56 protein-coding genes (1 of these 56 only partly in view) are annotated in these 55,773 nt (G+C 69.5%); 40 read left to right on the top strand and 16 right to left on the bottom strand.

The features are described from left to right. From VHD82_RS15705 to VHD82_RS15740, 8 genes are all read left to right on the top strand, one after another. A partial coding sequence (locus VHD82_RS15705; protein WP_325703732.1) for an acyl-CoA dehydrogenase family protein occupies positions 1-154 on the top strand: 154 nt, incomplete at its 5' end. A 103-nt stretch (positions 155-257) separates the two neighbouring features. Continuing rightward, positions 258-791 carry a general stress protein gene (locus tag VHD82_RS15710; protein ID WP_325703391.1) on the top strand — a complete coding sequence of 178 codons (534 nt, stop codon included), beginning with the start codon at positions 258-260 and terminating at the stop codon, positions 789-791. Positions 792-915: 124 nt separating this feature from the next. Continuing rightward, the gene (locus VHD82_RS15715) at positions 916-2,217 is read left to right on the top strand and encodes an ABC transporter substrate-binding protein (RefSeq protein WP_325703394.1); all 1,302 of its coding nucleotides are present in this window, start codon (positions 916-918) and stop codon (positions 2,215-2,217) included. Then, positions 2,214-3,164 carry a sugar ABC transporter permease gene (locus VHD82_RS15720; protein ID WP_325703397.1) on the top strand — a complete coding sequence of 317 codons (951 nt, stop codon included), beginning with the start codon at positions 2,214-2,216 and terminating at the stop codon, positions 3,162-3,164. Before VHD82_RS15715 ends, VHD82_RS15720 begins: the two co-directional genes overlap by 4 nt. Continuing rightward, a complete protein-coding gene (locus VHD82_RS15725) occupies positions 3,164-4,006 on the top strand; it encodes a carbohydrate ABC transporter permease (RefSeq protein ID WP_325703400.1) in 843 nt (280 codons plus the stop codon). The genes VHD82_RS15720 and VHD82_RS15725 overlap by 1 nt, the downstream gene beginning before the upstream one ends. A 4-nt stretch (positions 4,007-4,010) precedes the next feature. After that, complete coding sequence (locus tag VHD82_RS15730) at positions 4,011-5,192, top strand: sn-glycerol-3-phosphate ABC transporter ATP-binding protein UgpC (protein ID WP_325703403.1); 1,182 nt, start codon at positions 4,011-4,013, stop codon at positions 5,190-5,192. 130 nt (positions 5,193-5,322) lie between these two features. Beyond that, complete coding sequence (locus VHD82_RS15735) at positions 5,323-5,574, top strand: hypothetical protein (RefSeq protein WP_325703406.1); 252 nt, start codon at positions 5,323-5,325, stop codon at positions 5,572-5,574. A gap of 65 nt (positions 5,575-5,639) precedes the next feature. Continuing rightward, positions 5,640-6,572: a hypothetical protein gene (locus tag VHD82_RS15740; protein WP_325703409.1), complete on the top strand. Its 933-nt coding sequence runs from the start codon at positions 5,640-5,642 to the stop codon at positions 6,570-6,572. Here the strand turns inward: VHD82_RS15740 and VHD82_RS15745 are convergent. Further along, positions 6,455-7,120, bottom strand: a complete 666-nt coding sequence (locus VHD82_RS15745; protein ID WP_325703412.1) for a helix-turn-helix domain-containing protein — start codon at positions 7,118-7,120, stop codon at positions 6,455-6,457. The two genes, VHD82_RS15740 and VHD82_RS15745, sit on opposite strands and share 118 nt — an antisense overlap. A 103-nt stretch (positions 7,121-7,223) precedes the next feature. On the opposite strand from VHD82_RS15745, the gene VHD82_RS15750 reads away from it, so the two are divergent. Beyond that, positions 7,224-8,723: an MFS transporter gene (locus VHD82_RS15750; RefSeq protein WP_325703415.1), complete on the top strand. Its 1,500-nt coding sequence runs from the start codon at positions 7,224-7,226 to the stop codon at positions 8,721-8,723. 4 nt (positions 8,724-8,727) lie between these two features. Here the strand turns inward: VHD82_RS15750 and VHD82_RS15755 are convergent, their stop codons facing one another. From VHD82_RS15755 to VHD82_RS15765, 3 genes are all read right to left on the bottom strand, one after another. After that, positions 8,728-9,570 (bottom strand): ParB N-terminal domain-containing protein, encoded by an 843-nt coding sequence (locus VHD82_RS15755; protein ID WP_325703418.1) that lies wholly within the window; start codon positions 9,568-9,570, stop codon positions 8,728-8,730. Beyond that, a complete protein-coding gene (locus VHD82_RS15760; RefSeq protein ID WP_325703421.1) occupies positions 9,567-10,223 on the bottom strand; it encodes a metallophosphoesterase family protein in 657 nt (218 codons plus the stop codon). Before VHD82_RS15760 ends, VHD82_RS15755 begins: the two co-directional genes overlap by 4 nt. 172 nt (positions 10,224-10,395) lie before the next feature. After that, a complete protein-coding gene (locus VHD82_RS15765; protein WP_325703424.1) occupies positions 10,396-11,478 on the bottom strand; it encodes a magnesium and cobalt transport protein CorA in 1,083 nt (360 codons plus the stop codon). 303 nt (positions 11,479-11,781) lie between these two features. On the opposite strand from VHD82_RS15765, the gene VHD82_RS15770 reads away from it, so the two are divergent. From VHD82_RS15770 to VHD82_RS15780, 3 genes are read left to right on the top strand one after another with little or no spacing between them, the layout of a single operon-like run. Continuing rightward, positions 11,782-12,285 carry a MaoC family dehydratase gene (locus VHD82_RS15770; protein ID WP_144643421.1) on the top strand — a complete coding sequence of 168 codons (504 nt, stop codon included), beginning with the start codon at positions 11,782-11,784 and terminating at the stop codon, positions 12,283-12,285. A gap of 11 nt (positions 12,286-12,296) precedes the next feature. Next, entirely contained in the window at positions 12,297-13,403 is a 1,107-nt protein-coding gene (locus tag VHD82_RS15775) for a DUF2332 domain-containing protein (RefSeq protein WP_325703427.1), read from the top strand. A 38-nt stretch (positions 13,404-13,441) separates the two neighbouring features. Continuing rightward, on the top strand, positions 13,442-15,052 hold the full coding sequence (locus VHD82_RS15780; RefSeq protein ID WP_325703430.1) for an acyl--CoA ligase family protein: 1,611 nt from the start codon (positions 13,442-13,444) through the stop codon (positions 15,050-15,052). On the opposite strand, the gene VHD82_RS15785 is transcribed toward VHD82_RS15780, so the two are convergent. After that, positions 15,049-15,438 (bottom strand): hypothetical protein, encoded by a 390-nt coding sequence (locus tag VHD82_RS15785; RefSeq protein ID WP_325703433.1) that lies wholly within the window; start codon positions 15,436-15,438, stop codon positions 15,049-15,051. The two genes, VHD82_RS15780 and VHD82_RS15785, sit on opposite strands and share 4 nt — an antisense overlap. Before the next feature lie 79 nt (positions 15,439-15,517). After that, on the bottom strand, positions 15,518-15,904 hold the full coding sequence (locus VHD82_RS15790; RefSeq protein WP_325703437.1) for an NUDIX hydrolase: 387 nt from the start codon (positions 15,902-15,904) through the stop codon (positions 15,518-15,520). Between the two features lie 137 nt (positions 15,905-16,041). Between VHD82_RS15790 and VHD82_RS15795 the strand changes: the two genes are divergently transcribed. The 6 genes from VHD82_RS15795 to VHD82_RS15820 all read left to right on the top strand — a co-directional run bounded on the left by VHD82_RS15795 (position 16,042) and on the right by VHD82_RS15820 (position 19,566). Continuing rightward, positions 16,042-16,236: a hypothetical protein gene (locus tag VHD82_RS15795; protein WP_166462959.1), complete on the top strand. Its 195-nt coding sequence runs from the start codon at positions 16,042-16,044 to the stop codon at positions 16,234-16,236. A 9-nt stretch (positions 16,237-16,245) separates the two neighbouring features. After that, positions 16,246-16,806, top strand: a complete 561-nt coding sequence (locus tag VHD82_RS15800; RefSeq protein ID WP_325703440.1) for a PH domain-containing protein — start codon at positions 16,246-16,248, stop codon at positions 16,804-16,806. A gap of 71 nt (positions 16,807-16,877) precedes the next feature. Next, positions 16,878-17,747 carry a PHP domain-containing protein gene (locus VHD82_RS15805; RefSeq protein WP_325703443.1) on the top strand — a complete coding sequence of 290 codons (870 nt, stop codon included), beginning with the start codon at positions 16,878-16,880 and terminating at the stop codon, positions 17,745-17,747. A 4-nt stretch (positions 17,748-17,751) separates the two neighbouring features. Then, entirely contained in the window at positions 17,752-18,369 is a 618-nt protein-coding gene (locus VHD82_RS15810) for a MarC family protein (RefSeq protein WP_325703446.1), read from the top strand. Between the two features lie 16 nt (positions 18,370-18,385). Continuing rightward, positions 18,386-19,243 carry a PD-(D/E)XK nuclease family protein gene (locus VHD82_RS15815; RefSeq protein ID WP_325703735.1) on the top strand — a complete coding sequence of 286 codons (858 nt, stop codon included), beginning with the start codon at positions 18,386-18,388 and terminating at the stop codon, positions 19,241-19,243. Next, positions 19,240-19,566, top strand: coding sequence for a hypothetical protein (locus tag VHD82_RS15820; protein ID WP_325703449.1), 327 nt, complete (start codon positions 19,240-19,242; stop codon positions 19,564-19,566). The genes VHD82_RS15815 and VHD82_RS15820 overlap by 4 nt, the downstream gene beginning before the upstream one ends. Here VHD82_RS15820 and VHD82_RS15825 read toward each other — a convergent pair. Genes VHD82_RS15825 through VHD82_RS15835 form a run of 3 tightly spaced genes read right to left on the bottom strand, consistent with a single transcriptional unit; the run spans position 19,563 to position 23,504 of the window. Beyond that, the gene (locus tag VHD82_RS15825; protein WP_325703452.1) at positions 19,563-20,405 is read right to left on the bottom strand and encodes an alpha/beta hydrolase; all 843 of its coding nucleotides are present in this window, start codon (positions 20,403-20,405) and stop codon (positions 19,563-19,565) included. The genes VHD82_RS15820 and VHD82_RS15825 overlap by 4 nt on opposite strands. Next, entirely contained in the window at positions 20,402-21,805 is a 1,404-nt protein-coding gene (locus tag VHD82_RS15830; RefSeq protein WP_325703455.1) for a hypothetical protein, read from the bottom strand. The genes VHD82_RS15825 and VHD82_RS15830 overlap by 4 nt, the downstream gene beginning before the upstream one ends. A 34-nt stretch (positions 21,806-21,839) precedes the next feature. After that, positions 21,840-23,504 carry a DEAD/DEAH box helicase gene (locus tag VHD82_RS15835; protein WP_325703458.1) on the bottom strand — a complete coding sequence of 555 codons (1,665 nt, stop codon included), beginning with the start codon at positions 23,502-23,504 and terminating at the stop codon, positions 21,840-21,842. Positions 23,505-23,828: 324 nt separating this feature from the next. On the opposite strand from VHD82_RS15835, the gene VHD82_RS15840 reads away from it, so the two are divergent. Both VHD82_RS15840 and VHD82_RS15845 read left to right on the top strand, forming a co-directional pair. Further along, complete coding sequence (locus VHD82_RS15840) at positions 23,829-24,476, top strand: ferritin-like fold-containing protein (RefSeq protein WP_325703461.1); 648 nt, start codon at positions 23,829-23,831, stop codon at positions 24,474-24,476. A 47-nt stretch (positions 24,477-24,523) separates the two neighbouring features. Beyond that, positions 24,524-24,754 (top strand): DUF3107 domain-containing protein, encoded by a 231-nt coding sequence (locus tag VHD82_RS15845; RefSeq protein WP_325703464.1) that lies wholly within the window; start codon positions 24,524-24,526, stop codon positions 24,752-24,754. 72 nt (positions 24,755-24,826) lie between these two features. Here VHD82_RS15845 and VHD82_RS15850 read toward each other — a convergent pair whose 3' ends face one another. Beyond that, positions 24,827-25,147, bottom strand: coding sequence for a DUF4873 domain-containing protein (locus VHD82_RS15850; RefSeq protein WP_325703467.1), 321 nt, complete (start codon positions 25,145-25,147; stop codon positions 24,827-24,829). Further along, positions 25,137-25,901, bottom strand: coding sequence for a TetR/AcrR family transcriptional regulator (locus tag VHD82_RS15855; RefSeq protein ID WP_325703470.1), 765 nt, complete (start codon positions 25,899-25,901; stop codon positions 25,137-25,139). The genes VHD82_RS15850 and VHD82_RS15855 overlap by 11 nt, the downstream gene beginning before the upstream one ends. A 49-nt stretch (positions 25,902-25,950) precedes the next feature. Here VHD82_RS15855 and VHD82_RS15860 point away from each other — a divergent pair, with 49 nt between their 5' ends. Further along, complete coding sequence (locus VHD82_RS15860) at positions 25,951-26,850, top strand: diiron oxygenase (protein WP_325703472.1); 900 nt, start codon at positions 25,951-25,953, stop codon at positions 26,848-26,850. Beyond that, a complete protein-coding gene (locus tag VHD82_RS15865; RefSeq protein ID WP_325703475.1) occupies positions 26,847-27,731 on the top strand; it encodes an alpha/beta fold hydrolase in 885 nt (294 codons plus the stop codon). The genes VHD82_RS15860 and VHD82_RS15865 overlap by 4 nt, the downstream gene beginning before the upstream one ends. Before the next feature lie 80 nt (positions 27,732-27,811). Here VHD82_RS15865 and VHD82_RS15870 read toward each other — a convergent pair whose 3' ends face one another. Next, positions 27,812-28,444, bottom strand: coding sequence for a TetR/AcrR family transcriptional regulator (locus tag VHD82_RS15870; protein WP_325703480.1), 633 nt, complete (start codon positions 28,442-28,444; stop codon positions 27,812-27,814). Between the two features lie 87 nt (positions 28,445-28,531). Between VHD82_RS15870 and VHD82_RS15875 the strand changes: the two genes are divergently transcribed. The 13 genes from VHD82_RS15875 to VHD82_RS15935 all read left to right on the top strand — a co-directional run bounded on the left by VHD82_RS15875 (position 28,532) and on the right by VHD82_RS15935 (position 44,032). Continuing rightward, positions 28,532-29,536: an alpha/beta fold hydrolase gene (locus VHD82_RS15875; protein WP_325703482.1), complete on the top strand. Its 1,005-nt coding sequence runs from the start codon at positions 28,532-28,534 to the stop codon at positions 29,534-29,536. A gap of 81 nt (positions 29,537-29,617) precedes the next feature. Next, positions 29,618-30,718 carry a DUF3152 domain-containing protein gene (locus tag VHD82_RS15880; RefSeq protein WP_414637520.1) on the top strand — a complete coding sequence of 367 codons (1,101 nt, stop codon included), beginning with the start codon at positions 29,618-29,620 and terminating at the stop codon, positions 30,716-30,718. A 101-nt stretch (positions 30,719-30,819) separates the two neighbouring features. Beyond that, the gene (gene moeZ, locus VHD82_RS15885) at positions 30,820-31,998 is read left to right on the top strand and encodes an adenylyltransferase/sulfurtransferase MoeZ (protein WP_325703485.1); all 1,179 of its coding nucleotides are present in this window, start codon (positions 30,820-30,822) and stop codon (positions 31,996-31,998) included. A gap of 81 nt (positions 31,999-32,079) precedes the next feature. Further along, on the top strand, positions 32,080-32,874 hold the full coding sequence (locus VHD82_RS15890; RefSeq protein ID WP_414637521.1) for a TIGR02569 family protein: 795 nt from the start codon (positions 32,080-32,082) through the stop codon (positions 32,872-32,874). A gap of 123 nt (positions 32,875-32,997) precedes the next feature. Beyond that, on the top strand, positions 32,998-35,076 hold the full coding sequence (locus tag VHD82_RS15895) for a molybdopterin oxidoreductase family protein (protein ID WP_325703487.1): 2,079 nt from the start codon (positions 32,998-33,000) through the stop codon (positions 35,074-35,076). Further along, positions 35,073-36,518, top strand: coding sequence for an FAD-dependent oxidoreductase (locus VHD82_RS15900; RefSeq protein WP_325703490.1), 1,446 nt, complete (start codon positions 35,073-35,075; stop codon positions 36,516-36,518). Before VHD82_RS15895 ends, VHD82_RS15900 begins: the two co-directional genes overlap by 4 nt. Before the next feature lie 14 nt (positions 36,519-36,532). Continuing rightward, positions 36,533-37,894: a nitrate/nitrite transporter gene (locus VHD82_RS15905; RefSeq protein WP_325703493.1), complete on the top strand. Its 1,362-nt coding sequence runs from the start codon at positions 36,533-36,535 to the stop codon at positions 37,892-37,894. Between the two features lie 26 nt (positions 37,895-37,920). After that, the gene (gene nirB / locus VHD82_RS15910; RefSeq protein WP_325703496.1) at positions 37,921-40,455 is read left to right on the top strand and encodes a nitrite reductase large subunit NirB; all 2,535 of its coding nucleotides are present in this window, start codon (positions 37,921-37,923) and stop codon (positions 40,453-40,455) included. After that, a complete protein-coding gene (gene nirD / locus VHD82_RS15915) occupies positions 40,452-40,796 on the top strand; it encodes a nitrite reductase small subunit NirD (RefSeq protein ID WP_325703499.1) in 345 nt (114 codons plus the stop codon). The genes nirB and nirD overlap by 4 nt, the downstream gene beginning before the upstream one ends. Positions 40,797-40,970: 174 nt before the next feature. Continuing rightward, positions 40,971-42,077 carry a uroporphyrinogen-III synthase gene (locus tag VHD82_RS15920; RefSeq protein WP_325703502.1) on the top strand — a complete coding sequence of 369 codons (1,107 nt, stop codon included), beginning with the start codon at positions 40,971-40,973 and terminating at the stop codon, positions 42,075-42,077. Further along, positions 42,074-42,754, top strand: coding sequence for a sirohydrochlorin chelatase (locus tag VHD82_RS15925; RefSeq protein ID WP_325703505.1), 681 nt, complete (start codon positions 42,074-42,076; stop codon positions 42,752-42,754). Before VHD82_RS15920 ends, VHD82_RS15925 begins: the two co-directional genes overlap by 4 nt. A gap of 327 nt (positions 42,755-43,081) precedes the next feature. Continuing rightward, entirely contained in the window at positions 43,082-43,306 is a 225-nt protein-coding gene (locus tag VHD82_RS15930) for a hypothetical protein (protein ID WP_325703508.1), read from the top strand. A 27-nt stretch (positions 43,307-43,333) separates the two neighbouring features. Then, complete coding sequence (locus VHD82_RS15935) at positions 43,334-44,032, top strand: hypothetical protein (RefSeq protein WP_325703511.1); 699 nt, start codon at positions 43,334-43,336, stop codon at positions 44,030-44,032. A 192-nt stretch (positions 44,033-44,224) separates the two neighbouring features. Here the strand turns inward: VHD82_RS15935 and VHD82_RS15940 are convergent, their stop codons facing one another. After that, complete coding sequence (locus tag VHD82_RS15940) at positions 44,225-45,346, bottom strand: DNA glycosylase AlkZ-like family protein (protein ID WP_325703514.1); 1,122 nt, start codon at positions 45,344-45,346, stop codon at positions 44,225-44,227. A 10-nt stretch (positions 45,347-45,356) separates the two neighbouring features. Then, complete coding sequence (locus VHD82_RS15945) at positions 45,357-45,749, bottom strand: DUF3224 domain-containing protein (protein WP_325703517.1); 393 nt, start codon at positions 45,747-45,749, stop codon at positions 45,357-45,359. A gap of 163 nt (positions 45,750-45,912) precedes the next feature. Between VHD82_RS15945 and VHD82_RS15950 the strand changes: the two genes are divergently transcribed. Then, positions 45,913-46,881 (top strand): YafY family protein, encoded by a 969-nt coding sequence (locus VHD82_RS15950; RefSeq protein WP_325703520.1) that lies wholly within the window; start codon positions 45,913-45,915, stop codon positions 46,879-46,881. Then, on the top strand, positions 46,874-47,680 hold the full coding sequence (locus tag VHD82_RS15955; RefSeq protein ID WP_325703523.1) for a uroporphyrinogen-III synthase: 807 nt from the start codon (positions 46,874-46,876) through the stop codon (positions 47,678-47,680). Before VHD82_RS15950 ends, VHD82_RS15955 begins: the two co-directional genes overlap by 8 nt. On the opposite strand, the gene VHD82_RS15960 is transcribed toward VHD82_RS15955, so the two are convergent. Next, positions 47,677-48,492 carry a siderophore-interacting protein gene (locus VHD82_RS15960; protein WP_325703525.1) on the bottom strand — a complete coding sequence of 272 codons (816 nt, stop codon included), beginning with the start codon at positions 48,490-48,492 and terminating at the stop codon, positions 47,677-47,679. The genes VHD82_RS15955 and VHD82_RS15960 overlap by 4 nt on opposite strands. 41 nt (positions 48,493-48,533) lie before the next feature. After that, entirely contained in the window at positions 48,534-48,821 is a 288-nt protein-coding gene (locus VHD82_RS15965; RefSeq protein ID WP_325703527.1) for an MGMT family protein, read from the bottom strand. Between the two features lie 69 nt (positions 48,822-48,890). On the opposite strand from VHD82_RS15965, the gene VHD82_RS15970 reads away from it, so the two are divergent. From VHD82_RS15970 to VHD82_RS15980, 3 genes are all read left to right on the top strand, one after another. Beyond that, complete coding sequence (locus VHD82_RS15970) at positions 48,891-52,064, top strand: ATP-dependent DNA helicase (RefSeq protein WP_325703530.1); 3,174 nt, start codon at positions 48,891-48,893, stop codon at positions 52,062-52,064. Then, positions 52,061-55,276: an ATP-dependent DNA helicase gene (locus VHD82_RS15975; RefSeq protein WP_325703533.1), complete on the top strand. Its 3,216-nt coding sequence runs from the start codon at positions 52,061-52,063 to the stop codon at positions 55,274-55,276. The genes VHD82_RS15970 and VHD82_RS15975 overlap by 4 nt, the downstream gene beginning before the upstream one ends. A 98-nt stretch (positions 55,277-55,374) precedes the next feature. After that, on the top strand, positions 55,375-55,773 hold the 5' end (the start) of the coding sequence (locus VHD82_RS15980) for a potassium channel family protein (protein ID WP_325703743.1). 603 nt of this gene lie beyond the right edge of the window; the window shows 399 of its 1,002 coding nt (coding positions 1-399); its start codon is at positions 55,375-55,377; its stop codon lies off the right edge, out of view.

The following is a 55,773-nucleotide window of genomic DNA, read 5'->3' on the forward strand; positions in this document are numbered from 1 at the left end:
CCGCATCCACGGCGGATACGGCTACAGCAAGGAATACGAAATCGAACGCCTCATGCGCGAGGCCCCGTTCCTGCTGATCGGCGAGGGCACCAGCGAGATCCAGAAGACGATCATCAGCCGCGGTCTGCTGCGCGAATACCGCTCCAAGGGCTGATCTTCGCCCGCCTGGTCGCCGGATGGGGTGACTTCCTGCCGGGTTCGCGTGGTTTCCTAGTGCTTGACAGTGAGCAAGCCCGACCGAGCGAACAGCACAGGTGATGACCGTGACCGGCGCGTTTTCCTCTCGAGGACGATCCCAGCAGGGGCTGCCGCGGACGCCCACCCCGCCGAGTGGGTGGCCGATCGGCTCGTATTCGACCTACGTCGAGGCCCAGCGTGCGGTCGAACATCTGGCGGAGCAGGACTTCACGGTCGAAGACGTCACGATCGTCGGGGTGGACCTGATGCTCGTGGAGCGTGTCATCGGCAGGCTGTCCTGGGGCAAGGCGCTGGGCAGCGGCGCGATCTCGGGCGGCTGGTTCGGCTTGCTGGTCGGCATTCTGCTGAGCTTCTTCAACACCGGCAACGGGGTCACCTACCAGCCGGCGCTGGTCGGTTTGGTCGCGGGCATGGTGTTCGGCGTAGTGCTCGCGGCCGGCGCGTACGCGATGACCCGCGGCCGCAGGGACTTCTCCTCCGCGAGCCAGCTCGTCGCCGGCCGCTATGACGTGCTGTGCCAGCCGCGCAACGCCGAGCAGGGGCGCGACCTGCTGGCCAGGCTCGCGATGCGGCCATCCGGGTCAACCGGCTGAATCGTGATCGTTCAAGCTTGCGGCTGATCATCGCCGGGCATAGGTTTGGTCCCCACCGATCCACAGGCACGTCGACGTGCGGTGCGATTCTCCGTCGGCGTCCGCGTCGGACAAGGAGGACTGGATGGGGTGGCGTAGGCGGAGGAGTACGGCGGTACTGGGGGCCGGTTTGGTCGCCGCCGGCATGCTCACCGCGTGTAGCTCGCAAAGCGGGATAACCATCAACGTCTATTACGCGCCGGAAGACACTTTCCAGAGCGTGGTGGACAACTGCAACGCCCAGGCGGCCGGGCGCTATCACATCGTCTACAACAAACTCCAGCGCGGCGCGGACGACCAGCGCCAGCAGATGGTGCGCCGGCTCGCCGCCGGTGATTCCGGGATGGACGTGCTCGGCCTCGACGTGACCTGGGTGCCGGAGTTCGCCGAAGCCGGCTGGGCCGAGGAATGGACGGGCGCCAACAAGACGGCGGCGACGACGGGTGTGCTGCCCGGGCCGCTGGAAACCGCCACCTGGAACGGAAAACTCTACGCCGCGACGAAGAACACGAACGTCCAGCTGCTGTGGTACGACGACCGGATCACCCCGCGGCCGCCCGCCACCTGGACGGACATGATCGCGCAGGCGGAGCAGCTCAAGGCGCAGGGCAAACCGCACAACATCCTGTTCACCGGTGCCCAGTACGAAGGGCTGGTGGTCGTCTACAACACCCTCGTCGAATCCGCGGGCGGGCACATTCTTTCCGACGACGGCAAATCCGTGGTGATGGACGCCGGCGCGGTGCAGGCGTTACAAATTCTCAAGGATGTCACTTCGAATGGCATCACCGACCCGTCGCTGACGAACTCGAAGGAGGACGAAACCCGGCAGGCTTTCGAGCGCGGGAACGGCGCGTTCGAGCTGAACTGGCCATTCGTCTACGCCTCCTTCGCGAAGGAACAGTCGAAGGAAGCCCTTTCGCATTTCAAGTGGGCGACGTATCCCGCGGTCAACCCGGGCACGCCGGCCAAGACCACGATCGGCGGTTACGACCTCGCCGTCAGTTCCTATTCGCAGCACAAGCCGGAGGCGTTCGAGGCCGCGTTGTGCTTGCGTGACAAGGACAGCCAGAAGTTCTCCGCGCTCAAGGACGGGGTGCCGCCGAGTATCGAGTCGATCTACAGTGACACCACCCCGCTCGATGCGAGCAAACCCGTTGACGCGTCGGCCAATCCGAGCATGGAAACCGCGTATCCGATGCGCGACACCATTCTCGCCGCGTTGAAGAACGCCGCGGTGCGGCCGCTCACCCCGGCGTACCAGAGCCTGTCCACGGTGATCTCGAAGGTGCTCTCGCCACCGTCGAAGATCGATCCGCAGTCCACCGCAGACGAGTTGCGCAGCAGGCTGTCCGATGCGCTCCAGTCGAAAGGAGTGATCCCGTGAGCCACGCCGCGACCGAAACCCCGGCCGCCACGGCGGAACCGGCGAAGAAGGGCAAGCCCCCGCTGAGCGAGGGCAAGCGCGCGGAGCGGCGGCTCGGGCTGCTGTTGTGCGCCCCGGCGGCGATCGTGATGATCGCGGTCACCGGGTATCCGATCGTCTACTCGATCTGGCTGTCGCTGCAGCGCTACGACCTGAGGTTCCCGTCGCAGCGGCAGTTCATCGGGCTGGCGAACTACGCGACGGTGCTGACGAACTCCTACTGGTGGACGGCGTTCGGCACCACGATGCTGATCACCGTCGTGTCCGTGGTGATCGAGCTGGTGCTGGGTATGCTGCTGGCGCTGATCATGCACCGCACCATCATCGGGCGCGGTCTGGTGCGCACGGTTTCCCTTATCCCGTACGGGATCGTGACGGTGGTGGCGGCCTTCTCCTGGTACTACGCCTGGACTCCCGGCACCGGGTACCTCGCCAACCTGCTCGGCCCGGACGCCGCGCCGCTGACCCAGTACATCCCCTCGCTGGCGATCATCATCCTGGCCGAGGTGTGGAAGACGACGCCGTTCATGGCGCTGCTGCTGATGGCCGGACTGGCGCTGGTGCCGGACGATCTGCTCAAGGCGGCGGCGATGGACGGGGCGAACGCCTGGCAGCGCTTCGTCAAGGTGATGGTGCCGGTGATGAAACCGGCGATACTGGTGGCGCTGCTGTTCCGCACACTGGACGCGTTCCGCATCTTCGACAACATCTACGTGCTCACCAGCGGCGCGAACGACACGTCCTCGGTGTCCATGCAGACCTACAACAACCTGTTGAAGGGGCTCAACCTCGGGATCGGCTCGACGATGTCGGTGCTGATCTTCATCACGGTCGCGATCATCGCGTTCATCTTCATCAAGGTGTTCGGCACCGCGGCGCCGGGCAGTGACTCGGGAGGGAAGCGCTGATGGCGATGCAGGGCGCGATCACCGCCGGGCGCAGAACGCGCTGGACGCTGGTGAACATCGTGGTCGTGGTCTATGCGCTGTTCCCGGTGCTGTGGATCCTGTCGTTGTCGTTCAAGACCAAGGAAACCCTCGACGACGGCAGCTTCATCCCGAAGTCCTGGACGTTCCAGAACTACGTGGACATCTTCCAGACCGACGACTTCATCCGGGCGCTGGTCAACTCGATCGGCATCGCGGTGATCGCCACCGTGATCGCGGTCGTACTCGGCACGATGGCGGCGTATGCGATCGCGCGGCTGGACTTCCCCGGCAAGGGCGTGCTGGTCGGGGTCTCCCTGCTGATCGCGATGTTCCCCCAGGTTTCGCTGGTCAGCCCGCTGTTCAACATCGAGCGTTCGCTCGGGCTGTTCGACACGTGGCTCGGCCTGATCCTGCCGTACATCACGTTCGCGCTGCCGCTGGCGATCTACACGTTGTCGGCGTTCTTCCGGGAAATCCCGTGGGAGCTGGAAAAAGCGGCGAAGATGGACGGGGCCACCCCGGGGCAGGCGTTCCGCAGGGTGATCGCCCCGCTGGCCGCGCCGGGTGTGTTCACCACCGCGATCCTGGTGTTCATCTTCTGCTGGAACGACTTCCTGTTCGCGATCTCGCTGACGTCGACCAACGCGTCGCGCACGGTGCCCGCGGCGCTGTCGTTCTTCACCGGGGCCTCCCAGTTCGAGGACCCGACCGGGACGATCTCCGCGGCGGCCGTGGTGATCACCATCCCGATCATCCTGTTCGTGTTGTTCTTCCAGCGCCGTATCGTCGCTGGGCTGACCTCCGGTGCCGTGAAGGGGTAGTGGCATGGCTGAAATCGTTCTCGACAAAGTGAGCAAGCGTTACCCCGACGGCGCGCTCGCGGTGTCCGAAGTGGACCTGCAGGTCGCGGACGGGGAGTTCATCATCCTCGTCGGCCCATCCGGCTGCGGGAAGTCCACCACGCTGAACATGGTGGCCGGGCTGGAGGACATCAGCTCCGGCGAGCTGCGCATCGACGGCAAGCGGGTGAACGAAAAGGCGCCGAAGGACCGCGACATCGCGATGGTGTTCCAGTCCTACGCGCTGTATCCGCACATGAGTGTGCGCGAGAACATGGCCTTCCCGCTGCGACTGGCCAAAGTGGACGACGCGACGGTGCGGCAAAAGGTGGAGGAGGCCGCGCAGATCCTGGATCTGACCCAGCACCTGGACCGCAAGCCGGCGAACCTCTCCGGCGGGCAGCGGCAGCGGGTGGCGATGGGCCGGGCGATCGTGCGCAGCCCCAAGGCGTTCCTGATGGACGAGCCACTGTCCAATCTGGACGCCAAACTGCGCGGGCAGATGCGTACGTCGGTGTCGAAGCTGCAGAAACAGCTGGGCACCACCACGCTGTACGTCACGCACGACCAGACAGAGGCGATGACACTCGGGGACAGGGTGGTGGTGCTGCGCGCGGGTTACGTGCAGCAGATCGGTACCCCGCAGTTCCTCTACGAGCACCCCGCGAACCTGTTCGTGGCGGGTTTCATCGGCTCCCCGTCGATGAACTTCGTCCCGGGAACGCTGGAGGAGGGGCAGCTCAAGAGCCCGCTGGGCACGTTCGCGCTGCCGGACAAGGTGCGGCGCCTCGCCGAGGCGGCGAACGCTCCGCGTGACGTCATCGCCGGGGTGCGGCCCGAGCACTTCGAGGACGCGTCGCTGCTCGACGAGGCCGCGCGTGCCGGCGGGGTCACGTTCCGGGCGCATGTGGACGTGCTGGAGTCGATGGGCTCGGAGAAGTACGCGTACTTCACCGTCGAGGGCGAGCAGGCGAGTACCTCGGAGCTGGCCGAGCTGGCGGCTGACACCGGCGCCGACGACATGCCAGGTGGCGGCCTGCAGATCGTCACCCGGCTGTCCGCGGCGTCGCCGATCGTCCAGGGCACCGAGGCGGAGGTCTGGTTCGACACCGCGAAACTGCAGCTGTTCGACCCGTCGAACGGGGCGAATCTGACCTACGAGGAGTGAGCGCGGGCGCCGTTTGCGGGCTGCCATGGAACGCGGTTCCGCCGCGCGGACAAGCCGCGCGGTGACCTCGCGGACTTTCTCGAGGCGATGGCACTCACGGATGTGCGGCTGGTCGGGCACGACTGGCGGCGTGGGACAACGAAGACTGGGTTCCGATCACGAACCGGCGCCGGTGCGGCGGCCGACGCTGGTGATCCACGGCGCCGAGGACGCCGACAACCTTCCCGAGACCAGCGCGGGCAGGTCCGGACTGTTCCCGGACGGCTACCGCCGGGTGGTGCTCGACGGGGTCGGCACTTTCCACCACGAGAGCCGCCGGACCGGTCCGCCGAGCTCGTGTCCACGGAATTCGGAGCGCTGCAAGGAAGTTGACGGCGCCTGAACGATTTCTCAGGCTGGCGCAGGCAGGCTCGGCGTCGTGAAGCCCCGAGCGGCAGGCCTCGTCCGATGATCGTGGTCGCGGTGCTTTGCGCCGCCTTGGCCGCGGTTTTCGCGGCGGTGGGCGCCAGGCTGCAGCACGCCGGAGTACGCGCGCAGTCGCGCGGGCTGCGGTTGGGGTCGTTGGCCCGGAACAGGCAGTGGCAGCTCGGATTCGTGGCGTTGACGGCATGTTCGGTGCTGCAGGTGGTGGCGCTGGCGTTCGCCCCGGTGGTCGTCGTCGCGCCGCTGGCCGTGCTCGCGTTGCCGGTGGTGGCCCTGTTGGGCGGAAATGTCAGCCGGACGCGGGGGATCGGGATCGCCGGGGTGTCGTTGTCGGTCGGCGCGTTCGTCGCGTTGTCGGCCGGGGCGGCGAAGGACGCCGACATTTCGCCACGTGCGGTTTCCGACTCGGCGCAGTTGATCATCGCCGTGGTCGCGGTACTCGGCATTGCCGCGTTCCTGCGCCGCGGGGTGGCCCGGTGCGTCGCGCTGTCACTGGCGGCGGGAGCGAGCTACGGCCTGGTTTCCGTGCTGGTGCGGGATGTCGCGTATTCGGTGCGGACGCTCGGAGCGGCGGAGTTGCCGTGGTCCTCGCTGCTCGGTGCGGTGATGGCGTTCGCGGCCGCGGCGTGGCTGGTTCAGCTCGCGCACGCGAGTGGGCCGCCGGATGTCGTCGTGGGCTGTCAGACGGTGGCGAACCCGATCTCGGCCGCGGCGCTGGGCCTGACCGTGCTCGGCGAGGCCGACGCCCTGTCGCCGGGCACGCTGATCGTGTTCGGCGGTTGTGGCGTGCTCGCGCTCGCCGGGCTCGGGCTGTTGTCAGCGCCCCGCGGTGAGCGAACTCACTTGCACCAGTGGTTCATCGCGTCGTCGAGCAGTTCGATCTCGGGCGCCTTCAGCGGCAGCGGCGACGGCGGCCCGGGCCGCCCGCGCAGGCTGTCGAGGACCAGCGCGAAGTAGCGCTTCCACAGATCGGGCGAGACGGGATGGGTGTACTGGGCCGCGGCGCCGATCATCTTGAACAGCACCACCATGTCCTGGGGCTCGAAGTCGGCCCGCAGGCAGCCGGAGCGCTGGGCCCGTTGGACCAGTTCCTGCACGACCGGGATCAGTCTGTCCCGTGCCTCGGCCACCCGCTGGTGCCCGAAGGCCTTGCTGACCATCACGTCGTGCAGGCCGCGGTCTTCGGCGATCAGTTCCGCCGCCTGCCACAGGAAGTCGACGAAACCCTGCCAGGCGTCGTCGCGCTCGAGCGCCGCGTGCGCAAGCTCACCGATGCCGTCGAGCCGTTCCGCGAACATCGCGTCGACCAGGTGCTCTTTGTTCGGGAAGCGGCGATAGACCGTGCCCACCCCGAGGCCGGCTCTGGCGGCGACGTCGTCCAGCGTCGTTTCGAATCCGCGCTCCCGGAAAACCTCGCGAGCAGCGGCGATCATGCGCTGGCGGTTCAGTTCGGCGTCGCGCCGAAGCGGCCGCGTCGTTGCGGTCCGCGGTGTGTCTCGGATCATGCTTTCCCATCTCCGACGAAGTCGAGGTATCCCCTCCACTTCCTGTACGGTGGATTCCAAGGGGAGGCCTCTACTCCACATAGTACGTCAGGGGAAACCGCGAATGACTGATTCATCCACTGCGGTCGTCGAGTCACTCGGCTCGCGGCAGCAAGAAGACCCGCATCACGCCAGGCGCTGGCTGATCCTGGTGATGATCGCCCTCGCACAGCTGATGGTCGTGCTCGACGCGACGATCGTGAACATCGCGCTGCCCACCGCGCAGCACGACCTCGGCTTCTCCAGTGACGCCCGCCAATGGGTCGTCACCGCCTACGCGCTCGCCTTCGGCAGCCTCCTGCTGCTCGGCGGCCGCGTCGCCGACCTGTTCGGCCGCAAATACGCCTTCCTGATCGGGCTCGCCGGATTCGCCATCGCCTCCGCGGTCGGTGGCGCGGCGAACGGGATCGAAATGCTGCTCATCGCGCGTGCCGCGCAGGGTGTGTTCGGTGCGCTGCTCGCGCCCGCCGCGCTGTCGCTGCTGACCACGACGTTCACCGACGTCAAGGAGCGTGGCCGTGCGTTCGGCATCTTCGGGGCGATCGCCGGTGGGGGAGCCGCGCTCGGCCTGTTGCTCGGTGGCGTGCTGACCGAGTACCTCGACTGGCGCTGGTGCATGTTCGTGAACATCATCTTCGCCGTCATCGCCTTCATCGGCGGGGTGGTGCTGCTGCGCCACCGTCGCTCGGAGCACCGGCCCAAGCTTGACATCCCCGGCACGATCACCGCTTCGGCGGGGCTGTTCACGCTGGTCTACGGCTTCTCCAACGCCGAGACCCACGACTGGTCCAACCCGCTGGTCTGGGGCTTCCTTGCCGCCGGTGTGGTGCTGCTCGGTGTGTTCGTCGCCATCCAGTCGCGGTCGGCGAACCCGCTGCTGCCGCTGCGCGTGGTGCTCGACCGTGACCGCGGCGGTGCCTACATCGCCGTGTTCATCGTCAGCATCGGGATGTTCGGGATCTTCCTGTTCCTGACCTACTACCTGCAGCAGAACCTCGGCTTCTCGCCGGTCATCTCCGGCGTCGCCTACCTGCCGATGGTGGCCGCGCTGATGCTGACGGCGACCACCTCGACCGCGACGCTGCTGCCGAGGTTCGGGGCCAAGCCGCTGGTGGCGATCGGGATGACCGTCGCGGCCGCGGGGATGTTCTGGCTGAGCCTGATCGACACGAACAGCACCTACCTCAACGGTGTGCTGTTCCCGCTGATCGCCATCGGGCTGGGCCTCGGACTGGCGATGGCCCCGTCGATGAACGTCGCCACCGCTGGCGTCGACCGGCACGACGCAGGTGTCGCTTCGGCCACCGTGAACACCTCCCAGCAGGTCGGCGGTTCGATCGGGACCGCGCTGCTGTCCTCGGTCGCGGCCAACGCGCTCAGCTCGTTCACCGCGGGCAAGCAGCTGACCGGACAGGTCGTGGCGGAGGCCGCCGTGCACAGCTACACCACGGCGTTCGCCTGGGGCGCGGGCATCTTCATCGCCGGTGCCGTCATCTGCGGCCTGTTGCTCAAGCCGGGTGCGCCCGCCGCACCCAGTGGTGAGCCGGCCGCCGTCCACATGTGATGGCTCAACGCCGGTGGGACGACCGCAGGGTCTCGATGACCTCGTCGTCCCACCGGTGCGTGCGGATCAGGCGGTACCGCTCGGCGGCGACCCACATGTAGGCTTCGGCCTCGGTGCGGTCGCCGATCAGGTCCGCCTGCCGCAGCATCTCCACCACCGGCTGGTATTCCTTTTCGTACCAACGGTTCGCCACCGTGGCGCGGTCGAGGAAGGTGCCCTCGTCCTGCATCAGCCGGAAACCCCAGGCCTCCACGTGCTCGCCGAGCATCGCGTAATGCCAGGGATCGGACAACACCACGTCGGCCCGCGCGCTGCCCGTCAGCGGCACCCGTTCCAGGAACAGCCGCCGGTAGTCCTTCACGATCAGATCGCCCCGGTACCGGATCCCGGCCGGCTTGAGCTTCGTCCGCACCTCGGTCACGTAGGCGTCTATCGTGGACAGTCCGAGCGCGTGCGCCACGGAGACCCGGTGGTGCCCGTCGATGATGAAATGCAGATCGCCCACCCGGTACACCTCGATCGGCGGGATGTTCTCCCCGCGGCGGGCGGCCAGTGCGAGCCGTTCCCAGCGTTCCCGCACCCGCCCGGACGTCGGCCGGAACCGGCGGTCGAAGTCCCGGCCCCGGTCCACGCTGCCGACGATGCTGTCCAGCTGGATCACCCGCAGCCCGATCCGCCGCTCGCCGACGTAGCCGAGCGCGTCGACCACCTCGTCGAAGGGCAGCATGATGTTGACGTCGTCGGGTTCGCGGCGCAGCCAGTTCGCCAGCCGGGACAGCACCTGACGGCGGCGTGCGCGCAGGAAGTCGTGCTCGGCGTCGGCGCGCGGGAAGCCGGTGTCACTCATACCGCTACCTCGTTCAGGTCCAGCAGGTGGCGCCCGACGACGTTGCGGACGCGGGTCTCGCCGAGCCGGCGCTCGGGCATGGGCTCGCCGTAGGGATGGATGTGCCCGTGCAGCAACCACTTCGGCCGCAGCCGAGCAACTGTCCACTGTAGACACTCGAACCCGTGGTGCGGCGGGTCCTCGCGATCACCGAGCCCGCGTGGCGGCGCGTGGGTCAGCAGGATGTCCACCCCGCGGCCGTCCTTGCGGCGTTCGTGGTTCGCCGCCCGCACGAGTCGCCTGGCCCGGCGGGCTTGTTGCGCCTGCGTCCACTGGTTCGGGCCGGTGTTGTAGCGCACCGATCCGCCAAGCCCGGCCACGCGAACTCCGGCGACGTCGACGACCCGGCCGTCGGCGTTGACCCAGCCGGCCGGACCCGGCCAGCGCTGCGGGAAGCCGGCCCGGAAGAAGAGCCCGCCGTGCGACCGGCCGCCGAGGTCCGGGTCGTGGTTGCCCGGCACGAACACGGCGGGCCGGTTGACCGCGTCGGCCAGGAACTCCAGGTAGTCGAACGGCAGATCGCCCGCGCCGAGGACGAGATCGACCGCGAGGTCGCCGGCCCCGCAGGACCACAACCGCTCGTCGACCTCATCCGCGACAACGAGTGCGCGCATGTCTGAAGAGGTTAGGCGCCTAATGTGTCGCGCGCGCGAGATCGGGGTGGTCGGCGATGAAGAGCGCGACCGTGGCGATCCACGCCAGGCACAGGGTCAGTGCCCAGAACTTCAGGTTGGTCAGCAGCCGGGACATGGCGGAACTCCTTTCGCGAGAACAGGAAGCAGGGACTCAGAGCCACTTGTTCTTCCTGAATATTCGGTAGAGGAGCAGGCACGCACCCAGGATCACGATGAGTGCCAGCGGATAGCCGAACTGCCAGTGCAGCTCGGGCATGTACTCGAAGTTCATGCCCTCGATACCGGCGATCATCGTCGGCACCGTGATCATCGCCGCCCAGGCGGTGATCTTGCGCATGTCGGTGTTCTGCTGCAGCGAGATCTTCGCGACCGTCGCGTCGACCAGCGTGGTCAGCAGTTCGTCGAACCCGGCCACCCGCTCGGACACGGTGATCAGGTGGTCGTCCACGTCGCGGAAGTAGGAGCGCACCTCGTCCGGCACCAGCCGCGTGAAGCCCTCGGACAGCCTGCGCACCGGCGCGGCCAGCGGCATCACCGCCCGGCGCAGCTCCAGCACCTCGCGCTTCATCAGGTAGATCTGCTCGGCGCTGACCATCGTGCGCGGGGCGAAGACGCGGGTCTCCATGTCCTCGATGTCGTCCTCGACCGCGCTGGTCACCTCGAGGTAGTGGTCCACGATGTGGTCGGTGATCGCGTGCAGCACGGCGGCCGGGCCCGGCTTGAGCCGTTCCGGGTCGCCGTCGAGATCCCCGCGGAGCCTGGCCAGCCCGGAGTGCGCCCCGTGCCGGACCGTGATGATGAAGTCCAGCCCGAGGAAGGCCATCAGCTCGCCGGTCTCGACGATCTCGTTGGCCGTGTCGGGCGACTCGTGTTCCACGTAGCGCAGCGTCTTGAGGACCATGAACAGCGTGTCGTCGTAGCGCTCGAGCTTGGGCCGCTGGTGCGCCTGGACGGCGTCTTCCACCGCCAGCTCGTGCAGCCCGTACATGTCCGAGATGCCCTGGATCTGCTCTTCGTCGGGCTCGTGCAGCCCGATCCAGACGAATCCCTCGCGGCGGTGCCGGACCTCCTTGATGGCCTCGGCGTGCGTCCATCGCCCTGGCAGCCGCTTGCCGTCGACGTACACGGCGCAATCGACGACATAGGCCGACAACGGCACGGGGATGGGCGGCTGGACACGCGCCCGGCTGTTACCCCGGCCACGCAGGCCACCGAGAGAGGGAATCGCAGGCATGGGAATCTCCTGGCTGACGCAGAACTTCCTACGACGACCGGACGGCTTTTCCGCCCGGTCGTGACCAGCGTTTCCCGTGAAGGTGTTACCGAATGCGGAAATCCCGGACCGGCAGGGGAACGCTGGGGCTACTAGGGAGCGGACTATCGCCACTACTCATCTTGCGTTCCTCACCTCCTCGGGCCGGGGACAGATGTGCCGGTGGTCGCGTTGACGCGACGCCTCCGCTAGTCGAGGGTACTCCTCAACATCAGTCACGTCGTTTGCGGTCGATGTGGCGTTACTCGCGGGAGGTAGAGACCAGTGCAGTTCGGGCGGTACTTCGAGGAGTTCGAGGTGGGTGCGGTGTACAAGCACTGGCCGGGCAAGACGGTGACCGAATACGACGACCACTTGTTCTGCCTGCTCACCATGAACCACCACCCGCTGCACCTGGACGCGCACTACGCGGGGGAGACCACCGACTTCGGCAAGAACGTGGTGGTCGGCAACTACATCTACTCGCTGCTGCTGGGGATGTCCGTGCCCGACGTGTCCGGCAAGGCCATCGCCAACCTCGAGGTCGAATCGCTCAAGCACGTGAAGCCGACCTTCCACGGCGACACGATCTACGGTGAGACCGAGGTGCTGGACAAGACCCCGTCCAAGTCCAAGGACGACCGCGGCGTGGTCTACGTGGAGACCCGGGGATACAAGCAGGACGGCACGATCGTGTGCACCTTCCGCCGTAAGGTGATGGTGCCCAAGCGTTCCTACGGCGAGGCCCGTGGCGGCGAGCAGCCGGCCCGCCCGGTCCCCCACGAATAGGGAGTGTTTCCGTGACGGTCGGTCTGGACGAGGTGAAGCGGCGGCTGCGTACGTTCGCGGCAGCGGAAGCCGCCGAGGTTTCCCCGCTCTACGAACACCTTGCGACGAACGCGGCGGAGGACGACGAGGTCGCGGGCCTCCTGACGGAGGCCCCGGACGAGACAGCGGGCGCGACGCTCCTGCTGGCCGCCGCGCATCGCCTGATCCAGGCCGACCCGATCCACCCGCTTTCGCGGTACTACCCGTCGCTCGGCGGGTTCGACGGGGTGGACACCCAGACCTGGCCGGTGTTCCGCGAGTTCCTGCTGGAGCGCGCGGACAAGGCGCGCGCGATCATCGCGGTGCGGCATACCGAGACCAACGAGGTCAGCCGGGCCGCGGGGCTGTATCCGGCGGTGGCGCTGGCCGCGAAACAGGCCGGGGGCAAGGTCGCGCTGCTGGAAATCGGCTGCAGCGCGGGGCTCCTGCTGGGCCTGGACAAATTCGGCTACCGCTACCAGTGCGACGGCGGCGAGCAGATCGCCGCCGGGCCGGCCAAGGCGGCGGTCGGTCTGCACTGCGCGCTGCGTCTCGACGCGGGCGCGGTGCCGCCGAAGCTGCCGAAGAAGATCGCGGTCGGCGCGAAAATCGGGTTGGACCGCGAAGTGGTCGACGTGTCCGACGAGGACGAGCTGGCCTGGATGGAGGCCTGCGTCTGGGCCGACCAACTGGACCGGATCAGGCTGTTGCGCACCGCCGCGGCCGCGCAGCGCAAGGACGCCCCGGACCTGGTCACCGGGGACGCGGTGGACGACTTGGACGCCGTCGCGGCGCGGGCGGGCGAGCTCCCGTTGATCGTGATCACGAGCAGGCTGCTGTGGCACCTCGAAGCCGAGCGCCGCGCCGGATTCGTCGGCGCGCTGGCGAAGCTCGGGGCGGACCGGCCGGTGTGGTGGGTGTCCGACGAGCCGTACGAAGCGGGCTTGGCGCACGTGTTGCCGGGGCGCGACGAGCTGGCCTTCGTGGACACGGGTCACTGCACGCTCGGCCTGGTCACCTGGCGCGATGGGAAGGCGGAGGCGCTGGCGCTGGCGCAGACGTCACGCTTCGGGCAGCGGATGACCTGGCTGGTCTCCTGAGCTTGTGCGGGCGCGCGTCTTGCGGTGAGGATGTCCGCATGGCCGTCACCGATGACACCTGGTACACCTCGCTTACCCCGCTCGTGTTCCTCGAACGATCAGCCGAGGTCTTCGGCGACAAGGACGCGATCGTCTACGGGGACCGCCGCACGACGTACCGCGAGTTCGCCGCCGAGGCCACGCGAGTGGCGCATGCCCTGCGCGCGTGCGGGGTCGAGCCGGGGGACAGGGTGGCGTACCTGCTGCCGAACATCCCCGAGATGCTCGTCGCGCACTTCGCCGTCCCGCTCGCCGGCGCGGTGCTCGTCGCGATCAACACCAGGCTGGCGCCGGCCGAGATCCGTTACATCCTCGAACATTCCGGCGCGAAGGTGCTCGTCGTCGATGCCGGGTTGCACGGTTCGGTGCCGCCGGGGCTGGATCTCGACGCGATCGTCACGGTGACCGACCCGGCCTCGGGCGCCCAGCCGGATCCCGCTGTCGGTGGCATGTCCTATTCGGACCTGCTGGCCCGCGGCAGCGACGAACCGTTGCCGTGGACGGTCGCCGACGAGCGCGGCACCATCTCGATCAACTACACCTCGGGCACCACCGGCCGCCCGAAAGGCGTTATGTACCACCATCGCGGCGCGTACCTGAACTCGCTCGCCGAGATCGTCCACTCGCGACACACGCCGGAATCCCGCTATCTGTGGACATTGCCGATGTTCCACTGCAACGGCTGGTGCACCACGTGGGCCGTGACGGCGATCGGCGGTACGCACGTGTGCCTGCGCGCGGTGGACGCCAAGGAGATCTGGCGGCTGCTGGACACCGAGGGCATCACGCATCTCAACGGGGCGCCGACGGTGCTGGTGACCATTGCCGGACACGAAGGCGCGCATCCGCTCGCGCACGAGGTCATCGTGACCACCGCGGGTGCGCCGCCGTCGCCGACCGTGATCCGCCGGATGACCGAACTGGGCGCCCGGCTCACACACGTGTACGGGCTGACCGAGACCTACGGCCCGTACACGGTGTGCGAGCAGCAGGATTCGTGGCTGAAACTGGACATCGGTGAGCGCAGCAAGGTCATGTCGCGCCAGGGCGTCGGCATGATCGTCACCGACGGTGTGCGCGTGGTGGACGACGACATGCGCGATGTCCCGCGCGACGGCGCCACCATGGGCGAGGTCGTGATGCGCGGCAACAACGTGATGTCCGGGTACTTCGACGACGTGGAGGCCACGGAAAACGCTTTCCGCGGCGGCTGGTTCCACTCCGGCGACCTCGGCGTGTGGCATCCCGACGGTTACATCCAGTTGCGGGACAGGGCGAAGGACATCATCGTCTCGGGTGGCGAGAACATCTCGACCATCGAGGTGGAGGCCGCCGTCGACTCGCATCCCGCCGTGCTGGAGGTCGCGGTCGTCGGCGTGCCGGACGAGAAATGGGGCGAACGGCCGAAGGCCTACGTCGTGCTGCGGCCGGGGAAGTCCCTGGAGGCGCCCGAGCTGCTCGAGCACGTGCGTGGCCAGATCGCCCGGTACAAGGTGCCCGACGTGATCGAATTCGTGTCCGAGCTGCCGAAGACTTCGACCGGGAAGATCCAGAAGTTCGCGCTGCGTGAGCGGGACTGGGGCACCCGAGAATCCCGGATCCAGGGCTAAAAGACAGGCGTGATGGTGGCCTCGATGTAGTGGATCTCGCCGCCGTGCACGTCGAAGTGCTCGGTGACCTCGGTGGTCGCCAGGTCGATCCCGAGCACGCCGGCGTCGAGCAGGTAGTGCGCGTCGGCCTGGTCCCCGTCTGTCGTCACCCGCACGTCGCGGATCGCGTTGATGACCCGGTACTGCGGGCCGTTGTCCAGCTGCCAGCGGATGTCGGCGCCGGAGCTGCCCGTTGGCAGGCCGTTCTCGACCCGGTGCGCGTCCGCGGCCAGCGGCACGGCGGAGGCGTCGTGGCTGAGCAGCGCGTCGATGTAGGCCCTGGCCGCGCCGTCCGCGGGGGCGGGCCCGGCGGCGAGCGCGGTCGCGAGCAGGATTCGCATCAGCACCCCGGGACCCTACGGGCAACCCGGCAACCGGTTCTACCCCCGGATTCGCCGCCGGTTTCCAGGTGGACCCGCGCGACGGTCAGCAACGCGGCAACCGGTTCCAGTCGCGGAGCGTGTCCACCAACCCGTCGGTGAGCGCCAAACTCGCGAAATCCGCCGAATTCACCCAGCGCGCGTCCGCCGCGTCGTCACCGGCGCGCAACTCGCCCCCGACGACCTCGCACACGTAGTCGAAGATCTCGTACCGCCCGCGCACGACCATCCCGGCCAGCTCGCCCGGCCGCACGTCAAGGCCGGTTTCCTCGCGCATTTCGCGAACCACGGCCTCGGTGTCGCTCTCTCCGCGCTCGACCCGCCCGCCCGGCAGCGACCATAGGCCGGCGCCCGGATCGTGGCCCCGTCGGATCACGAGCAGCCTGCCCGCCGGGTCGTGCAATACACCACCGACGCAGCGCACGAAAGCCATTTGCCCAGGGTATCCCGGCGAGGTGTACACGGAGAGTAGCCGTGCGGTACGATCACGACTGGACACTGACCCAAGCGCGGGACTTTTCTCCCGTAACGGTGCGCAGTGCGGTACAACGTTACTGGTGAGCTTGACCGATGCCGGAGCAAGAGACGGGATTGATCGTAGTGAACGCGAAGAAGATAGCCGGGCTGGTGGGTATCGCGTTGGTCCTGTTCTTCGTGATTGCCCAGCCGGGTAACGCGGCGAGCCTGGTCGGCAACATCATCGACTGGCTGCGCAGTTCGGCCGAAGCGGTGATCACCTTCGTCAGCAACGTGTTCAACTCCTAGGCTGAGGGCATGTTCGCCCCCCGCGACCCAGACGAGTACCTGCTCGACACCGAGCGGCGGGTGGTCCGGGTCCGCAGGCACTGGGCCGTACTGGCGTGGGATGTGTTCGAGGCCGTCGCGCTGCTCGCGATCTGCGTGATGGTCTCCTACCTGCTGCCGCCGTCGCTGTACGTCGTGCAGAACATCCTCTGGTACGCGGCGCTGGTCGTGGTCCTCATCTTCGCCTTCAAGGTGATGGAGTGGTGGGTCGAGCGCCTCGTGGTCACGGACAAACGGTTCGTGCTGACCAGCGGGGTCTTCACCACCAAGGTCGCGATGATGCCGATCAGCAAGGTCACCGACCTGACCTACGAGCGCACCGCCTGGGGCCGGTTGTTCGGCTACGGCACGGTGGTCGTGGAGTCGGCTGGCCAGATCCAGGCGCTGAACCGGATCGACTTCCTCCCGAAGCCGGAGGAGTTCTACGACACCATCTCCGAGCTCGTCTTCGGCGACAAGCAGAAGCAGAGCGAGCGCTTCTCGATGATCAAGGCCCAGCGCTTGGCGCGCGGCAAGAAGATGGTCGGTTAAGGAAGCGTTTTCAGTCGTCACGCAAGCCCAGACAGGCCGTCCTGCCTGGGCTTTCCGTCGCATACGTCAGAATGGGTTCGATGCGCATAGATCTGCACACCCATTCGACGGTGTCCGACGGCACCGACAGTCCGGCCGAACTGGTCGCCGTGGCGGCCGCGGCCGGGCTGGACGTCGTCGCACTGACCGATCACGACACCACCGCCGGCTGGGAAGAGGCCACCGCGGCGTTGCCCGCCGGGCTCACCCTCGTGCCGGGCGCCGAGCTGTCCTGCGTGAGCGAGCACGACCCCGGCCGCGGGATCAGCGTCCACCTGCTGGGATACCTGTTCGACCCGGCCGCGACCGCGATCGTCACCGAGCAGCGCCGGCTGCGCGTCGAACGTCGTGAGCGGCTCTACGCGATGGCCCGAGGGATGGCCGCGGACGGCCTGCCGATCGACGCGGACGAGCTGCTCAGCCTGCTGCCCCCGGATTCCCCGGCCGGGCGCCCACACCTGGCGCAGGCACTGATCCGGGCCGGCCTGGTCACCACGGTGGACCAGGCGTTCGCCGAGTACCTCGGCTCCGGGCGCGGCTACTACGTGCCGCGGCACGACACGCCGGTCGAGGACGCGATCGAGATGATCGCGGCGGCCGGCGGCGTCACCGTGTTCGCGCATCCGCTGGCGCGCAGCCGCGGCCGGGTGGTGTCCATCGAGACCATCGTCAAGCTCGCCGAGCACGGGCTGACCGGCATCGAGGTGGATCACCCGAACCACGAGAAGGCCGATCGCGAACTGCTGCGTGACCTCGCCCGTCAGCTCGGGCTCGTGCAGACCGGTTCCAGTGACTACCACGGGACCAACAAGATGATCCCGATCGGCGCCGAGACCACCGATCCCGAACAGCTCGAAGCGTTGCTGGACAAGGCGTCCGGCGCGCAGATCGCGGTCGGCTGAGCGCGTGTCGGGGCTGTTCGACGCCGGTGTCTTCCTGGAAGCGACGATCACGCTCGTCGTGATCATGGACCCGCCGGGCACGGTGCCGGTGTTCCTGAGCCTGGTCGGCCGCAAATCACCGGCGGCGCGGGCGCAGGCGGCGCGGCAGGCGGTGCTGGTCTCGCTGCTGGTGATCTCGCTGTTCGCCGTCGCGGGGCAGGCGATCCTGACCTACCTCGGCATCGGGATCCCGGCGTTGCAGGGCGCGGGCGGGCTGCTCCTGCTGCTCATCGCGCTGGACCTGCTCACCGGCCGGGGCACCCAGCCGGAAGCGGTCGAGGACGTCAACGTGGCGCTGGTGCCGCTGGGCACGCCCCTGCTCGCCGGTCCCGGCGCGATCGCGGCGACCATCGTGTTCGTCAAGCAGGCGTCCGGGCATCTCGGCGCGTACGTCGCGCTGGCACTGGCGATCGTGGCCGTGCATCTGGTGATCTACGTGTGCATGCGGTACTCGGGTCTCGTCATCCGGCTGATCAGGGAAAGCGGAATCCTGTTGCTGGCCAAGATCGCCGGTCTGCTGCTCGCCGCGATCGCGGTCCAGCTGATCGCCAACTCCGTGCGCGGGTTCATCGCGGGTGGCTGAGTACGGTGGGGGCGTGGTGGAACAACTGGGGTTCGAATTCGCCGTCGAGCCACGCAGGCTGACCAAGGTCAGCCCGGCGCGGCTGGCCACCTTCGCCGACTGCCCGCGGCGCTACCGGCTCAACTATGTGGACCGGCCGACGCCCGTGCGCACCGGCCCGTGGGCGCACAGCACGCTCGGCGCGGTGGTGCACAACGCTTTGCGCGCCCTGTTCGACCTCGAACCGGAGCGCCGCACGCCGGAGCGGGCCGCCGCGCTGTTGAGCGAGCACTGGCAGGACGCCGGGTTCGCCGACGCTGAGCAGGCCGCGCGCTACCGGGCGCGGGCGAAGGCGTGGGTCATGGAGTATGTCGAGCACAACGACGTCTCGCCGACGCCGATCGGGCTGGAGCGCTGGGTTTCCGCGCCGGTGAACCCGGAGCCGGGCAAACCGCCCTCGATGATCATCGAGGGCCGGGCGGACCGGATCGACGAGCGTCACGGCGAACTGGTGATCATCGACTACAAGACCGGTAAGCGACAGCCCGACGAGTACGAGGCGCGCAGCTCACAGGCGCTGGCCATGTACGCCGTCGCCGCCGCGCGCACGCTTCGCCGCCCGTGTCATCGCGTCGAACTGCATCATCTGCCGACCGGGACGATTGCGGCGGCCGAGCACACCGACGAAACGCTGCGACGTCATCTCACCCGCGCGGAGGAAACGGCCGAAGATCTGCGCCTCGCGACGGATACGCTGGCTGCCGGCGGGGACGGCGAGGAGCTGTTCCCGGCACAGATTGGCGCACGCTGTTCGTGGTGCGACTTCCGGCCGAGCTGCCCGATCGGGCAGCAGGCGGCGCCGCCGATGAAGTCCTGGGAGCTGCTTGCGCCGTGAGTACCGGCTCGGAGACCGAGGAGTTGGCCGTCGAACGTCCGCGGCACGCCAGGCTCGGCCGTTGGTGGCGCGGGTTCACCGGCTCGCTCGCGGCCGGGCTCGTGGTGCTCGCGGTGATCGTGCTCGGTGCCGGGTTGATCTGCTGGCCGCTCGACGCGCCCGGCCCTGAGGCTGCTTACCTGATCGCCCACCCGATCGCGGCCGCGCTCGCGATGGCGGCGCAGCGGATCGCGGACCGCAGGCAAGGGCGGTTGGCCGGGATCGCCGGGGTGCTGGTCGTGGTGATCGCCGCATTGGCGTTGTCGCTTTTCTGGTGGTACTAGAGCCAGGAGCGCCAGGCGGGTAGCAGGACTTCCAGCAGCCCCAACGGGTTCTCGGTGTTGGGGGAGTGCGCGGCGTTCGGTACGAGTGCGAACGGGGCTGCCAGCCGCGCCGCCATGTCGCGTTGCGACTCGACGCTCCAGGCGTCGTCACCCTCGCCGGCCACGACCAGGCGGGGCTTGTCCCCGAGCGCGGCGGCCAGCTCGGCCACCAGGTCCGGCTCGTGGCGCAGCCCGTCGGCCATCCCGAGCAGCCCGAAGGGACTCGAAGACGTGAACCGGTGCCGGAAGAAGTCCTTCAGCTCGACGGGAAGCCTTACCCACGAAGGAAAACGCGCGCTCATCTCCTCGCGCACGGCATATGCGGCCACCAGTCCCCGCTCCCGGAGCAGCGGCTCCCCGAGCCCGAGTGCTTGCCGCCGTGGGCCTTCGGGCAGCGCCGACGGGCCGCTGTCCAGCAAGGTCAGCCCGGCGATCGGCGCACCCGCGAGCACGGCAGCCCTGGCGACCAGTCCGCCGTAGGAGTGTCCGAGCAGGATGACCGGCTTCCCTTGGCGGGCAAGAAACTCCACCAGTCCGGCGACCACCTTGCCCAGCGGCGCGGGCCGATAGGCCGACTCGTCGTCGGGGCCCGGCGACTCGAACTGGCCGGGCAGATCCACGGACACCGCCTGCAAACCGCCTTCGGCGATCCCGCCCAGTATCGGCGCGAAGTCCTCTTTGGACCCGGTGTAGCCCGGCACCAGCAACACGATCACCTCGGCCGGCGCGGTGCGCAGGGCGGCGACCCGGCCGGGCAGTTCGACGCGTTCGGCGCCGTGCGCGAAGAGCTGGCCGGTCATTTCAGCGCGACCAGGGTGTCCCCGCGCTGTTCCAACAGCACCGGGCCGAGCGCGGCGAGCCGGACCGGGCCGGTGTAGCCGTGCCGGTCCACGCCGATCGTGCGGATGGTCGAACCGTCCGACTCGTTCAGCACGGCGAGCCCGCCCTGGATCGGCACCACCAGCTGGTGGTCGAACAGCACCCCGGGCCCGAGCGCCGAGCTGAGTGTCCATTTAGGAGTCAGATTGTCCCGGGACATGGCCAGCAGCTTGGTACCGGAGAACCAGTAGACGTTCGCCGCCGTGGTGGAGGTGACCGGAACCCCGCCGACGGGATCCTTCGCCAGATCCTCGGCCGGCACGTCCAGCGGGTAGGTGGCGACCTGGTTGCCCTCCGAACCGAACAACACCAACTGCCGCTCCTTGGCCATGGCCACCGCGGTGTAGTCACCCGACATCGCCACGATGCGGCCGGTGGTGCCCGGCAGCAGCTGGCTGTAGTTCACCTGCGGGGAGTCGGATTCCTTCGGTACCGCGCGGTAGACCGTGAGCCTGTCACCCGGGTCTCCCGGGCAGCGCTCGATCACGCCGACGCGGCTGGCGGCCATCGTCACGGAGCCGTACGTGCAGCCGACCCGGGGCTGCTTGTCCGGGTTCACCAGCGCCGGGACCTTGCCGTACTCGGCCGTCTCGACCAGGTCGTCCCGCCAGGTGTTGAGCAGCGTCGGCCCGGACGCCGTCACGTAGGTGCCGTCGGTGACCAGGCGGGTGCCGACCTGCGCGCTGCCGGTGCGTTGCGCCGTGCGGTGCCCGGTGTCGGCGTCCAGCGCGACGACCTCACCGCAGCCGGTCTCGTTGTTCACGCCGTCCTTGCGGTACAACGCCACCGCCCCGGACCACGCTTCGCCCACTGTGCACAACTGCAGGTCACGCGAATAACGCCAGCGGATCTGTCCGGTCAGCGGATCCCGCCCCACGACCTCGCCGCCGGACGCGCTGATCACCGAAGCGTTCGCCGCGACCGGGGCCGGAGTGGCGCCGCTGGGCGCCTGCCACAGCTCGCTGAGCGTGGCGGGCACGGCCGCCGGAGCGGCAGGAAGCGCAGGACCGGGCTCGGCGGTTTCCGACACGGTGGCGCGGCTTTCGCTGCCCGCCCAGACCAGCACCCCGGTCGCCACCGCGATCACGGCGATGATCGCGGCTATCGCCCTGTCCCGGGGCCGGTTCCACGGCGAACGCCGGTCCCGTTTGGGCAAGGTGTGGCGTTGCGGCGGGCCGGTCGCGATGGTCGCGCCGGCCAGCACGTCTTCCACCCCGATGATCTGGGTGGCCTCCGAGTCGTCCTGCGGACGGCGATGCCGCCCGCGCGCGGACGGCTCCGGCCCCGCACCGTGTTCCGACGGTTCCTCGGGCTCGCTCACCTGATCTTGTCTCCCGGGTTTCGGCTGCTTCCGTTCAGTCTGCCGAAGCCGGTGTATCAGCTGCGTTTACCGCGACGCCCGCACGGCGGCGGCGACGGCGGCGAGCGGGACGCTCGGGGTTCTCACCCGTCTCGCCGCGCTCCGCTGTCGGCGCGCTCTCGCTGCCGCGGGTGCGACGGCGGCGCGGTTTGTCCTCGTCCGCGTTCTCCTTGGCCTTGTCGGCCGCCTCGATCGCCTCGGCCGACGCCGCGCCACCGCGGGTGCGGCGGCGCTTGCGGTTGCGGGTGGCGGCGGAGTCGGCGGAGCGGGGCTTGCGGCCGCCCATCTTCTCCTCCGGCTCGGCGGCCAGCCCGGCGCGGGTCCGCTTGCCCAGCGGCAGCCTGCCGGTTGCGTCCTCCGGGATGCCGAGGTCGCTGAACAGGTGCTTCGAGGTGGAGTACGTCTCGACCGGATCCGGGATGTCGAGGCCGAGCGTGTCGGAGATCAGCTTCCAGCGCGCTTCCTCGTCCCAGTCGACGAGGGTGATCGCGACGCCCGTCTTGCCGGCGCGGCCGGTGCGGCCGATGCGGTGCACGTACGTCTTCTCGTCGTCCGGGGTCTGGTAGTTGATCACGTGCGTGACGTCGTCCACGTCGATACCGCGCGCGGCGACGTCGGTGGCGACCAGCACGTCGATCTTGCCGGAGCGGAAGGCGCGCAGCGCCTGTTCACGGGCGCCCTGGCCGAGGTCGCCATGCACCGCGGCGGCGGCGAACCCGCGCTCGGCGAGGTCGTCGGCCACCTTCTGCGCGGTGCGCTTGGTGCGGGTGAACACCATCGTCAGACCGCGGTCCGCGGCCTGCAGCACGCGGGCGACCAGCTCGGGCTTGTCCAGCGAATGCGCCCGGTAGACGAACTGGGTGGTGCGCTCGTGGATCGCGCCGGCGTCGTTCTCCTCGGCGCGGATGTGCGTGGGGCGGTTCAGGAAGGTGCGGGCCAGCGTGATGATCGGCCCCGGCATGGTGGCCGAGAACAGCATCGTCTGCCGCTCGTCGGGGACCATGCTCAGGATGCGCTCGATGTCGGGCAGGAAGCCGAGGTCGAGCATTTCGTCGGCCTCGTCCAGCACCAGCGCGCCGACCTTGCCCAGCACCAGATGGCGCTGCTCGGCCAGGTCCAGCAGCCGGCCCGGGGTGCCGATGACCAGCTCCACGCCCTTGCGCAGCGCGTCGGTCTGCTGCTCGTAGGGGCGGCCGCCGTAGATCGCCAGCGTGCGCACGCCGAGGTGTTTGCCGGCGTCGGTCAGGTCGTGCGCCACTTGCAGGCACAGCTCACGGGTGGGCACCACGACGAGCGCCTGCGGCGTGCCGTCGCCCGGGGTGGTGATGCGCTGCAGCAGCGGGACGCCGAAGCCCAGCGTCTTGCCCATGCCGGTGCGGGCCTGGCCGATGACGTCCTCGCCGGCCATCGCCAGCGGCAGGGTCAGCGCCTGGATCGCGAAGGTGCGCTCGATGCCCGCTTCGTTCAGCGCGCGGACGATCTCCGGGCGGACGCCGAACTCGGCGAAGGTGGGGTTCTCGTCCTCGACCTCGACGCCCGCCTGCAGCGGGTGCGAGGTGTCGGCGGCCGGCAGCCCGCTTTCGCTGTGCTCCAGGGCCACCGGGTCGGTATCTGTTCGGTTGTCGGAAGTGCTCGCGGTCAGTGTGATCGCCTCTCTCATACCAGCGCACACGGCCTGGTCGGGTCCTGGCACTCGACCGCGGGACACTGGGTTCGCGGGAATGCCGAACAAGAGGCGTGCACGCACACTGTGTTGTTCGTGAACCGCAACTCCTGCGGCTCGCAGTCCACTCCACAACGCGTCCGGTGGTTCTGTTCTCCCAGGTGAGAGGCACTGTGCCTCAGGGCGGGACGCGACGGCCCGGAGCGGAAGCTTTCGTCTATACAGCATCAAGTGTAGCGGCAGGTCACCTGGCCTCAGCATTTCGGTCCGGCGTGTCCACGTGGGATTGGTCTCTTCCAGCTGCGGCTAGGCTTGCCGACCGTGACACGAGAGATCAGTGAAGGCGTCGTGGACCTGCTCGGCGTCATCGCCTACGGGGAGCTTTCCGCGTTCGACCGGATGGCCGAGGACGCCCGCACCGCGCCCACGCTGGCCGGCCGGGCCGCGCTGGCGTCGATGGCCGCCGCCGAGATCGGGCACTACGACCAGCTGGCGCGCTACCTCGCCGAACATGGGGTCGCGGTCGAGGACGCGATGTCGCCCTTCGTCGACCACGTGGACGCCTGGCACGCGTCCACGGCACCGAAGTCCTGGCTGGAATCGCTGGTCAAGGCCTACGTCGGGGACGGGCTGGCCGCCGACCTCTACCGCGAGGTGGGCAGCTGGCTGGACGAGGAGACAAAGGATCTCGTGCTCACCGTGCTGGCCGACACCGGGCATTCGGCGTTCGCCGAGCGGGAGGTCGCGGCCGGGATCCAGGCGGACCCGAAGGCGAAGGACCGGCTCGCGTTGTGGGGGCGCCGGCTGCTCGGCGAAGCGCTCACCCAGGCCCAGTACGTCGTCGCCGAACGTGACGGGCTGGCCGAGCTGATCGTGTCCGGTTCGGGGGATCTCTCGGGAATCGCGGGGCTGTTCCGCCGGTTGCAGCAGGGGCACACCAAACGGATGCAGAAGCTCGGGCTCGGTTAGCCTTGAGCACGCAGGACTTGGCAATAAGGACTAGGCGGAGGTCGCACGTGGAGGTCAAGATCGGCATCAAGGACACCCCCCGCGAGCTGGTGGTGTCCAGTGGCCAGTCGGCCGAGGAGGTCGAGGCGCTGGTCGCCGACGCGCTGAAGGCCGCCGACGGCGTGTTCCGCCTGACCGACGAGAAGGGGCGCAAGTTCCTCATCCCGTCCGACCGGATCGCGTACGTGGAGATCGCGCCGACGGACGTGCGCAAGGTCGGGTTCGCCGTCGGGGCGTAGTTCCCGGGGATTTCCGGGCAAGGGGTGTTCGCCGGTGGCGGACACCCCTTGTCGCGTTTTGCGGGACGCTGCTCAGCTCGCGGCGATCTCCGCGAGCGAGGTCGGGACCTTGAACGGCGGCGTGCTGCTGCCCAGGATGCGGTAGCGGCCCCACGGATCGGGGTCGGAGATCTCGCCGTGTGCCGAGCCCTCCGGGGTGCGCAGTTCCGCGTTCTTCTTGCGGCCGCCGACGAGCTCGTCCAGCGCGGCGTGCCGGATGATCCGGCCGTACCAGCGGTAGTAGCCGTCGATCGGCTGGAAATGGCCGCGCAGCTCGACTTCCACGTCGAACTCGCTGCCGTCCACGAGCAGCTTCGCGCGGCCGGTGTAGCCGTCTTCGCCGTCAGCCGACATCTGTGCCCTCCGTGTGGTCCGGGGCCGCCGACAACAGGACGACCTTGTTCTCTTCCAGCGGCAGGTTCGGGTCGATGACGACGCCGCGCTGCCGGCACAGCCCGTCGATCGCGGCCCAGATGATCTGGGTGAGGTACTCCACCACGCTGTCGCGGCTCATCGAGCGCCGTTCCAGCCACCATTCCCCGGTGTTCTGGACCATCCCGACGATCCCGTATGCCCACGGCTCGGCGGCGCCGGAGTCCATCTCGAACATCCGCATGTAGTCGCCGAGCAGCGCGGACAGCGCCGTCGCGATGAGTTCCTTGTCCTCCGCGACCACGTCGGCGTCGATGGGTTTGTCGAACGAGCCGCGCGCCAGCAGGCGGTAGAGGTTGGGATGCTCCTCGATCACGCCGAAGAACGCGTCCAGCGCCATCCGGATCCGCGGCACCGGCGCCAGCTCCGCGTTGATCGCCGGGACCAGCCGCGAGAACAGCAGTTCGGTACCGCGCTGGCCGAGCGCGACGTAGAGGTCCGCCTTGTCCGCGAAATGCCGGTACAGCACCGGTTTTGTCACCCCGGCGGCCACCGCCACGTCCTCCATCGCGAGGTCGGGGCCGTGTTCGTCGAGCGCCTTGAGCGCGGCTTCGACGAACTCCGCGCGGCGGGCGACCCGGTGCTTGCGCCACCGGTCCCGCCGTGCGTCGCCGGTCGCGGGTTCGCCCGCCTTGGGGGCCTTGCCCCGCTTGACACGATCCGTCACGGCGCTCATGCTACCAAAGGTAACTGTTACCCGAAGTTACATGCAATCGGGAGGCGCAATGACGCGGGCACTCGAACCGGGGCGGGAAAGGACCGCCGACCGGTTGCTGAAGTCCTCGGCCAACAAGTTCTACGACCCCGAGGTCGACGTCGACTGGGCAGCGCCGCTGCCTGAGGGCAAGCCGTATCAGCCCGAGCACCGCTGCTCGCTCTACGGCACGCACCTGTGGGGCAAACTCTCGCCGGAACAGCGCCTGGAGCTGGGCAAGCACGAGCTCGCCAGCATCGCCAGCAACGGCATCTTCTTCGAAGTCCTGTTGATGCAGCTGCTGCTCAAGGAGGTCTACAACTCCGACCCGACTTCGCGGCACGCGCAGTACGCGCTGACCGAAATCGCCGACGAATGCCGGCACTCCACGATGTTCGCGCGCTCCGTCGAACGAGTCGGCGCCCCGGCCTACGGCCCGGTCAAGATCGTGCACCAGCTGGGCAAACTGCTGCCCGTCATCGGCTACGGTCCCGCGCTCTACGGCTCGATCCTGGTCGCCGAGGAGATCCTGGACCGCATCCAGCGCGAAAGTATGGCCGACGAGAACATCCAGCCGTTGGTGCGCATGATCAACCGGATCCACGTGCTGGAAGAGGCGCGGCATGTCACGTTCGCACGGGAGGAGGTCACCCGGGGCATGGCGAAGCTTTCCAAGGCCGAGCTGCCCTACCAGCGCTGGCTGATCGCGACGGTGAGCTTCGCGATCACCCGCAGCCTGATCAACCCGGCCGTCTACAAGGCGGTGGGCCTGCGCCCGCGCGAGGCGTGGGAGGCCGCGATGGCCAACCCCCACTTCCACGAGACCATCCGCTGGTCCGGGGAGCGCATCATGGCCTTCCTGACCGAGGCCGGCCTGGTCGGCGCGCCCGGTATGCGGCTGTGGCGCAAGTCCTTCCTGATCGCGCGATGACCGCGACCGAACTCCGGAGCGGGAACCGCTTCCGCACTTCCGACGGCACGGCCCTGTTCGTGCGGACCTCGGGGCCGCGGCAGGCCGCGAAGACGCTCGTGCTGGTGCACGCGTGGACACAGGACCACACCGAATGGGACCCGATCCTGCCGCTGCTGCCGCCCGACGTGGCGGTGCTGCGGTACGACCACCGCGGGCACGGCGGTTCAGGCCCGGCGGCGCCGGGGACGGCGACGCTGGCGCAGCTGGCCGACGACCTCGCGGAGCTGATCGCGGACCGGGCACCCGAGGGCAGGCTCGTGCTGGCCGGGCATTCGATGGGCGGGATGACCGTGATGGCGCTGGCCGAACGGTATCCCGAACTGGTTTCCGAGCGGGTCGACGCGGTCGCGTTGATCGCCACTTCGTGCTCCAACATGGACAAGCTCACCCTCGGCCTGCGCGGCCGGGCCGGGCGCGCGGCGATCCGCGTGGACAAGCGCCTCGGGCAGATGCTTTCCCACTACGGCAAGGAATTCCTGCCGATTCCGGCGGTGCTCGCGCGGCCGGCGACGAAGTGGCTGGCGTTCGGGCGCAAGGCGCGGCGCGCCGATGTGCGGGCGATGACGGCGCAGTTCCTGCGCGCACATCCCAGCAGTGTCGGCGGATTCCGGGATTCGATGTCGAAGCACGACCGGCGGGCGGCGCTGGCCGTGTTGAAGGACAAGCGATGCGCGGTGCTGGTCGGCGACCGCGACCGGCTCACTCCGGTGCCGCACGCGAAGGTGATCGCGCAGGAGCTGCCGGAGGCGGAGTTCGTGCTGTTCCCGGGCGCCGGGCACGAGCTGACCTACGAACGCAGTCAGGGCGTGGCCGCGCGGCTGCGCCGGCTGCTCAGCTGAGAGACGCGGCGACTTTCGGGCGGAGGTCGCCGGGCAGGGGGACGGCCGAGTGCTCGCCAGGGGGGCGAGCACTCGGCCGTTCACTTTCCGGGCTGCTGCAAGGGAAAACCGGCGCCGATCCCGCGCCAGGCCAGCGTCGCGGTGAGCGCGACCGCGTCCTCACGGCTCATCGTGCTGTGGTGCGCCAGCCAGAACCGGGCGCTCACCTGGCTGAGGCCGACCAGGCCGACCGCGAGCAGCCGCGCCTTCGCCTCGTCCAGGCCCGCGTCCGCGGTGATCGTCTCGGTGATCGCGTCGACGCTGGCCGACGTGGCCCTGTCCACCGCTTCCTGCACCGCGGGCTCGCCGCGCAGGTCGGACTCGAAGACCATCCGGAAGGCGCCCGCGTCGTTGTTCACGAAGTCGAAGAAGGCCCCGACCGCGGCCTGCACGCGCAGCTTGTTGTCGGTGGTGGACGCCAGCGCCTCCTGCACCCGGCCGACGAGCTCGTCGACGTGGCTTTCCAGCAGCGCGATGTAGAGATCCAGCTTGCCGGGGAAGTGCTGGTACAGCACGGGCTTGGAGACACCCGCCTGCTCGGCGATCTCGTCCATCGCGGCGGCGTGGTACCCGTTCGCCGAGAACACGCGCTGAGCGGCCGCGAGCAACTGTGCCCGCCGCTCGGTGCGCGGCAGTCGCACACCTCGCTGCTGTGCGTGCGCGGTCTCCGTCATGCTCTTCCTCCCGGTTCAACCCGTTCGAGATTACTCGTCGGTACCAAGAAGTCGCCAAGCCCCGGGGACGATGTGCATTCTGGGTTGATGACGGACACGATCCCAGCCACCGGTGAACCGGCCTCCGGCAGGCGAGCGCCGGTCACGCACGTCCCGCTTTCGGACACCGCCCTGCCCGAACTCGACCCCACGCGGCCGCCGTGGCCGGGCGCGGTGGAGACCTCGGGCGGGGTGAGCCTGCATGTCCGGCGCACGCCTGGGAACGCCGAGAGCACCGCCGTCTACGTGCACGGACTCGGTGGCTCGGCCACCAACTGGACCGATCTCGCGGCGCTGCTGTCGCCGTTCGCCAACGGGATCTCGGTCGACCTGCCCGGGTTCGGCATGTCCGAACCGCTGGCCGACTTCGACTTCAGCCTCGACTCGCACGCCGCGCAGCTCGCCGCGTTCGTCGAGGGCCTGGACGCCGGGCCGGTGCACCTCGTCGGCAACTCGATGGGCGGTGCGGTGACCCTGCTGGTCGCCGCGCGGCGACCGGAACTCGTGCGCACTCTCACAGTCATCTCGCCCGCGATGCCCGACCGCAGGCCGGATCCGCGGCGGTTGTCGGATCCGCTGATGGCGCTCGCGTACCTGCCGCTGATCGGCCGCCGGGCGCGCCGCAAGCTGGCGTCCTACGGGCCGCGGGAGCGGGCCGAGCAGGTGATCCGGCTGTGTTTCGCCGATCCGGACGCGTTCCCGCGGCACCGGCTCGACGAGCTGACCGAGGAGCATTCCGCGCGGATCGGGCTGAAGTGGGCCAACACCGCGATGGCGCAGAGCACGATGGGCATCTTCCGCACCTGGTTCGCCCGTGGGCCGGCGTCGTTGTGGGCGATCGCGCCGTTGGTCTCGGCGCCCTCGCTGGTCGTGTGGGGTACCGAGGACCGGGTGATTTCGGTGCGCCGCGCCGGGCGCACCGCGAGGGTCCTGCGAAAGGGGCGTTTGCTCGTGCTGCCGCGCACCGGGCACGTGGCGCAGATGGAACGTCCGGTTGCCGTAGCGAAGGCGGTTTTGGGCATGTGGGAGCGGGTTGCGGCGAATGCGTGGTGACCTTGCCGGGCTGACAGAGTTTCACCCGGGCAGCAGGTGGTCGGCAGGCGACCGCCCCCGCACCTATGGCACCCTGGGCGCGTGAATCGGGCGACGAACGGCGTGGAAAACGAGGCTCCGGCACGGCCTCGCCGTTCCGCCGCCTCCGCGAAAAGCGGGGGTGAAGACCGCTACCGCCCGGGCCGCCGGCGGACGAGCGCCGAGCCGCTCAGCGCGTCGTGGAAGCCCGCGACCCCGGCGCAGCTCGATCAGGACGCGAGGCAGGCGCGCGAGGCGCGTCGCGAGCGCAGCCGCGTGCGGAAGGTCACGAAGGCCTATGGCTGGCGGGTGTACGCGCTGCCGATCCTCGTGGTCATCACCGCCCTGGTGCTGTTCAACACCGTGCACGAAGGTCCGCAGCAGGCGACGAACGCGGCCTCCGAGTCGTCCGGCGGCGACAGCGGGCCCGCCGAGCAGCCCGCAGCGCCGGTGAACCTGAACATCCCGACCGCGCCGCTGCCCGACGGCACCGCCTTCACCCAGAGCGGCACCGGTACCTACCACGTGGTGCCGCTGGCCAAGGACGGCACGAGCGGCAAGAAGGTCGGGAACGGCACGAAGTTCTACCACTACACGGTCGAGGTGGAGAACGGCATCGACCCGTCCAGCTACACCGGGGACGACGCCTGGGCCGGCACCGTCGAGGGCATCCTGTCCAGCCCGCAGAGCTGGATCGGTACCGGCAAGGTCGCGCTGCAGCGGGTGGACGCGAGCTACCCGGACCCGGACTTCCGGGTGAGCCTCACCACGCCGGACACCGCCAAGCGGGCCGACGTGTGCGGGTTCGACATCCCGTTCCCGACTTCCTGCTACACCAAGAGTTTCGACCACCGGGTGATCATCAACCTGGCCCGCTGGGTGCGCGGGGCGCTGGCGTTCGGGTCGGACATGGTGACCTACCGGCAGTACGCCATCAACCACGAAGTCGGGCACGCGCTGGGCAACGGGCACGTCGGCTGCCAGGAAAACGGCGCGCTGGCGCCGGTGATGATGCAGCAGACCTTCGGCGTGAACAACGACTACGTGGCGCAGCTGAACTCGGTGGACCAGTACAACCGGAACGCGGTGCAGGCCGACCACAAGGTGTGCAAGCCGAACGCCTGGCCGGTGCTGAATCTCGGGGATACCGCGCCGCGCGGTTAGCGCGGTCCACTTACTGGGACACCGGGAAGACTCCACACGCCGTGCGCGTTGTGGATACTGGACCTCGCGACAACGCGGACCGCTGGAGTATGGAGGAGCCGATGTCAGGCACGCTGCCGCCGCTCGTGGAGCCGGCCGCCGAGCTCACCAAGGAAGAGGTGGCCCGGTACAGCCGGCACCTGATCATCCCGGATGTCGGGATGGACGGGCAGAAGCGGCTCAAGAACGCCAAAGTGCTGGTCATCGGTGCCGGTGGCCTCGGCAGCCCGGCGCTGCTCTACCTGGCCGCGGCCGGGGTCGGCACGCTCGGCGTGATCGATTTCGACGTGGTGGACGAGTCGAACCTGCAGCGCCAGGTGATCCACGGCGTGTCCGACGTCGGCAAGCCGAAGGCGGTGTCGGCCAAGGAGTCGATCGCCGAGATCAACCCGTTCGTCAACGTCGTGCTGCACACCGAGCAGCTGACCACGGCGAACGCGCTGGACGTCTTCGCGGGCTACGACCTGATCCTGGACGGCACGGACAACTTCGCCACCCGGTACCTGGTCAACGACGCCGCCGTGCTCCTGGACAAGCCCTACGTGTGGGGCTCGATCTTCCGGTTCGAGGGCCAGGTCAGCGTGTTCTGGGAGAACGCGCCCGACGGCCGCGGCCTCAACTACCGCGACCTGTACCCGGAGGCCCCGCCGCCCGGGATGGTGCCCTCGTGCGCCGAGGGTGGTGTCCTCGGCGTGCTGTGCGCGTCCATCGGTTCGATCATGGTGACCGAGGCGATCAAGCTCATCACGGGCATCGGTGAGCCGCTGCTGGGCCGTCTGATCAGCTACGACGCGCTGGAGATGAAGTACCGCGAGGTCAAGATCCGCAAGGATCCGGAGACCCCGAAGATCACCGAGCTGATCGACTACGAAGCGTTCTGCGGGGTCGTCTCGGACGACGCGCAGGATGCCGCGGCCGGCCACACCATCACCCCGGCCGAGCTGAAGGCCAAGTTCGACGCGGGCGAGGACTTCGCCCTGATCGACGTTCGTGAGCCGCACGAGTACGAGATCGTGAACATCAAGGGCGCCAAGCTGATCCCGAAGGACCGGATCCTCTCCGGCGAGGCGCTGGCGGAACTGCCGCAGGACAAGCCGATCGTGTTGCACTGCAAGTCCGGCGCCCGGTCCGCGGAGGCGCTGGCCGCGCTGCACCGTGCCGGGTTCAAGGACGCCACGCACCTCGGTGGCGGCGTGCTGGCCTGGGCCAACCAGATCGACAAGTCGCTGCCGACGTACTGATCGTCATCGATGGCCGGTTTTCGCGGGCACTGACCGCGAAAGCCGGCCATTCTTGTCCCCCGGAAAAGGTAGCCTCGGTGGGTGTCGTCCGAGGTGAGCGTTCCGCAGCGGGTGCTGGGGGCGTTCGGCGCACAGGAAGCGGTGCCCGAGCGCCTGCGTGGCAGTTCCGCGTGGCGCGTGGGCGATCTGGTGGTCAAACCGGTTCGGGACAGGGCGCACGCGGTGTGGCTGGCCGGCACGCTGGCCAAGATCGACGTTCCTGATCTGCGGATAGCCCGGCCGGTGCGCACCACCGACGGCCGCTGGGTGATCGGTGGCTGGTCGGCCAGCCGGTTCCTGCCCGGCCAGCCCGAGCACCGGCACGACCAGATCATGCTGGCGGCGCTGAAACTCGCGCACGCGACGGCGGATCTGCCCAAGCCGGCCTTTCTGGCCAAGCGCACCGATGCCGGCGCGGTGGCGGACCGGATCGCGTGGGGCGAGGCCGACGTGCCCGTGGACGAGGCGAAGGGCGGGCGCTGGTTCGAGGTGCTCGCGGTGGCGCGAAGACCCGTGCGGCTGCCGGATCAGGTCGTCCCCGGCGACCTCTTCGGCACCGTCCTGTTCGACGGACCGTCCCCACCCGGGATCGTCGACTTCGAGCCGTACTACCGCCCGGCCGAATGGGGCGTCGCGATCGCCGCGGTCGACGCCGTTTCCTGGGGCGACGCGGATCTGGAATTCTTGCGGCGCTGGTCACATCTGCCCGAGTGGCCGCAGTTGCTGTTGCGGGCCGTGCTGTTCCGGCTCGCGGGCAACGCGCTCGACCCCCGTGCCACCGCGTCGGCCCTGGACGGGCTGCGCGCCGCGGCCGCCTGGGTCAGCGAACTGCTCTGATCAGCGACTTCTCACCATGCACGCCGGGTAAATTCCGAGCAATGTCAAACGCCTGAAACATTCGGGCATTTTCGGGTAACACGCCCTCCTTACCGTCAAAAGCCGTTGCCGGAAGGAGGATGCATGACACTCACGGCGGAACCGAAGCTCGAAGTGGCCACGCATTGTCCTTACTGCGCGCTGCAGTGCGGCATGACTGTGACCGGCCACACCGTAGCGCCCCGCGAATTTCCCACGAACGGCGGTGGCCTGTGCCAGAAGGGCTGGACTTCGGGCAGTCTGCTCGGTTCGCCCGCACGGCTGACCTCCCCGCTGATCCGGGTGGACGGCGAACTCGTCCCGGCGAGCTGGGACGACGCGCTTGATCTCATCGCCCGGCGGCTCACGGAAATCCAGGCGGAGCACGGTGCCGACGCGGCCGCGATCTTCGGCGGCGGCGGTCTCACCAACGAAAAAGCTTACCTGCTCGGCAAGTTCGCGCGCGTCGCGCTCGGCACGTCGCAGGTGGACTACAACGGCCGGTTCTGCATGTCCTCGGCGGCGGCCGCCGGTAACAAGGCGTTCGGGCTGGACCGCGGGATGCCGTTCCCGCTCACCGACCTGGCGGACGCGGACGCGATCCTGCTGGTGGGTTCGAACCCGGCCGAGACGATGCCGCCGTTCATGCAGCACCTGCGCCGCGCGATCGACGCCGGCGGGCTCGTCGTGGTCGACCCACGCCGCACCCCGACCGCCGAACAGGGCAGCCTGCACCTGGCGCCCGCGCCGGGCACGGACATGGCGCTGGCATTGGGAATCCTGCACGCGGTGGTGGCCGACGGGCTGTTCAACTGGTCCTATGTGGACGAACGCACCCGCGGGTTCGACGCCGTGTGGCGGATCGTGTCGCGGTGGTGGCCGGAGCGTGTGGAGCGGGTCACCGGGGTCTCGGCCGCGGACCAGCGCCGGGCGGCCGCGCTGCTGGCCAACGCGCGCAATGCCTACATCCTGACGGCGCGCGGCACCGAGCAGCACGCCAGCGGTTCGGACACGGTGAGCGCGTGGATCAACCTCGCGCTGGCGCTGGGGCTTCCCGGCCGCGCGGGCTCGGGCTACGGCTGTCTCACCGGGCAGGGCAACGGCCAGGGCGGTCGTGAACACGGACAGAAGGCCGACCAGCTGCCGGGCTACCGCAAGCTCGACGACCCCGCCGCGCGCGAGTACGTCGCCGGGGTGTGGGGCGTGCCCGCCGAATCGTTGCCCGGCCCCGGCCGGTCGGCCTACGAGCTGCTCGACGCGCTGGGCACCGAGACCGGCCCGAAGGCGCTGCTGGTGTTCGGCAGCAACGTGGTCGTTTCCGCGCCCCGCGCCGGGCATGTCGCGGACCGCTTGTCCTCACTGGATCTTCTGGTCGTGGCGGATCTGGTGCTCTCGGAGACCGCCGCGATGGCCGACGTCGTGCTGCCGGTCACGCAGTGGGCCGAGGAAGACGGCACCATGACCAGCCTCGAAGGCCGGGTACTGCTGCGCCGCCGCGCGGTCGACCCGCCTGCCGGGGTGCGCACCGACCTGTTCGTCCTCAATGGACTCGCGACGCGGCTCGGGCAGCCCGCGCACCGGTTCCCGGCCGACGCCGAGACCGTGTTCGCCGAACTCCGCGTGGCTTCCCGTGGCGGTCTCGCCGACTACTCGGGGATCAGCTACGACCGGCTCCGCGCGGGAGAGGCGCTGTACTGGCCGGTTCCGGGCGCCGAACACCCTGGCACGCCACGGATGTTCCTCGACCGCTTCGCGCACGCCGACGGCCGTGCCCGGTTCGTGCCGGTCGAGCACCGTGGCCCCGCCGAGGCCCCGGACGCCGAGTTTCCCTTGCAGGCCACCACAGGCCGCGTGCTCCAGCACTACCAGTCCGGCGCGCAGACCAGGCTGGTGGACGAGCTCAACGACGTCGTGCCGGAGGCCTACGTGGAGGTCCATCCGGACACCGCGGCGCGGTTCGGCCTCGCCAACGGGGATTGGGCCCGCGTGACGTCCCGCCGTGGCGAGACGACCGCGCGCGTCCGCTGTATCTCGTCGATGCGGGCGGACCTGGTGTTCCTGCCGTTCCACTTCGGTGGGAAGCAGCGCGCCAACCTCCTTACGAACCCCGCGCTCGACCCGTCCAGCCGGATGCCCGAGTTCAAGGTCTGTGCCGTCAACCTCGCGAAGGATGATGCGCGATGAGCCCCCGCGAAGTGGTCGTGCTCGGTTACGGCATGGCAGGCGCGCGGCTGGCCGACGAGATCCATCAGCGCGACCCCGAAGGCGCCAGGGTGCGCCTCACGATCATCGGCGAGGAAACGCACCACGCCTACAACCGGGTGCTGCTCTCGGCTGTCGTGGCCGGGACGATGTCGCCGCAAATGGTGCGCCTGCACGAGGATGGCTGGGCGGCACAGCGCAACGTCGATCTCCGCACGGGCGTCACGGCTGTCTCCATCGACCGCGGGCGGCGGAGCGTCGGGCTGAGCGACGGGTCACGAGTGGACTACGACGCGCTGGTGCTCGCCACCGGCAGCAGGCCCTGGGTGCCGCCGGTCGAAGGGCTGCTCTGCGAAGACGGCAGCCCCGCCGAGGGAGTCGTCACCTTCCGCACCCTCGACGACTGCGACCGCATTCTCGAGGCCGCGAAGATCGGCGCCCCGGTTGCCGTGGTCGGCGGTGGTCTGCTCGGCCTCGAAGCCGCACGCGGCCTTGCCGGGCGCGGAAATCTCGTCACCGTCGTGCACCCGTCCACCCACGTGATGGAACGCCAGCTGGACCCCGGCGCCGGCGGCGTGCTGGCGAAAGCCCTTGGTACGCACGGAATCGACTTCCGGTTGGGCACCAGCGCCGCGCGTTACCTGCCCGGCGACGGCCTGAAGCTCGACGACGGCAGCAAAGTGCACGCCGATCTTGTCGTGGTGTCCGCGGGGGTCCGCGCCGAGACCACGCTGGCCGCCGGAGCGGGGCTGGAGATCGACCGTGGCGTGCTGATCGACGACGCGTTGCGCACCAGCGACGGGCGCATCCACGCGATCGGCGACTGCGCACAGCATCCGGGCACCGTGTCCGGACTGGTGGAACCGGCCTGGCAACAGGCCGCCGTGCTCGCGGACCTGCTCACCGGCACCGATGTGTCGGCGCGTTACCGCGGCACCCAGGTGGTGACCAAGCTCAAGGCACGGGGCATCGACCTCACCGCCCTGGGCGAGGCCCACACCGAGGTGAGTGATCCGGACGCCGAAGTCCTCTGCCTGACCGACCCGACCCGCGGCCGCTACACCAAACTCGTCATCCGCGAAGACCGCGTCACCGGAGCGATCCTCCTCGGCGCACCCGACGCGGCCGCGACCATCACCCAGCTCTACGACCGAGGTGTCCCGGTCCCCACCGACCGGCTGGCCGTCCTGTTAGGACGCGCGCTGCCCGCCGGGGCGCCCACCGCTTCGAGCCCGGCCGACCTGCCCGCCGCCGCCGTGGTGTGCCGGTGCAATTCCGTCACCAAGGGACGGCTGGTCGAAGCATTCCGTGCCGGAGCGACGGACGTGACCGAACTCGCCTCCGTGACAAGAGCGACCACCGGATGTGGCAGCTGCCGGGATGCCGTGTGCGGCATCGCGGACTGGCTCGCGACGACTGCCTGAACGAGGAGCAGCTGATGACAACCGCAACCGAACGCCGGGGCTGGATCGAGCACTGGGATCCCGAGGACGAGGGCTTCTGGGCCTCGACCGGCAGGAAGATCGCCAACCGGAACCTGTGGTTCTCCATCCTCACCGAGCACATCGGGTTCTCCATCTGGTCCCTGATGTCGGTGATGGTGCTGTTCATGGGCACCCCATACCACATCTCGGCCGGTGACAAGTTCCTGCTCACCTCGGCCGCGACGCTGGTCGGCTCCGGGATGCGGATCCCGTACAACTTCGCGGTGGCCAAGTTCGGCGGCCGCAACTGGACGATCATCAGCGCGCTGCTGTTGCTCATCCCGACCATCACCGCCGCCTTCGTGATGAAGCCCGGCACGTCGTTCGGCGTCTTCCTGGTTCTGGCCATCCTGTGCGGCTTCGGCGGCGGGAACTTCGCCTCCTCCATGACGAACATCAACACGTTCTTCCCGGAGAAGGCCAAGGGCATGGCGCTGGGCCTCAACGCGGGCGGCGGCAACCTCGGTGTCGCGGTCGTGCAGCTGGTCGGCCTGCTGATCATCGCCACCGCCGGCACGTCGGCGCCCCGCATCATGCTCGCCGTCTACATCCCGCTGGTCGTCATCGCGGCGGCTTGCGCGGCCTTGTTCATGGACAACATCTCTTCGGTGCGCAATGACCGCAAGGGCATGCGCGAGGTGATGAAGGACGCGCACTGCTGGGTGATGTCGTTCCTGTACATCGGCACCTTCGGCTCGTTCATCGGCTACAGCTTCGCTTTCGGCCTGGTGCTGCAGAACCAGTTCGGCCGCACCCCGCTGCAGGCCGCGGCCGTGACCTTCCTCGGCCCGCTGCTGGGTTCGCTGTCCCGGCCGGCCGGCGGCTGGCTCGCGGACCGGATCGGCGGCGGCAAGGTGACGTTCTGGAACTTCGTCGGCATGGCCGTGATGACGGTGCTGCTGGTCATCGCGTCGGACGTGAAGTCGCTCGGGCTGTTCACGACCGCGTTCGTGGTGCTGTTCGTGCTGACCGGTGTCGGCAACGGTTCGACCTACAAGATGATCCCGTCGATCTTCAAGGCGAAGGCGCGGGCGGCGATCGCGGCCGGTGCGGACGAAACGGCCGAGCTGCTGCGGGCGCGCAAGCTTTCCGGCGCGCTGATCGGGCTGGCGGGTGCGATCGGCGCCTTCGGTGGCGTGCTGATCAACGTCGCCTTCCGGCAGGCGTTCAGCGCCGCCAAGAGCGGGGTGCCGGCGTTCGTCGGCTTCCTGGTCTTCTACGGCCTGTGCTTCGTCGTGACCTGGGTGGTCTACCTGCGCAAGTCCGCGGCTCCGGTGAGCGAAAAGGGCCTTGCGCTGGCCGGTGCCCAGGTCTGAGTGAGAAAACCCGAGGAGGAACGAAGATGACGCGCACGCTGGTCGTCGTCGGACACGGCATGGTGGGCCATCGGCTCGTGGAGGCATTGCGGGCCGAGGACACCGAACACACCTGGCGAGTGATCGTGCTCGCCGAGGAGCCGCGCGCGGCGTACGACCGGGTCGCGTTGACGTCCTATGTGGACGGTTGGCAGGCGGAGGCGCTCTCGTTGCCCGGCTCGGACTACGCCGGGGATTCGCAGGTGGAACTGCGCCTGAACGACCCGGTCGCCGGCATCGACCGTGCCGCCAAGACGGTGACCACCGTCGGCGGGTACCGCGTGTCCTACGACGCGCTGGTGCTCGCCACCGGCTCCCGGCCGTTCGTGCCCCCGGTTCCCGGGCACGACCTGCCGGGCTGCTTCGTCTACCGCACGATCGAGGACCTGGACGCGATCCGCGCGGCCGTCGACCGGGCGAAGGCGACGAGGCGGGGGCGCGCCGCCGCCATGGTCGTCGGCGGCGGGCTCCTCGGCCTGGAGGCGGCGAAAGCGTTGCGGGATATGGGACTTTCCCCGCACGTCGTGGAGATGGCGCCCCGGCTGATGCCGATCCAGGTGGACGACGGGGGCGGCCGCCTGCTGCGCAAGCTCGTCACCGAACTCGACCTGACCGTCCACACGGGAGCCTCGTCGGAGAAGATCGAGCAGGATGGGAACCGGCTCTACACCAAGCTCACCAACGGCACCGAGCTGGATCTGGACCTCATCGTGTTCTCCGCCGGGGTGCGGCCCCGGGACGAGCTGGCTCGCGAGTCCCGTTTGGACGTCGGGGAGCGCGGTGGCGTTCTGGTGGATCTTTCGTGCCGTACCAGCGATCCCGACGTGTTCGCGATCGGGGAGTGCGCGGCGGTGGAGGGCCGGTGCTACGGGCTCGTCGCGCCCGGCTACACGATGGCCGAGGTCGTCGCCGCGCAACTGCTCGGCAAGGACGGCGAGTTCCCCGGCGCGGACATGTCCACCAAGCTCAAGCTGATGGGCGTCGACGTCGCCAGCTTCGGCGACGCGCACGCCGCGACCGAGGGCTCGCTGGAGGTCGTGCTCGCCGACGCCGTTTCGGGCTACTACAAGAAGCTCGTCGTGTCCGGGGACGAATCGCGCACACTGCTCGGCGGTGTCCTGGTCGGTGATGCGAGCGCCTACAACCTGTTGCGGCCGCTGGTCGGCAGCAAGCTTCCGGCGGACCCGGCCGCGATGCTGGCTCCGGAGGGCGGCGCCTCGGTCGGCGTCGACGCGCTGCCTGAGGGCGCGCAGGTGTGTTCCTGCAACAACGTCACCAAGGGCGCCATCACGCACGCGATCACCGAGCAGGGCTGCGACAGCGTGGCGGCGATCAAGGGCTGCACCAAGGCGGGCACCACCTGTGGCTCCTGCGTGCCGATACTGTCCAAGCTGCTCGACGCTTGCGGTGTGGTGCAGTCGAAGGCGGTGTGTGAGCATTTCACGCACTCGCGGGCGGAGCTGTTCCAGATCATCAAGGCCACCCGGATCACCACGTTCGGCGAGCTGATCGCCAAGCACGGCACCGGATCCGGCTGCGCGCTGTGCAAGCCCGCGGTCGCCTCGATCCTGGCGACGATCGGCACCACCGACGGCGCGGGCGGGCACATCCTCGACGGCGAGCAGGCCTCGTTGCAGGACACCAACGACCACTTCCTGGCGAACATGCAACGCAACGGGACCTATTCGATCGTGCCGCGAGTGCCGGGCGGGGAGATCAGCCCGGCCAAGCTGAAGGTGATCGCCGAAGTGGCCGACGAGTTCGGGCTGTACACCAAGATCACCGGCGCGCAACGGATCGACATGTTCGGCGCCACCGTCGACCAGCTGCCGTTCATCTGGAAGCGGCTGGTGGACGCGGGGATGGAATCCGGGCACGCGTACGGGAAGGCACTGCGCACGGTGAAGTCGTGCGTCGGTTCCACCTGGTGCCGTTACGGTGTGCAGGACAGCGTCGGTATGGCCGTGGAGTTGGAGCTGCGTTATCGCGGCCTCCGCTCGCCGCACAAGCTCAAGTCCGGGGTCTCGGGCTGCGCCCGCGAATGCGCGGAGGCCCGCAGCAAGGACTTCGGTGTGATCGCGACGGACAAGGGCTGGAACCTTTACGTCGGCGGGAACGGCGGCGCGCTGCCCCGGCACGCGGAACTGCTCGCGTCCGATGTGGACTCCCAGACGCTGATCCGCTACATCGACCGGTTCCTGATGTTCTACGTGCGCACCGCCGACCGGCTGCAGCGCACCGCGCCGTGGATCGAGGAGATGGAAGGTGGGCTCGATCACCTGCGCGCGGTGATCGTGGACGATAAACTCGGCATCTGCGAAGAACTCGACGCCGCGATGGCCAAGCACGTGGAGAACTACGCCGACGAATGGCGCGGTGTGCTGGAGGATCCGGAGAAACTGGCCCGCTTCACCTCCTTCGTCAACGCACCGGGTACGCCGGATCCGACCATCTCGTTCCGTCCGGAACGGGAGCAGAAGGTCCCTGTCCTGCTGGGTGTCCCGGAGGTGGTTTCCCGATGACCGCGGTGGAAGAACAGCTCGGCACGATAGCGGTGTGCCCGGCGGACAGGCTGATTCCCGGCCGGGGCGTCGCCGCGCTGCTACCGGACGGCAGGCAGGTCGCGGTTTTCCGTACCACCTCGGACGAGTACTACGGGTTGTCCAATGTGGACCCGTTCGGAAAGGCGGCGGTACTCTCGCGCGGCATCATCGGGGACAGCGCCGGCGTGCCCACGGTCTCGTCGCCGTTGCTCAAGCAGCGGTTCGACCTCCGGACGGGTGTTTGTCTCGACGACGAGTCGGTTCGCATCCGGGTCTACGAGGTCCGAGTGATAGATGGTGTGGTGCACATCCGCCCATGAGGACTGCTTGCAGGTCCGAATCAGCCAACGCCATGCCGGCCGACGTTGGAATGCTGTCGCGGCTTGCCGCGTCCGTTGAGGAGGCCGCATGAGTGACGCTTGCGAGCGAATCATCGACGTCATGCTGGCCAACGACACTGTCGCGGCTTGCCGCGTCCTTGAAGGTAGGGCCGCATGACCGAGCCTATTCCGCCGCTAGCCGGATTCGCCGTCGGCATCACCGCCGCCCGGCGTGCCGACGAGCTCGGCGCGCTGCTGGTGCGCAAGGGCGCGTCGGTCCGCTACGGCCCGGCGATCCGGATCGTGCCGCTGGCCGACGACACGGAGCTGCATGCCGCCACCACGGGTCTGCTGGAGGAGCCGGTGGACGCGGTGGTGGCCACCACCGGCATCGGCTTCCGTGGCTGGATCGAGGCGGCCGAGGGATGGGGGCTCGGCGAGGAACTGCTCACGGGGCTGGACAAGGCGACCCTGCTGGCCCGCGGCCCGAAGGCGCGTGGCGCGATCCGCGCGGCCGGGCTGTGCGAGCAGTACTCGCCGGGCTCGGAGTCCAACGCGGAGCTGTTGCAGCACCTGCTGGAGTCCGGTGTGGAGGGTCAGCGGATAGCGGTGCAGCTGCATGGCGAACCGCTGCCGTACTTCGTGGATTCGTTGCGGGAGGCGGGCGCCGAGGTGATCGAGGTGCCGGTGTACCGCTGGGTCGGTCCCGCCGACCCCGGCCCGCTGGACAGGCTGGTGGACGCGGTGCTCGACGGCGCGATCGACGCGATGCCGTTCACCAGCGCGCCGGCAGCGGCGAGCATGCTCGCGATGGCGAAGCGGACGGGCCGCCAGGCGGCACTGGTCGACGCGCTCACGCATCGTGTCCTGGTCGCCTGCGTCGGTCCGATCACCGCTGCTCCGCTCGCCGCGTTCGGCATCCCGACAGTGCAACCGGCCAGGGCGCGGATCGGCGCGCTGGCGCGGACGGTGGCCGAGCACTTGATGGAACGCTCGCCGCGGCTGCGCGTGGCCGGGCGCCAGATCGAACTGCGCGGTCAAGCGGCCATTGTGGACGGTCAGTTGTGCGAGGTCGCGCCCGCGCCGATGGCTGTGCTCCGCGCGCTGGCCGTCGAGCCGGGGCGCGTCGTTTCGCGCCGGGAGCTGACGGCGGCGCTGCCGAGCGGCGGGGAGGAGCATGCGGTGGAAACGGCGATCGGGCGGCTGCGCACCTCGCTCGGCGAGGGGAAACTCGTGCAGACCGTGGTGAAACGCGGCTACCGGCTGGCGGTGGACAGATGATCGTCCTGGCCGCGCATGGCACGCGCGCTCCCGCCGGCCCGCTGGTGATCGAGGCGCTGGCGGCGCGGATCCGGGCGGAGGCGGGAGTTTCGGTGCGGGTCGCGTATGCAGACGTGCGCCGGCCCGACGTGACGACGGTGCTGGATTCCGTGCGCGGGCACCAGGCCGTGGTGGTGCCCGCGTTCCTGGCGTCGGGGTACCACGTGCGCACGGACATCCCGGCCCAGATCGCGGCGAGCGGCCACCCCGACGTCGTACTGGCCGATGCGTTCGGCCCGGCGCCCGAGCTGATCGAGGCGATGCGGGACAGGCTGGAATGGGCAGGCTACCGCTCCGGTGACGCGGTCGTGCTGGCCGCGGCCGGTTCCAGCGACCCGCGGGCTCTGGCGGAGGTGCGGGTGGCCGCGGACGCCTTGTCGATGCAACTGGGTACGTCGGTGCGGGTCGGTTATGCCGCCACGGCCCGGCCTTCGGTTTCGGATGCTGTGGCGTATGCGCGGGGGCGCGGACATCGGGTGGCGATCGCGTCTTGGCTGCTTGCGCCCGGGTTGTTCCAGCGGCGGCTGAACGATTCCGGCGCGGAGGTCGTCGCCGAGCCGTTGGGTGTGCATCCCGGGGTGGTGGATCTGGTTTTGCGGCGGTACCGCCACGCCCTGGGGTCGTTGGTCGCGGCCTAGGTTCGGCTTACTCCGGCTGCACGGTTCACAGCTCTCTCGTAGCTTCCCCACACGACGCTCCCAGGAGCCGGGACGAAGGTCGTGGGTGTCAGCAAACCGGACGCCCAGAGAGAGAACCCGATGACGTTCGAACCGGCGCAACGCGATCCGCGTGAAGCGAATGCACCGACCGAGAGCTTTGTGACCCCCAGCGGGCCGGCCCCTCACCAGGGTCCGGCCGGGCAGGGTGGGACGGCCGCGGCGACCGCAGCCCCCACGGCGCCGCCCGTCCCACCTGCCGTCAGGCCGGCCAAGCCGGCGCGTCAGCTCTCCGTCCTGATCGCCAGTGTGCTCGCGGCCGCCGCGCTCATCGTGGGCGGCAGCATCGGTTTCATCATCGGCCACTCCTCGGGCTCCGGTTCGTCCACCCCGACTTCGGGGCAGCTGGGGCCCGGCGGCATGGGTGGCTACGGCGGCGGCATGGGTGGCTACGGCCCGCCGGACGGTGGCACGGGCGGGATGCCGGGACAGCAGCAGGGCAGCTCCGCCACCTCCACCCAGTCTTCGACCTGACCCGAGTTCGGCCACAGGAGGTTTCCGATGGGTTTGTTCACCCTCCTCATCTTCGTCGTGATCGTCGGCTGCCTGATCATGGCGTTCAGCAAACGGCCCGGCGCCTCCCGTGGTGGATTTCCGTTGGGTGGACAGCAGAATCCGAGTGACGCCGAGGCGGAGGCCCGCCGCTGGGTGGAACGCCTCGGCGCGGGGATCACCAGCCTCGACGGCGCCGGCAACACCGCCGCCACCCAGGCGCTGGCGGACGCGGCCGAGCGGTACAACGCGGCCGGCGCGGAACTGGCGCAGGCCCGGTCCGCGACCCAGTTCTCGCTCGCGGGGCAGACCGCGATCGAGGGCCTGCACTACATCCGCGCGGCCCGGACCGCGCTGGGCATGGATCCGGGACCGGAAATCCCGGAGCTGGGCCAGACCGAAAGCATCGCCGGACGGCAGCGCGTCGTGGTGGGCAACCAGGAGCACTACGCCTCACCTCAACCGGGAGACGCGACGCCGTACTACTACCCGGGCGGGCAGGTCGGGGGCCGTCCGGTGCCGGCGGGCTGGTACAGCACGCCGTGGTGGAAGACCGCACTGGTCGCCGGGGCGGCCGGGGTCGGCGGGGCGTTGCTCTTCGACACCCTGCTCGATGGCTTCGGGGGCCATCACCACCACATGTTCGGTCCGGGCCCAGGCGGACCGGGTGGATTCGGCGACTTCGGTGGGCCCGGAGGCCCCTTCTGAGCCCATCCATCGAAGGCTGACCGCTCGAACCGCTCGGGGTTCGGGCGGTCAGTCCTTTTTCGCCCGTACTGCAACAGACCGGGGGCCGGGCGGCGTTTAACGGGTGACTCGCCGACGTCAGGAGGCATCCGTGCGAGAAACGATCACCATGTCAGCCCTCACCTGATCCCCGTGCACCTGAACGCGGGCGAGCTAACCCCACGCCACCCGGAGATCGGCGAAGCCGCGCGTAGCCGCAACGCGCTCGGCCTCGGCCTCGGCCGCTTTCCGGGCAGCGGGTGGGACGCTCCAAAATGGACTCATCGTGAAGTCCAGGCGTTTGCGCCCGCTGCCCTTCGTGCGCCAGCTCCCGGCAAGCTCGCCATCGATCAGCAGCGCACCCGGGTTCCCGAGGATCTTCCAGATTTCCTTCTGCCGCGCCTTGTCCGGCACGAGCGTCGCCCGGTCTCGCGACTGCAGGAAGGGGTCCCAGGGCGGCAGCAACCGCACCACGTCCGGCTCCGGCGGGTTCTCCAGCAAACGCACCTCGGCCGGCGGCAGGAAGGCGCGCCGTCCGTCGACCCGCACCTCGGTGAGCTCCGACGGCCACATCGCCTTCGCCTTCGCCGCCGTCGTGCCCACGAACCCCGCGGCCTCCGAAGGGCCCGCGGGCCCGTGCAACCGCAGATACGCGGCCACTACCGAGGTGGCCGCCGCCAGGTCCGGCTTGGTGCGCATCCGCCCGCGGCCCTCGATCGGTGCGAGCGTCGCCGGGAACGCGCCGGCCTCCAGCCGGGCGCCGCCGTGCACGGCGGCCAGGCGCATCACCTGCTCCAGGATGTGCACCACCCCGCAACCCCGGCACCAGTACGACAACCCGTCCGGAATGAGCTTGGTGACGGCCGTGCTCACCGCGCCCTTGGTCATCGGCTTGTCCACGACCTTCCGGATCGCCCGCGCGGCCGTGAACAGCCCGTCCGTGGCGCTCATCCCGGCTGCTTCCACCTGACGCCGCTGCCATTGCATCCGCGCCATCGCATCCGCTTCGTCGATCGGCACGAGCGCCGCCGTGACCGTGGACAGCTCCGACGTCCGGTGAAAGTGCGGCGCGCCCCGGTGCGTCCAGGCCAGCGCGAACCGTGGATCGTCCACCAGCGGCTCTTCGCCCACGTCGCCGGTCAGCCGCGCCACCAGAGAGACCGCCGCGGTGTCCCGCATGGTGCTCTGCAAGCCGAGATCGAACACGGCCAGCGAGTTCGCGTCGCCGGTCTCCCGGTGCAGGCCCTGTGCCGCTATCCGGTAGGCGAGCACCTGTTCGCGATCCACTTCCAGCAACGCGAACTCCTCACAGCGAGTATTCGAACGTGTAGTCCATCGTCTCGCCGGCCCCGGCGACCGTCCCGGAGCCCGCCAGCCCGGCCAGCTCACCCGTCCCGGAACCCGGCACCACGGTGAACGAGCCCCGCACGCCCTCGTTTCCGTAACCTACCTCGTGCCGGATGACGAAACTGCCCTTCCGGCCGTCGACACTGCCGTCGATGCGCTCGAGCCCAGGCGCTGTTTGTCCCGCACCGTCGTAGCCTTCGCCCGCGTAGTACAGCAGGAAGTCACAGGCCGAGTTGCCCTCGATCAGGCCGCTGTACTCGAAGGTCGCGTGCGCGTGCGCGAAACGCGGCCCGTCCTCCGGCCCCGAGACGACGGCTTCTTCCCAGTTCTTCATGGCGAACGTGTTTGTCATGAACACAGCATCACGCCAATACCTGTCAGCCAATGTCAGGTTTTTCGGGGAGAATCAGATTTACCGGTCCGACCAAGGCAGGCGGACACGGTCCGCAGCCGACAAGCTGGTGGAAACCCGTTTCCGCCGTGACTGTGGTCGGATTGGTAACGAAAGGCACAGTATGCGAGCGAGCAGGTTGCTCTCGGTGCTGTTGCTGCTGCAGAACCGGGGCCGGCTGACGGCCGAAGAACTGGCCGCGGAGCTGGAGGTCTCGGTACGCACGGTGTACCGGGACATCGAAGCGCTCTCGGCCGCCGGTGTCCCGGTGTATGCCGACCGCGGCCGCACGGGCGGATATCAGCTGGTGGACGGCTATCGCACCCGGCTGACGGGCCTCACCGAGGAAGAGGCGCAATCGCTTGCGCTCACCGGGCTGCCCGGTGCCGCGGCCGAGCTGGGCCTCGGCACCGTGCTCGCCGCCGCGCAGCTCAAGCTGCACGCCGCGTTGCCGGCTGAGTTGCGCACCCGCGCCGGGCACGTCGCCGAGCGCTTCCTGCTCGATGTGCCGGGCTGGTTCCGCGGCATCGAAAGCCTGCCGAACCTGGCCGAGCTCGCGCGGGCGGTGTGGCACAGCACCCGGGTGAAGGTCCGCTACCGCCGGTGGGACAACAGCGAGGTCGAGCGGGTGCTGGACCCGCTGGGGCTGATACTCAAGGCCGGGAACTGGTATGTTGCGGCCCGGCGCGACGGTACGGACCGGACGTACCGGGTGTCCCGCATCCTCGAACTGGAGGAGCTGGGCGAAACGTTCGAGCGACCGGCGGAGTTCGATCTCGCGGAGTACTGGCGAGTCTGGTCGGAGCAGTTCGAGCGGCGGATGTACCCCAGGGTCGCGGTAGTGCTGCTTTCCCCGCTCGGCCGCGATCTCGTACCGTTCTACCTGGGCGCGGTCGGTGCCCGCGCGCTGCGGGAGACGCGCGGTGAACCGGATGAGGACGGGTGGTTGCGGGTGGAGTTACCGGTGGAGCCGGGCGCCCCGGCGCTCGGCGAACTGTTGCGGTTCGGCCCGGAGTTGCGGGTGCTCGAACCGGCGGACCTTCGCGCGCGGATCGCCGGGGCCGTCGCGAAGATGGGCGAGAACTATGGCTGATCTGTCTGGCGTCATCATCGGCGTGACCGCGGAGCGTCGCGCCGAGGAGTTCATCGGCGCGCTCGAACGCAACGGCGCGACCGTGCGCCACGCGCCGTTGATCCACATCGTCCCGCTGCCCGACGACACGAAGCTGCGGGCGGCGACGGAAACCGTGCTCTCGGAAGGAATCGATGTGCTCGCCGTGACGACGGGCGCAGGGTTCCGCGGCTGGCTGGAGGCGGCCGAAGGCTGGGGCCTGTGCGAGCAGTTGCAGGACACGCTCCGCCAGGCCCGGATTTTCACCCGCGGTCCGAAGGGCAGGGGCGCGGTCCGCGGCCGCGGGCTGACGGAGGAGTGGTCCGCGCCCGAGGAGAGCAATCGTCAGTTGTTCGCGCACCTGCAGGAGATCGGGGTGTCCGGGCTGCGCGTCGCCGTCCAGCTGCACGGTTCGCCCCTCATCGAGCACACCGAGGCGCTGGCCGCGGCGGGCGCGCGGCTGATCGAGGTGCAGCCGTATCGGTGGGAGTGGCCGGCGGACTTGCAGCCGGCGCGGCGGCTGCTGGACGAGGTGCTGGGCAAGCAGGTGCAAGCGCTTGCGTTCACCAGCGCCCCGGCCACGTCGAACCTGCTCAGCCTGGCGCGTGAGCGTGGGCGTTACGACGAGCTGTTGCAGGCCCTGCACGGTGACGTCGTGTGTGCCTGCGTCGGGCCGGTGACGGCCGCGCCGCTGACGAAGGTGGGCGTACCGACGTTGCAGCCGGAGCGGCAACGCCTTGGCGCGCTGGTGAAACTCCTCGTTGCCGAGCTGGGTTCCTAGTCCTCGTCGAGGGGTTCGCCTGCTTCGTACTTGCGCAGGCTCTCGGCCGCGTCGTCGTCCTGGTTGACGCCCTTGCGCCAGTAGCCGGTGAAGGTGATCGCCCGCTTGTCGACGCCGCGCTCGCGGACGAGGTGGCGTCGGGCGTACTTGACCATTCCCGCTTCGCCCGAGATCCACGCGTAGGGCGCTCCGTCGGGGAACTTCGCTTCGCGCACCGCGCTGAGCAAAGCCGCGCCGTGTGGGCTTGAGCCCCGGTGCACCCAGTTGATCTCGACGTCACCGTCGGTGGCGAGTTCCTGTTCCTCGGCCAGGTCGTCGATCTCGATGTAGGCGCGGGCCACGGCGCCGCGGGGCAGGTCGGCGAGGATCGCCCCGATCGCGGGCAGTGCCGTTTCGTCGCCGACCAGCAGCTGCCAGTCGGTCTGTTCGGGGACGACGTGCAGGCCGCCGGGCCCGATCAGTGCGACGTGATCGCCCGGCTGGACCCGGTTGGCCCACCGGCTGGCCGGGCCGCCGTCGCCGTGCAGCACGAAGTCGATATCCAGCTCCGAACCGCGGTGCTCGCGGATCGTGTAGGTGCGCATCGGCGGGCGAATCTCGTCCGGCATCGCGAGGTAGGTGCGGTACCAGGTGTCCCCCGGCAGGTCGGGCAACTGCGGCTTTTCCTGTCCTGGCAAGGGAAAGAACAGCTTGAGGTACGCGTCGGCGCACGAGCCCGCGCACAGATGGAGCTCGTCACCGGCGAAGCTGACCCGCGCCATGCCCGGAGTCACCCGCCGCACCGCCGTCACTTGAGCCTCCCGCACGTCCATAAAGGTGAGGCTAACCTAAGCAACGCGGAACGGGCAATGGTTCAAGGCTGCCAGCGGTACGTGCGGAGGCTCACTCGCTGACCGTCCGCGAGCACGCCCTCCGCGCGCAGCAGTTCGAGCTGGCGGTGGGCGAGATGCGGGGCAGGGGTGCCGTTGGCGCGCAGGATCCGGTGCCACGGCAGGTCGTGGCCGTCCTCCGACAGCACGCGCCCGATCAGCCGCGGCGACGGGGCGCCCGCGATCGCCGCGATGTCGCCGTACGTGGCGACCTTGCCTGCCGGCACCGTGGAGATGACCTCTCGAACACGCTCGTGCAACTGCTCGTCCACAGGGCAAACCTACGCCGGAAGGTGTGCCGGTGCGCCGAGTTGTCGGACGGACGTGATTCCATCGTTTTCGTGAGTGCACGCGGTACGGGAACCAAGGGCGCACGGCTGGTCCGCCGCCCTGCCGAACCGCCGCGTCCGCAGAGCTGGGAGCCCGCTGCCCGCGCGGTGATCGAGCGCCCTGGCGGGTTCGTCCGTGTCCTCGGCGGGCCGGGCACCGGCAAGACGTCGTTGCTGGCCACGGCCGCCGCGAGCCGTATCGACAGTGGGGTCGACCCGCAGCGGCTGCTGGTGCTCACCACTTCCCGTCGTGCCGCGAACGCGCTGCGCGCGGAGATCACCCGCCGGGTCACGTCGGGTTTGGACGGCCGCACGATCCGTGAACCCATCGTGCGCACTGTGCATTCGTACGCGTTCGCGCTGCTTCGCCTGCAGGCCAACGCGCAGGAGATGCCGGCGCCGCGGCTGCTGTCCAGCCCGGAGCAGGACGTGGTGGTCCGCGAGCTGCTGGCCGGTGACCTCGAGGAGGGCGCCGAAGACTGGCCGGAGCAGCTGCGGCCAGCGTTGGCCGTGCCCGGGTTCGCCGAGGAGCTGCGGGATCTGATCCTGCGCGCGGCCGAGCGCGGCCTCGGCCCGGAGGATCTGGTCAAGCTCGGCAACCGCACCGAACGTCCACAGTGGATCGCGGCGGGCGTGTTCTGGCGGCAGTACGAGGAAGTCACGGTGCTGCAGGGCGCGGGCGGTGCGCCGGCGCTGGACGCGGCGGAGCTGGTCGCGAACGCGCTCGTGGAGATGGAGGGCGACCCGGACCTGCTGACCCGTGAGCAGGCGCGGATCCGGCACGTGTTCGTCGACGACGCGCAGCACCTCGACCACCTCCAGTTCCGGCTGCTGCGGCTGCTCGGCTCCGCGGCCGAGGACTTCGTGGTCGCCGGAGATCCCGATCAGGGCATTTTCTCCTTCCGTGGCGCGGATCCCACCCTGCTCACCGACGCGGATCCCAGCGGGGACAACACGATCACGCTCACCCGCACCCATCGCCTGAGTCAGGCGGTGCATTCGGCGGTCAGCCGGTTCGCGGGCACGCTGCCCGGCGCGAACCGCCACCGCATGCCCGCCCCGAACCCGGACGCGCCGGAAGGCGCGGTCAAGGTCCGCCTCATGCCGACACCGTCGGCGGAGGCGAGCTGGATCGCGGACCAGTTGCGGCGTGCCCACCTCACCGAGGAGGTGCCGTGGTCGGAGATGGCCGTGCTGGTCCGCTCGCCGGGGCGTTCTTTCCCGGTGCTGCAGCGAGCTTTGCGCGCCGCGGGCGTGCCGATCGCCTCGGCCGCGGAGGAGCTGCCGCTGGCCAGGCAGCCCGCCGTCCGGCCGCTGCTGGCGGTGCTACGGGTGGCTTCGAACCCCGATGCGCTCACCGTGGACATCGCCGAGATGTTGCTGTCCTCGCCGCTCGGCGGCGCCGATCCGTTGGCGCTGCGCCGGATGCGGCGCGGCCTGCGGCGCTTGGAGCTTGCCGCCGGTGGGGAGCGTTCCAGCGACGAGTTGCTGCTGGAAGTGTTGCGGGACAACGACAAGCTCGGTGCGCTCGCCGACGCCGAAGCCAGGCCGATCCGCCGCGTTGGCAGCCTGATCGAGGTTACGGCAGCCGAGATCCGGCGGGGCGCTTCGGTGGAGCAGGTGCTGTGGGAGCTGTGGAAGGCGAGTGAACAGCAGCCGCGGCTGGTTCGGTTGTCCGCGCGCGGGGGCACGCTGGGCTCGCAGGCGGACCGGGATCTCGACGCGATCGTCGCCCTGTTTCACGCGGCAGGCAACTACGTGGATCGGTTGCCCAAGGCCAGTGTCGCCTCGTTCGCGGACTACCTTTCGTCGCAGAACATCGCCGGCGACAGCTTGGCTCCGGTAGCGGCTCGCGGCGAGGGTGTCTCGTTGCTGACCGCGCACGGTGCCGCTGGTCGCGAGTGGACAGTGGTGGCGGTGGCCGGTGTCCAGGAAGGCAGCTGGCCCGATCTGCGGTTGCGCGGATCGCTGCTGGGCGTGGAGAAGCTCGTCGACCTGCTGTCCGGTGTGGACGGTGACACAGTGTCCGCCACCGCGCCCATTCTCGCCGAGGAGCGCCGCCTGTTCTACGTCGCGGCGAGCCGGGCACGGGAAACGCTGCTGGTCAGTGCCGTGGCGGGGGAGGACGAGCAGCCTTCCCGGTTCGTGGACGACCTCGAGTCGAACAGCGCCGACGAGTCCGGAATGGACTCCAGGATGAAGGCGCCAGGGCGTTCCCTGGTGCTCGCCGAGCTGGTCGGCGAGCTGCGGAAGGCGGTGTGTGATCCGGACACCGAGCCGGAGCGCCGAGAGCGTGCGGCACGTCAGCTCGCCCGGCTCGCCGCCGACGGGGTGCCGGGCGCGCATCCCGATTCCTGGTACGGCATCACGGATCCGTCCTCGACCGAACCACTTTACGGCGTGGGTGACGTCGTCCGGATTTCACCATCCACTGTGGACACGCTGGCCCGTTGCCCGTTGCGCTGGCTGATCGAGCGGCACGGCGGCAGCGACCCGGCGCAGCTCGCCGCCATCACCGGCACGCTGGTGCACGGGCTCGCGCAGGCGGCGGCGAGCGGGATGGACGATCAGGCCCTCCGGCAGGCGCTCGACGAAGCGTGGACGAAGGTCGACGCCGGGGCCCCGTGGTTCTCCCGGCGCGAGCGGGCCCGCGTCGAGCAGATGGTGCAGAACTTCCTGACCTGGCTGAACACCAGCCGCGCCGAGCTCACGCAGCTCGGCGTGGAGCAGGACATCGAGGTGGAGCTGCCGCTCGGCGAGGACGGGATGCTGATCCGGCTGCGTGGCCGGGTGGACAGGCTGGAGTCCGACAAGGACGGCAGGCCGGTGATCGTCGACCTCAAAACCGGCAGGACACCGGTCACCGCCGCCGACGCCGAGCTGCATCCCCAGCTGGCGGCATACCAGCTTTCGGTGCTGCTCGGCGCTTTCGGCGAGGACAAACGCCCAGGCGGCGCGCGCTTGGTGTATCTGGCAAAGTCGCACAACAAGACCGGTGCGACGCAGCGCGACCAGCCGGCGCTGGACGACGAAAGCGGCCGTCGCTGGCTCGAACTGGTGCGTGAGGTCGCGACGTCGGCATCGGGGCCGGAGTACCAGGCGACCGAGAACGCCGACTGCGATCGTTGCCCGGCAAGGGGATCCTGCCCGCTGCGGCCGGAGGGCAGGCAGGTGACGGACGGATGACGCTGGTCTCGCCCGCCGAGGTCGCGGCCGCGCTCGGCCTGCATCCGCCCACCCCCGAGCAAGCCGCGGTGATCGCCGCCCCGATCGAGCCCGCGCTGGTGGTGGCGGGCGCGGGCGCGGGCAAGACGGAAACCATGGCCGCCAGGGTCGTCTGGCTGGTGGCCAACGGGGTCGTCACCCCGGAGCGGGTGCTGGGGCTCACGTTCACCCGCAAGGCGGCGCGACAGCTGGCGGAACGGGTGCGGGCCAGGCTGCGGCGGCTGGCCGGCTCGGGGCTGCTCGAACGGGTCGATCCGAGCGGCGCGCGGCGCGCGGCGGTCATCGCCGGTGAGCCGACGGTGCTGACGTATCACGCCTACGCGGGGCGGCTGTTGTCCGAACACGGCCTGCGGCTTCCGGTGCAGCCCGGTGTGCGGCTGCTGTCGGAAACCGCGTCGTGGCAGTTCGCGCACCGGGTCGTGTCCACTTGGGACAATGATCTCGAGACGGACCGGGTGCCGGCCTCGGTCACCGCGCAGCTGCTGGCGTTGACCGGTGAGCTCGGCGAGCATCTGGTCGAAGAACACCAGCTCGCCGCGTATTCGAACTGGCTGTGCGCGCTGATCGAGAGCGCGCCGAGGGCGAAAGGCCAGCGTGCCGCGCTGCCGAAGGCGCTGTCGGAAATCGCCGCGGCGCAACGGTTCCGGCTCGAGTTGCTGCCGCTGATCGAGGGATATCAGCGGCGCAAGCGGGCCGAGGGTGCGCTGGACTTCGCCGACCAGATGTCGCTCGCAGCGCAGCTCGCGACGTCGCATCCCGAGGTCGCGACGGGGGAGCGCGAGCGTTATGGCGCGGTCCTGCTGGACGAGTACCAGGACACCGGGCACGCTCAGCGCGTGCTGCTGCGCGCGTTGTTCGGCGGGGTCGAGAATCCGCCGCTGCCGGTCACGGCGGTGGGTGACCCGGCGCAGGCGATCTACGGCTGGCGCGGCGCGAGCGCGGCCAACCTGCCCCGGTTCACCACCGACTTTCCCCGCCGGGAGAACGGGAAACCGGTGCCCGCCCGGGATTTCGGGCTGCTCACCAGCTTCCGCAATCCGGCGGAGGTGCTGAATCTCGCCAACGGTATCGCCGAACCGCTGCGCGCCCGTGGTCTCGGGGTCGAACGGCTGCGTGCGCGCGAGGGAGCCGGCCCGGCGGACATCGAGTGCGCCCTGCTGCCGGACGTGCGCAAGGAACGGGAGTGGGTTGCCGACGCGCTGGCGAGGCGGTGGTTCGCCTGGCTGGAGGCGACGGACTCACCGCCGACGGCGGCCGTTCTCGTGCGGCGGCGCGCGGACATGGCGCCCATCGCGGCGGAGCTGCGGGCTCGCGGGCTGCCCGTCGAGGTGGTCGGGCTCGGCGGTCTGCTCGACGAGCCCGAGGTCGCCGACCTGGTGGCGACGCTGCGGGTGCTGTCCGATCCGCTGGCAGGCACCGCCGCGGCGCGGCTGCTGACCGGTGCGCGCTGGCGGCTGGCGGCATCGGATCTCGCGGCGTTGTGGCGCCGCGCCAACGAGATCGCCGCCCCGCCGCCGACCGCGGAGTCCACTGTGGACGAGCTGTTCGCGGAACGCGCGGAGCAGACCGGACTGATCGACGCGCTCGACGACCCTGGCGACCCGGCCCGGTACTCCGAGCAGGGCTACCGGCGGATCCGGCGCATCGCGGCCGAGCTGTCCGCGCTGCGCCGCCGTCTCGACCAGTCGTTGCCCGAGCTGGTGGCCGACGTCGAACGCACCTTGCTGCTGGATGTGGAATCGCTGGCGCGGCCCGGTGGCGCCGGGCGCGCGCATCTCGACGCGTTCGCCGATGTGGTCGCGGATTTCGCCGAGTCGTCCCCGGACGCGACGCTGATGTCCTTTGTGGACTATCTGGCCACCGCGGCGCACGCCGAGGACGGGCTGACGCCCGGCGAGGTCGAGGTGCTGCCGGACCGGGTGCAGGTGCTGACGGCCCATTCGGCGAAGGGCCTGGAGTGGCAGGTCGTCGCCGTGCCGCATCTGGTGCGGGAGGTGTTCCCGAACAAACGCCGCTCGTCGTCCTGGCTGCGCACGGTGACTTCGCTGCCGGCTTCGCTGCGGGGTGACTCGCAGGACCTGCCGAAGCTGCGTGTGTCCGACGGGATGGACCGCAAGGAGCTGATCGAGGGTTTCGAGGAGCACGAGGCGGCGTTCGCCGATCGTGAGGCCGAGGAGGAGCGGCGGCTTTGCTACGTCGCGTTGACCAGGTCCGAGCACGCGCTGCTGGTTTCGGGGTATTGGTGGAACGAGACGAGCACGAGGCCGAAGGGGCCGTCGGACTTTCTCACCGAGGTGCTCGAACTGGCAGGCGAAGACGCGATCTCCGTACTGGCCGAGGAGCCGCCGGCAGACCAGGAAAACCCGCTGGTCGCCGAATCCCGTTCGGCGCGCTGGCCGGTCGATCCGCTGGGCGCGCGCCGGGCCGCGGTCGCCGAGGGCGCGGATCTGGTGCTGTCCGCGTTGGCGTCCGGGGAAATCTCCGAGGAGGAGGACGACCCGGACGGCTGGATCGCCGACACGGACGTGCTCCTGGCCGAACGCGCTTCGGCCGCGCGGGCGGGGGAAGACGTGGCGCTGCCCGGGCATCTCTCGGTCAGCCAGCTGGTCGAGCTGGCTCGTGACCCCGGGGCGCTGGCGCGGCGGTTGCGGCGGCCGCTTCCGGTGCCCCCCAACACTTTCGCGCGCCGTGGCACTGCTTTTCACGGCTGGCTGGAACGGCGGTTCGAGGGGGAGCGGCTGCTGGAGATCGACGACCTGCCCGGCGCGGCCGACGACGGCGCAGCCCCCGACGAGGCTCTGGACGCGCTGCGCGAGGCGTTCGAGGCGAGCAGCTGGGCGCACCGGACGCCGCACGAGGTGGAGGTGCCGTTCTCGACCGAGGTCGACGGAGTCGTGGTGCGCGGCCGGATGGACGCGGTGTTCGCCGACCCCGACGGCGGCTGGACGGTGGTCGACTGGAAGACCGGCGCCGTGCCCGAGCCGGGAAAGCTGCGCCCGCTGTCCATCCAGCTCGCCGCGTACCGGCTGGCGTGGGCTTCGCTGTCCGGCACCCCGCTGGAGCGGGTCCGCGCCGCGTTCCACTACGTCCGCGACGACCACACAGTCCGCCCCGTCGACCTCCTCGACGCGGACGGCCTGCGCGACCTTCTCCGCTCGCTCCCCACCCCGTGAGTTTCCGGGAGGGGTGGCCGCGGGTTGAGTGATCCTTTACGATCCGCGGCGTGCGTGACCCTGACCGAGCTGACCACAAGCTCGTCGGCATTATCCGGATGCCGGAGCCCTCGATCAGCCCGATGCGGTCGATCATCCGGCGCGTCATCGGCGCCCTGCTCGCCCTGCTGGCCACCGTCCTGATCGTCTACGCCGGGCGCGACGGCTACCGGGACAGCAACGGTGACGGCTTGTCGCTGCTGGACAGCTTCTACTACGCGACGGTCTCCCTCTCGACTACCGGCTACGGCGACATCACCCCGGTCAGCGCCGTCGCGCGGCTGATCAACGTCCTGATCATCACCCCGCTGCGGGTGCTGTTCCTGATCGTGCTGGTCGGTACGACACTGGAAGTGCTCACCGAACGTTCCCGCCAGGCGTTCCGGATTCAGAAGTGGAGGTCCAAGGTGCGCGACCACGTGGTTGTCGTCGGGTTCGGCACGAAGGGCCGGTCGGCG

This window comes from Amycolatopsis sp. (assembly GCF_035546795.1).
Taxonomy (GTDB): domain Bacteria; phylum Actinomycetota; class Actinomycetes; order Mycobacteriales; family Pseudonocardiaceae; genus Amycolatopsis_E.

Excerpts from the sequence above, each read along its gene's own strand:
- VHD82_RS15800 (WP_325703440.1), top strand. The coding sequence starts at position 16,246 with ATGTTCGCCCCCCGCGACCCAGACGAGTACCTGCTCGACACCGAGCGG.
- VHD82_RS15780 (WP_325703430.1), top strand. The coding sequence starts at position 13,442 with ATGGCCGTCACCGATGACACCTGGTACACCTCGCTTACCCCGCTCGTG.
- VHD82_RS15725 (WP_325703400.1), top strand. The coding sequence starts at position 3,164 with ATGGCGATGCAGGGCGCGATCACCGCCGGGCGCAGAACGCGCTGGACG.
- VHD82_RS15750 (WP_325703415.1), top strand. The coding sequence starts at position 7,224 with ATGACTGATTCATCCACTGCGGTCGTCGAGTCACTCGGCTCGCGGCAG.
- VHD82_RS15790 (WP_325703437.1), bottom strand. The coding sequence starts at position 15,904 with ATGGCTTTCGTGCGCTGCGTCGGTGGTGTATTGCACGACCCGGCGGGC.
- VHD82_RS15935 (WP_325703511.1), top strand. The coding sequence starts at position 43,334 with ATGGGTTTGTTCACCCTCCTCATCTTCGTCGTGATCGTCGGCTGCCTG.
- VHD82_RS15975 (WP_325703533.1), top strand. The coding sequence starts at position 52,061 with ATGACGCTGGTCTCGCCCGCCGAGGTCGCGGCCGCGCTCGGCCTGCAT.
- VHD82_RS15740 (WP_325703409.1), top strand. The coding sequence starts at position 5,640 with ATGATCGTGGTCGCGGTGCTTTGCGCCGCCTTGGCCGCGGTTTTCGCG.
- VHD82_RS15860 (WP_325703472.1), top strand. The coding sequence starts at position 25,951 with ATGACGCGGGCACTCGAACCGGGGCGGGAAAGGACCGCCGACCGGTTG.
- VHD82_RS15835 (WP_325703458.1), bottom strand. The coding sequence starts at position 23,504 with ATGAGAGAGGCGATCACACTGACCGCGAGCACTTCCGACAACCGAACA.
- VHD82_RS15755 (WP_325703418.1), bottom strand. The coding sequence starts at position 9,570 with ATGAGTGACACCGGCTTCCCGCGCGCCGACGCCGAGCACGACTTCCTG.
- VHD82_RS15805 (WP_325703443.1), top strand. The coding sequence starts at position 16,878 with ATGGGTTCGATGCGCATAGATCTGCACACCCATTCGACGGTGTCCGAC.
- VHD82_RS15945 (WP_325703517.1), bottom strand. The coding sequence starts at position 45,749 with ATGACAAACACGTTCGCCATGAAGAACTGGGAAGAAGCCGTCGTCTCG.
- nirD (WP_325703499.1), top strand. The coding sequence starts at position 40,452 with ATGACCGCGGTGGAAGAACAGCTCGGCACGATAGCGGTGTGCCCGGCG.
- VHD82_RS15960 (WP_325703525.1), bottom strand. The coding sequence starts at position 48,492 with ATGGACGTGCGGGAGGCTCAAGTGACGGCGGTGCGGCGGGTGACTCCG.
- VHD82_RS15765 (WP_325703424.1), bottom strand. The coding sequence starts at position 11,478 with ATGCCTGCGATTCCCTCTCTCGGTGGCCTGCGTGGCCGGGGTAACAGC.
- VHD82_RS15870 (WP_325703480.1), bottom strand. The coding sequence starts at position 28,444 with ATGACGGAGACCGCGCACGCACAGCAGCGAGGTGTGCGACTGCCGCGC.
- VHD82_RS15925 (WP_325703505.1), top strand. The coding sequence starts at position 42,074 with ATGATCGTCCTGGCCGCGCATGGCACGCGCGCTCCCGCCGGCCCGCTG.
- VHD82_RS15795 (WP_166462959.1), top strand. The coding sequence starts at position 16,042 with ATGCCGGAGCAAGAGACGGGATTGATCGTAGTGAACGCGAAGAAGATA.
- VHD82_RS15730 (WP_325703403.1), top strand. The coding sequence starts at position 4,011 with ATGGCTGAAATCGTTCTCGACAAAGTGAGCAAGCGTTACCCCGACGGC.
- VHD82_RS15745 (WP_325703412.1), bottom strand. The coding sequence starts at position 7,120 with ATGATCCGAGACACACCGCGGACCGCAACGACGCGGCCGCTTCGGCGC.
- VHD82_RS15710 (WP_325703391.1), top strand. The coding sequence starts at position 258 with ATGACCGTGACCGGCGCGTTTTCCTCTCGAGGACGATCCCAGCAGGGG.
- VHD82_RS15955 (WP_325703523.1), top strand. The coding sequence starts at position 46,874 with ATGGCTGATCTGTCTGGCGTCATCATCGGCGTGACCGCGGAGCGTCGC.
- moeZ (WP_325703485.1), top strand. The coding sequence starts at position 30,820 with ATGTCAGGCACGCTGCCGCCGCTCGTGGAGCCGGCCGCCGAGCTCACC.
- VHD82_RS15950 (WP_325703520.1), top strand. The coding sequence starts at position 45,913 with ATGCGAGCGAGCAGGTTGCTCTCGGTGCTGTTGCTGCTGCAGAACCGG.
- VHD82_RS15855 (WP_325703470.1), bottom strand. The coding sequence starts at position 25,901 with ATGAGCGCCGTGACGGATCGTGTCAAGCGGGGCAAGGCCCCCAAGGCG.
- VHD82_RS15850 (WP_325703467.1), bottom strand. The coding sequence starts at position 25,147 with ATGTCGGCTGACGGCGAAGACGGCTACACCGGCCGCGCGAAGCTGCTC.
- VHD82_RS15760 (WP_325703421.1), bottom strand. The coding sequence starts at position 10,223 with ATGCGCGCACTCGTTGTCGCGGATGAGGTCGACGAGCGGTTGTGGTCC.
- VHD82_RS15825 (WP_325703452.1), bottom strand. The coding sequence starts at position 20,405 with ATGACCGGCCAGCTCTTCGCGCACGGCGCCGAACGCGTCGAACTGCCC.
- VHD82_RS15905 (WP_325703493.1), top strand. The coding sequence starts at position 36,533 with ATGACAACCGCAACCGAACGCCGGGGCTGGATCGAGCACTGGGATCCC.
- VHD82_RS15715 (WP_325703394.1), top strand. The coding sequence starts at position 916 with ATGGGGTGGCGTAGGCGGAGGAGTACGGCGGTACTGGGGGCCGGTTTG.
- VHD82_RS15865 (WP_325703475.1), top strand. The coding sequence starts at position 26,847 with ATGACCGCGACCGAACTCCGGAGCGGGAACCGCTTCCGCACTTCCGAC.
- VHD82_RS15900 (WP_325703490.1), top strand. The coding sequence starts at position 35,073 with ATGAGCCCCCGCGAAGTGGTCGTGCTCGGTTACGGCATGGCAGGCGCG.
- VHD82_RS15875 (WP_325703482.1), top strand. The coding sequence starts at position 28,532 with ATGACGGACACGATCCCAGCCACCGGTGAACCGGCCTCCGGCAGGCGA.
- VHD82_RS15920 (WP_325703502.1), top strand. The coding sequence starts at position 40,971 with ATGACCGAGCCTATTCCGCCGCTAGCCGGATTCGCCGTCGGCATCACC.
- nirB (WP_325703496.1), top strand. The coding sequence starts at position 37,921 with ATGACGCGCACGCTGGTCGTCGTCGGACACGGCATGGTGGGCCATCGG.
- VHD82_RS15895 (WP_325703487.1), top strand. The coding sequence starts at position 32,998 with ATGACACTCACGGCGGAACCGAAGCTCGAAGTGGCCACGCATTGTCCT.